Raw genomic sequence first — 57,671 nt, 5'->3', positions numbered from 1 at the left:
AGAAGTCCGAGGCACCGGTCCAATCAGCTTTTCGTATTTTTCCCCGTTCAACACAACCGGTTCTTCATTCAAATAATACATCTCGACCGCTTCACGCATCTGGGAGTTGAAGATCCCCAAGAATTGAATCATCTTCTTTGAAATGGTGGATACTCCTTTTTGATAATCCGTTATGTCGCGAATGATCTTGATTAGTTCTTTTCCAGTAATCACATCATGACCGGGTATATTCCAGTTCTGACCGTACGCTTCTTCGTTAAGGGACAATTCAACGATGGCATTTGCTCCGTCCGGGGTGTATATGAATTCCCTGGCAATGCTTTGGTCGCCCACATAACTGGCCTTCTTATTTTTAATGACATTCTCAAGCGTATAATGCAGTAAAGAACTTTCCGCATTGGGACCATAGAAATCAGGAAAGTGAACAATGATTGCAGGAATGTTTGATTGCTTAATCAGGTTTTCGACATTCAGGCGGATGCTTCCTTTTTTCGTGTGTGGATGTTTAACCGTCATTTCAGTCACGCTTTTCCCTGAACTGCGTCCATAGGCATAAATATTGTCGACAAAGGCAAGTTTCGCTTCATTCTTTTTTGCCACTTCCATAATATTGGACATCATGACCACTAACTTCTCATCCCATTCTGAATAGGGAATGTTCGCTGATTGGAATATGACGTCAACACCTTGGGCTGCTCTTTCTAAATCCTCCACTTGAAATAGATCTCCCGTATGGATCGTCACATTCGAATCATTTCCGAAAAGTTTTTCCAGCTTACTGCGGGTGCGTGCAAAGGCCGTCACCGAGATCCCCCTGTTTGATAATTCCTTGACGATTGAATACCCCATTCCTCCTGAAGCTCCTACTACCAATGCTTTTTTCATAATGGACGCCCTCCCTTTTATTTAACCACTGGTCAATACGTGGTAAAAAAAATCAGCTAATTGATTTTGTTAAAAATTTCACGTGCAACACAGCTAGATTCTTTACTTCCTCATACGTCGTGACATGACGGCAATAATGCGTGACAAAACCATGCAAGGATAAAAAGATGCTGTAAATATGCTGGATGGAAACTTTGTTCTCACATAAAGTGAAAATAATCTGGGCGAATTTTTCATAGGTTTTGTGTGGCCCTTGATTGATGAAGTTCTGTACTTCTTCGTCCTTGATCAAAAACATGATTTCATAATGGCTTTGATGGGTCAGCCCGAATTCAATGAAGCCCAAAAGAATGTTCTCTAGCTTTTCCCCATTTGGGATGGCTTGGTGCATCACATCATCCAGTTTTTGATCGAGCATGGCGAAATGTTCTTCCACTAACGCGTAAAACAACTCCGCTTTATTCTTAAAATGATAGTAAAGAGCACCATGGCTGTACCCTAATTCTTTCGCAATCTGCCTCATGGAAACATGCTGATACCCTTTCGCCACAAAGAGATCCCGTGCTGCGTCCATTATCATTTCACGTGTTAATTCCTGTGTAACGGATTTTCTTGGTGACATGATATCCTCCTTGTTGACCACTGGTTAATTAAAAGTATAATTCATATTTTTGCTATTGTCAATAAGTACCAATTAATAAAGGGAAAGCCGATGATTATGCTCTCCCTAAGTTTTCCACATATCAATTACAACTTGGATAGACCGTGACGATCTTATCAAATAATGGGTTCGATTCGGATGTAATGTCCATTTCGCTAAAAACTTCTTGGTAATGTTCTACCCATTCCACAGAACCGGTAGGTATATGGGTATCATCTTCAAGAAAATTCACAAGGACCAGCCACGTTGGAATCCCCATTTTCTCATTCAATATATATAAAAAAGCCAAACGATTCGCCAACTGATAATAACGGTTCAGCCAGACTTCCATAGGGGCCCGGGAACCCATCGCCTCCATCGTTTCCTTCATGGTACTCTCTATCAGGAATCTACTGTCCAGATCCTTTGCCCGTATCGATGAAGTCATTTCTTTCAAATGGGCCTTCGCTTCCACTAGCAAAAACCCTTTTTGACCATCTTTCCCTGCCACCGTGGCATATCCATCCCATTGCGGACCCATCCTTGGCCAATATTTCTCCAGCTCGATTCGTCTGCCCCGCCTCACACTTTCAAGCTCCAAAAATTCATTTCTGTATTCTTGGTAACCCGTTTCCCGCAATGGGGACTTCCACTGGATGGACCGCTCTTTATCAAGGAAAGTCAGCAAGGAAGGCGAACTCATCAAAATAAGATGGTTCAATTCCCCTTGCCTGTTATTTACGAATTGCTGAATCCAATGTTTACTCCCTTTTTCAGCCTGAACCTTCTCAAGCCTAAGCCTAGTCTCAGTATCCTTTACCAACTGCAGTAAAAACTGTTCTAACAGCTCGTCCTCAAGATAAAATAAATCGATATAAGAAAAAGGCTCCTCGGCTTGATATGAATCCCGTTTGAACAAATTTCCTTGCCCAAATCCCCCATTCTGTTTCGAGTACTCCGATTCTATCCAATCCAACAATTGAAGGAATCTCATATCCGGCTGACTTTCCCATAATTCCTTAACCAGAGAATTAATGCTAAAAATCCTCTCCATTTTTCTCAATCGAATCACCTTCTTTGTATGTATATTTCTTCTCTTCATCTTATATTCAAGCGCCCAACATTACAATAAATTACATATATCAGTCAATTTCTCATTTTATCGGTCAAGTTGGAAGGTTTATCGGTCAAATGGCCACTTTTATCGGTCAACTCCCTCATTATTTCGGTCAAACAAAAAAAGCTATGCACGAAGCATAACTTTTTCCGACACTCTATATTACGCAGATACATCCTCTTTCGCCTTCACGTCTAACGGTACCCGCTTATCCATTTTCAGTAGGTAGTAACAGGCTACAACGATTGCTAGGAAAACGATGCCCACAATCAAGGAAAGTCGCGTACTCGGGTTAAACCACATGCCGACCAATACCAATAGTAAGAATGCAATCGTTGCATAGTTGGTATACGGCGCAAAAGGCATTTTGAATGGATGGTTTTTCATTTCCTCAGCTCGTACCTTCCTGAACCTAAGCTCACTAATAAGAATCACGAACCATGGAATCATCCCGGGCAGCACACTTGCACTGTACACATACAGGAATATTTCCGGTGGAGCCAGGTAGTTCAGGACAACACCAATGGCCAAGCCCAACATGACAGCGATTGTACAATAGGCCGGCACTCCGCTTTTCGATATTTTTGCAAAGACCTTTGGCGCTTGCCCGTTCAAGGCAAGGGTATAAAGCATGCGCCCTGCACTGAAAATCCCACTATTGCATCCTGACATCGCCGCCGTGATCACGACAAAGTTGATGATGCCCGCGGCTGCGGTAATGCCTATTTTGGCAAAGGTCGATACAAACGGGCTTCCAAGTTCATCTAATTGATTCCAAGGAAATACCGTGACGATGACAAAAATCGCGCCGATATAGAAGATTAATATACGCCAAATGATTGTTTGGATCGCTTTTGTAATGGTCCTCTTCGGATCCTTTGCTTCACCTGCAGTGATTCCGATAAGTTCAACACCTTGATAAGATGCCACAACAAGGGAAAGGGCAAAGAAGAAACCTTTCCATCCCCCTGTAAAGAAACCGCCGTTAGCCCATAGATTGGAAAGGCCGATTGCCTCCCCACCATTCCCTATCCCGAAAAAGATAAGACCTAGACCGGCAATGATCATCAAGATGATGGTAACGATCTTGATCAGTGCAAACCAGAATTCGAATTCACCGAAGGATTTGACGGAAATGAGGTTAGCGGCGCCAAGGATGACCATGGCCACCACTCCCGGAATCCAAGCCGGCAGTTCAGGGAACCAAAAATTCATATATAATCCTACGGCAATGATTTCAGACATGCCGACCAACACCCATAGGAACCAGTTGCTCCAAGCAGTTACAAATCCTGCCAATGGATGGATATAATCACTCGCAAACGTTGCGAATGAGCCCGTAGTAGGCTCCAGGTACAGCATTTCCCCCATCGAACGCATGATAAAAAAGATAAAAAGTCCCGCGATGGCATACGCCAGCATGACAGAGGGGCCGGTCCACTTAATTGTGCTGGCAGATCCCATAAATAACCCAACACCAATCGTACCGCCCAAGGCAATCATCTGAATATGACGTGCCTCCAGCCCTCTAGTTAATTCTTTATTTGACATGATAACTCCCCCAGATGTACAAGCATAAAATGACGATTCTCTAATCCTTATTTAAGATAAGTAATTTAATAGATTTACAATGCTTCCTAAAGTACTCTACCCACAAAAGCATTTCCTTATCTTATAATAATAAATATTCCGTAGAAATACAAATGTACTTTTAGGAAAAACACTTTTGGCCGTCTAGAAGCAATGGATAGGAGGACATGAATGGTAATTATTCTTTCCCTATACGGGTGAAGGAATCCTATGTACTATTGATAGTAAGTATCGACGGAGGAGGAAAGAAAATGAAATTAATAGGAGAAAGAATCTATCTCCGTTATTTAAAAGAATCGGATGCACCTATCCTTTTAGAAAATACAAAGGATGAAGAGATACGGTATATGACAGGAACAAAATCTATATTCACTTTAGAGCAGCTTCAATGTCATATAAAGAATGTACGTGAAGATCCATCACGCCATGATCTAGCCATTTGCTTAAACGAAAGCGATCAAATGATCGGGGAATTATCCATCTCTGATATGGACGAAGAGGATAAAAAGGCGGGATTTAGAATTTCGATGAATACCATTGAATTAACGGGCAAAGGGTATGGTACAGAAGCTATCCGACTTGTTTTAGCATTTGTTTTTGAAGAATTATCTTTAAATCGTCTGCAACTGGAAGTATTCAGCCATAATTTACGTGGAATAAGAGCCTATGAAAAAGTTGGCTTTATCAAAGAGGGGATTTTACGAGAGTCTTTATATTTCAAAGGAAAATATTCGGACGAAATCATCATGGCCATTCTTAAAAGGGACTATGAAAAAATGTCCTTATCAAACTGATCCGGGGTTCGCATCGTTTCTTGGCATCAAACTGGTCATATAAATTCCACCCTCTACCGTATTTACAATATATCCCTTTGACCCAAAATCAAAATAATGATAGAATTCCATTATTATTTTAAAAGAATAAATGAATTGCCGAAAAGAATTTCATCTTTCACAGCGATCATTTATTACAACCACATACTAAGCAAGCGATGAATGCTATGGATCACACTATAGCAGGAGCAGCTTCTGGAGAGACTGTACACACGTGCAGCGCCGAAGGATTCACAATCTCAGGCAAAAGGACAGAAGAGTAACGAATATTTGTTATTCTTTAACCTTTCGAGATTGGTAGCTTCCAATCTCTTTTTTTATTGTCTTTTTTCAATCATCACTAAAAAAACGAAGTGAAATCGCTACTAAACTGGACAGATTCATTGCCCTGGTGATCGATTGGAATCAACGGACCATGTACTTCACATTCAAGAATTATAACAACGGGGGCGCACAAATTGGCTAAACAAGAATTGAAAAGGGATTTGAAAAATCGACATGTACAACTCATCGCCATAGGAGGAACCATCGGGACCGGGTTATTTTTGGGATCCGGAAAAGCCATACAGTTGGCGGGACCCTCCATTATCTTTTCGTATCTGATTATCGGGATTGCCTTGTTTTTCGTCATGAGGGCTTTAGGGGAATTGCTGTTGTCCAACGCGGGATATTCCTCATTCACCGAATTCGCCACGGAATACATCGGACCGTGGGCTGGTTTCGTGACTGGCTGGACCTACTGGTTCTGTTGGATCATGACGGCCATGGCCGATATCATCGCTGTCGGGGTCTATATGCAATATTGGTTCGACATTCCGCAATGGATCCCTGCACTTGCCTGCTTGGTGATTCTACTAGGATTGAATTTGTTGACCGTGAAGCTATTCGGAGAATTGGAGTTCTGGTTCTCCCTCATTAAAGTCATCACGATCGTCGCCTTGATCGTTGTGGGAATCGTCTTACTCATCATTGGTTTCCAAACCGATACAGGAACCGTTTCCCTCAACAACCTTTGGAGTCATGGGGGCATGTTCCCGAACGGCGCATCCGGCTTTTTGCTTTCCCTACAGCTAGTCGTCTTCTCCTTTGTTGGTGTCGAAATCATTGGGGTGACAGCGGCCGAAACCGCCAATCCGAAAAAAAATATCCCATCAGCGATCAATAAGATCCCTGTCCGGATATTGCTTTTCTATATCGGTGCCATCACCGTCATCCTTTGCGTCAATCCATGGACACAGCTCGATGCCGCAAGCAGCCCATTCGTGGAGGTCTTCGCCTTGATCGGGATTCCGGTTGCTGCAGGGATTATCAATTTCGTCGTGTTGACATCCGCCGCTTCTGCCGGGAATAGTGGATTGTTTTCAACAAGCCGCATGCTTTATACCTTGAGCAACAATAACGAAGCACCTGCAAAACTTAAGAAATTAAATAAACGTGCTGTTCCGAGTAATGCATTGGTTACGTCCACCATCGTTGTCTCCATTGGGGCATTATTAAGTAAAATCATACCGGAGCAAGCTTTCACCATCGTGACAACGATTAGTGCCATCTGCTTCCTATGGGTGTGGAGCATCATCTTGATTTCCCATATCCGGTATACGAAAAAACGGCCGGACTTAAGGGCTACGTCCACTTTCAAGGCTCCCTTAACACCTTTCATCAACTATGTAATCTTAGGGCTGTTTGTCTTCATCTTGATCGTCATGCTGTTTGCTGAGGCGACCAGGCCGTCATTATTGCTGACACCGCTTTGGTTCATTCTTTTAGCTGTCATATATAACTATCGAAAAAAATGAACGAGGAATTTTGGGATACGGAAGTCTACCTTCCTATCCCATTTTCCTGTGATTAAATGAGAAAGTAAAATGAAGCGTGACGAATATTTTTTTCTGCCACACTATTAATTTTTTTATCGAATTAGTGTAAGGTACTAGGTATTACGGAAACATTTTTTTAGAAAAACATCATAATCTGTGAAACATATTTAGAATGGAGGGGTTGCTTCATGAAAGTATTATATATTCTTACACTCGTTCCTTTTATCGGCATATTAGGGTTTCTTCCTTTTGTTAATAAAGTAGAACCTTATGTATTGGGGATGCCTTTTTATATGTTTTGGATGGCGATGTGGGTCGTGCTCACTTCCGTCACTCTAGCCGTCATGTATAAGTTGGATCCTAGGAACCGGGAAGGTGAAGAAGAATGAATATTGCTCTTATCATTATTTTAGCATTTTTACTTTTATCGATTTTTCTTGGGATCCGTTCGACAAAAGGAAAAGACATGAACCTGGAACAATGGACGGTGGGTGGTCGCGGTTTTGGCGCCATATTCGTCTTTCTATTGATGGCAGGGGAAATTTACACAACCTTCTCCTTCCTTGGAGGAAGCGGCTGGGCTTATGGAAAGGGTGCGCCCGCTTTATACGTCCTCATTTATATTACCTTGTCTTATGTATTATCCTATTGGCTACTTCCGGCCATTTGGAAATACGCAAAAGAAAATCGGCTTATGTCACAATCCGATTTCTTCGTAAGCAAATACAAGAGCCCAACTCTAGGGATTCTTGCTGCCCTTGTCGGCGTGGTATCGATGATTCCGGTCGTCGTCGTACAGCTCAAAGGCTTAGGGATCATTGTTTCCGAAGCATCATATGGCGCCATTTCCATGTCCACCGCTGTGTGGCTTGGAGCTATCAGCCTGACCATTTATGTCATGATTTCAGGCATTCACGGATCAGCCTGGACAGCCGTCATCAAGGACATCATGATGATCGTCATCATCGCATTCCTGGGCATTTATCTTCCAATTCATTACTTTGGTGGTCTTCAACCGATGTTCGAGACCATAAATGACGCCAAACCAGGTTTCCTGACGCTGCCCGAACAAGGTCTTAGCGTTTCTTGGTTCATCTCGACCGTCATCTTGCTCGTATTTGGTTTTTACATGTGGCCCCAAGTATTCAGTGCCGTCTATACGGCCCGGAGCGGAAAAACATTTCGTAAAAATGCCATCATCAGTCCACTGTATACGCTCATGTTACTATTTGTCTTTTTTGTAGGATTTGCAGCGATTTTGAAAGTGCCTGGACTGGAAGGCGCCGATGCGGACCTTTCCTTATTGCGCCTTGCGATCCAAACCTTTGATCCATGGTTTATAGGAATCATCGGTGCAGCTGGAATGTTGACCGCATTAGTGCCAGGATCGATGCTGTTGATGAGCGTCTCTACGCTCCTTGCGAAAAATGTCTATAAGGAACTCCATCCTGGAGCATCAGACCGGCATGTGGTACGTTTGGCCAAGTTACTCGTTCCCGTGATTGCACTCATATCCGTTTACTTCACCTTAAACGGCGGAGAAACGATGTCTGCTTTGATACTCATGGGATATAGCTTCATTACGCAACTTTTCCCGTCCCTGTTATTCAGCCTGAAAAAGAAGAACTTTATCAATAAATACGGGGCAATAGCAGGTATCATCTGTGGACTGGCCATCGTCACCTATATCACCATCAGCCAATCGACAATCGGCACCCTGTTCCCATCCTTGCCACAAGCGGCAAAGGATCTGAATGTCGGAATCATCGCCTTGGCTGTGAACTTTATCGTGATGATGGTTGTCAGCCTCGCATTCAAGAAGCTAGTAGTTGGCGAAGTTAAACCCGTAGTGGTTAAAGAAGTATAAAAAAAAGCAATCGGATCTCAGTGAAAACTGGGACCGATTGCTTTTTTTGTCTTAATGGGCCTTCCTGAACCGATCATTACCGGAGTACGAATCCTTCCGGCAATGTGGCTTTCATCAAGATAGCCGTTTCCTTGAGCCTTTCTTGATTGTAGGAGGAATGCTGGAGCAAATCATCATCCAGGTAGGCTGGGTGGGTCATGACCTCCACGCTTTTGCCCTCACTAATCCGCTCGTTAAGGGTTTGAAAGTAATCGACGGCCGCCTTTTCCCCATAAAAATCGTCAAGGAATGTATCGGTCACTGTTTCAATGTCCTGAAAATGGGGTCCCGCTTTTCGGACTGGTAGCCCATAATGGGCGGAAAGCTTTTTCACGACCGGCCAAAAGGCCGGGATCGCATGGACATGATGATGACTGTCAAAATGGGTCGGCATCATCCCTAAGTCAATGAATTTATCAATCTGGGCAGACCATTCCCTCTCTAACTCTTCCAAGGAAATGCTACCCGGGTTCCCATATACCCCATCTTGCTTTTTGAAGTTTCCCTCTTTGTCCACAAGGCTAGGCACATCATGTAGCAGCGGCCGTCCCCATGTCAGGACAAGATGGATGCCCACCTTAAGCGTGCGATGATCTTTGGCAATTCTGATGGCATGATCGGTCGCTTTTGCATTCATCATCATGGTCGCCGAATTGACTATCCCATTTTTGTGGCTATTCAATATGCCGTAATTCACAGCCCGCGAAAACCCGAAATCATCAGCATTGACCAGCACTTCAATCATGAAAACTTCCTTGTAATTCCTTATTCTCGAAGAACTGCGGCAAAAATTCCTTATGCGCCAAGAGCATTTCATCCAGAATCAATTTCCCCACCCGGTCACTTGGAACTAATGGGTTGATGGTCATCGCAAGCAGGGCCGTATCATAGTTGCCTGTTACGGCAGCCTCGATAGCCACCCTTTCAAAGGACTTAATTTGCTGGACAAGTCCGCGAACGGCTACCGGCAATTCACCTACCGTGATCGGTTTTGGTCCATCCTTCGTAATCACACAGCTCACTTCAACGGCTGAATCGTACGGAATTCCTTCAATCGCCCCATAATTCATCGTATTGACCGCCTGTATATCACGTTTATCCGTATACATGGAGTGGATCAAGCGGACCGCGGCGTCACTGTAGTAAGCGCCACCCCGTTCTTCAAGCTGTGGTGGCTTGATGTCTAGATCGACGTCTTTATATAGTTCAAATAGTTCCGTTTCCAGCTTTTGTACGACCTCGGCCCTTGTTTCCCCTTTTTCTGCATCCTTCAGCTCCTGAGCCAGGATATCTCCCGTTTTGTAGTAATAATTGTGATATGGACAAGGAAATAAATTCAATGCACGAAGGAATTCCGGCTCCCATCCCATCGCATGGATATTCTTCATCGTCACGGCTTTATCCGGGTCTGAAATCATATCGATGATTTCCTCTTTCACGCTCTTTCCATCCACGAATACATCCAATCCGTATACCATATGGTTCAATCCTGCGAAATCAATCCGCACTCGGTCCGGTTCCACCTTCATCAACTCGGCGACACCGCGTTCCATCCCGATCGGCACATTGCATAGACCGACGATTTTCGTAATGTTGCTATGACGCAGAACCGCTTCCGTGACCATGCCGGCAGGGTTGGTGAAATTGATCAACCAGGCATTCGGGCAAATCTCTTCCATCTCCCGGGCGATTTCAAGAATGACAGGAATCGTCCGAAATGCTTTGAACAACCCGCCAGGTCCATTCGTTTCCTGGCCGATGACCCCATGCTTCAGCGGAATTTTCTCATCAAGTGCCCTCGCAGCCAGCTGCCCGACCCGTAATTGGGTCGTGACATAGTCGGCACCCTCTAGCGCTTTTTTCCGGTCTAGTGTTAAGTGAATGTCGATCGGCACTCCCGCTTTTTCCACCATCCGTCTTGCCAGCCCGCCGACGATTTCAAGTTTTTCCTTGCCAGCTTCTATATCCACGAGCCAGATTTCACTTACAGGAAGCTCCTTGTGATATTTAATGAACCCTTCAATCAGTTCCGGCGTATAACTGGAACCCCCGCCTATCGTAACGATCTTTAACCCCTTACTCATTCTGCTGTCCCCTCCTTTATTTTGTTGGCTCCAAGAAACTCTTCTCTCATCTCAATCATTTCAACCGCCAAATCCTTCAAGGTCATCGCCGTCATCAAATGATCCTGAGCGTGGATCAGGATAATCGGGATATCTAATTTCTCGCCACCCGCTTCCGCATGAATCAACTGAGTCTGAAATTTATGCGCCTGCAATAATTCCGTCTCCGCCTCCGCTATTTTCTGCCTGGCGGCTTCGAAATCTTTTTTCTTGGCTTCTTGCAAGGCTTCCATCGCAAAGCTCCTTGCATTTCCACTGTGTAAAACAAGTTGGAAAGATAACTGATATAATTCTTCTTTTTCCATGTTCCCCACTTCTTTCTTAAAGACTTACTGATTCTGATTCCGAATCCTTTGTAAGCTCCGTTTTATTTTTCGAGTCAATTTTCACTTGGGCATACACGAATGGCAAGTAGATTACGGTTGAAATGACGAGATTGATTCCTGCCAGGACAGCCCCCGAAACATGGCCACCTGTTGCCAAAAATCCTCCGACAATCGGCGGGGTCACCCATGGAATTTTGGCTACAATCGGGAAGACCAGACCGCTGCTCACCGCTAAGTACGAAATGACTGTAGTAATGATAGGTCCTAGAACGAATGGAACCAACCAGATTGGATTCAATACGATGGGAAGCCCGAAAAGAATCGGTTCGTTGATTTGGAAAAGTCCCGGGGCCCCACCAAGCCCAATCATCTGTTTATACCGCCTTCTACCGGCTATGATCATCGCAATGATCAAGCCCATCGTTCCGCCTGATCCACCTAGATAAACAAAAGCATCAAGAAATGAGCCGGCCAAGACGCCGTATTGGTCCATATCTGTAATACCTTTTGCATACAGATCAATATTCTTTACGCCTGAACTTTCAAAAAGCGGTGTCGTGATTCCACCAAGAATGTTCGGTCCGTGCAATCCCACCATCCATAAAATATGGACGAAAAAGACAAGAAGGATGGCAAATGGAAGTGAATCCACGGCCCCTTGCATCGGAGATACGATCACTTTACTTAACCAGTCATTCACGATCTGGCCATTCGTTGCGATACGGAAAAGCAATCCGAACACCCCGATGATGAAAATGGTTGCCATGCCTGGAATCAATTTGGCAAACGAGCGCCCTACTGCAGGAGGTACACCCTCCGGCATGTTGATCACCAAGAATTTGAGTTTGGAAAGCCTTACAAAAATCTCCGTCGCAATAAGGGAAACGGCAATTCCCGTAAAGAGAGCGGTTGCATTAAAGTAATTGGTACTGATGAAGCCAGCTGCCTCGCCTGATACGACTTTGTTATCAACCGTCAGCGAGACCAATCCCATCTGTGGAAGCAATAAGAAGAAACAGGCCGCCGAAATGAGCATCGCCTCGAATCCATCGTCTCCATAAGATTTAGCAAGTTTATAAGATATACCGAAAACGGCAAAAATGGTCATGAATGCAAAGGTACCGAATGAAATGTCATTGCCAAGCGTCGTCCAGGTAGGACCGAAAATGGCTTCCATCATTCTTCCGTATGGCTTGATGATTTGCCCTAGATTATTCAATAAAACCGCGAACGATCCGATAATTGTAATCGCTATCATTCCAATCAACGTGTCACGAATGGCCAACAGATGTCGGTTATTCCCCAACTTGACTGCAGCCGGCATAATGTACTTATCAATGAAAGTCATCATATCCTTATTCTCCTTTTATCAAAGTAACAGCTTGTTTGAGCACTTCTTCCCCGTTGCACAAACCATAGAACATCGGATTGATTGTATCGACTGGAATGCCTTTTGCTGTGCCTGCTTGCTTCATCTTAGAAAGCAGGAACCTAACCTGTGGCCCTAGTAAAACGACATCTGCCTTATCCATCTCTCTGTCCACCTCAGTAGAAGACACTGCCCATATGTGGCAATCTATGCCTTGTTCCTTCGCACTTTTCTCCATTTTCGTCACTAGTAAACTCGTAGACATTCCCGCAGAACAACATAATAAGATATTCATAGATTTCTCCCCTTTTCATTTCTAAATATTCTGTATTTTTGATGTAAATAGGTGCTTCCTTTTCTTATTTCACCTTTTACGAATATATCTCCTCCTTTTTGAGTGGAACATTGGTCATTACCTATATATTCCATTGTATAGTCATTTATATCTAATTTCAATACAAATTTTAAATTTGTCACTACAAATAACTTTATAGTTGATTCTTGTTGTAACAAGATATACTCTAGAAGTAGCGAAAAATGTCTAGGAGGAAGCATGTTGAAAACCACGAATAAAGTGACAGCCCTTCATTCTGCCGTAAAGGAATCCATCGTTCAAATGATAAAGAATGGGGATTATCAGCCAAACACTAAATTACCGACCGAAGCAGAATTCTGTAAATCATTCGAAGTGAGCAGGACGACCGTCCGAACAGCCCTCCAACAACTTACCGTGGAAGGGTATGTGTACCGGATTCAAGGTAAGGGAACCTTCGTTTCAGAAAATAAAGTACGCCAAACACTTACCAGCACGGTTGAAAACTTTTCCGATCAGGTGATGATGCAGGGCAAAAACCCCTCCACCAAGGTCTTGGGTTTAACGGTCATTGAAGCAAACGCATCCCTTGCCAAACGATTCGACCTTGATATTGGTGACCCCATCAATAAACTCGTTCGGGTGCGTTATGTAGATTCCGTCCCCCTTCAATACGAAGTCGCCTACCTACCGTGGCATAAAACACCCGGTCTTGATATGAAAGCCTGTGAAACATCCCTTTTCCGACTGCTTAAAAACCAGTTCAATCTCAAAGTCCTGAAGACCATCGAACATCTGGAACTGGCCCTCGCCGACGAGTCCATTGCGGAAAAACTGGAAATTCCCAATGGATCTCCCTGTTTCTCGCTTGAAACCCATACGTACGAGGCCGACCAGAGCGTCATCGAATACTCCAAAACCTACTTCAGGGGAGACCGTTCCCATTTCGTAATTGAAAGGAATTATGAATGATGCAAAAAGAACTGCCCATCATGACATGGACAGTTCTTTTTGTTGTACTAAGGAACGTGAATGATGAACAGATTCATTCTATCTACCTTTGAATTTTCTTAAGCCGTTCTATATGGCCAACCTTCACATCAGATGATGCATTGGCATATCTTTTAAGTACCTTGTATATCAAGAGAATCTCACTTCCTGATAAAACCTGTCTTCCTTCATTATGTATGGCATTTCTTAAACGTTTCCTTTTGATGACCTTGTGATCAGGGGAAGTCAGTACGATTTTCTTTAATTCACAGCGCTCACTAAATACGATGATCGATTTAAAAGCCCCCTCATCCAACTCATTCAATTGCTTTTTTAGCGCATTGATATGACTTCGATTTTGCTTGGTTGGATTATAAAACGCCTGCTTTTTTCCGTTAGGGAATGTTTGCGTCCAGTTTTTATTCTCCTCATTTCCAAATATCCATCCACTGTAATTCTTCGACTCAATCGAGTAGATTCCCGATTCGTGAAGAAGGACGATATCCACTTCAGTTGTGCCTTCACCCCTTACTTTAGGCAAATACACATTGACCAAAACTTTATGATAACCCTTCAATTTATCAATTTCATTTACCGTTAGATATTCCCCATATAACCCTTTATCGTTCCTTACTTTCCAGTACGAAAAATCAGTTTCTTTTTTGTACGTGCTTTTTTCAAATTTGGCTTTGTCCACAAGAAATCCAGAAATAAACACTAGTGCAAATAAGCATATGAACCACCCTATCACCTATAATCCCTCCCGCTTTGACCTTTTCTTTATTTCGTCAAAAACCGCACCATCCTTTAACATTTCTATGAAAAAATATACCGATATTAACTTCTGTATATGTAAAAAGGCATGAGATGTATGGATTTCTCCTGTACTCTCATGCCTCTTATCTTCATATCATACTTTTTAACACGCAGGAAGTTACTTGGCTTCTTCCTCACCCTCTAAATCATCCGGGTAGACGACTTCGTCAAAGACTTTTTGAGTCGCCGCATCTTTAACCGATATCGTAACTTTATACTCATCCGGGCTTGCTCCATTAAAAACTTGATAGTACATGCCAGTTATCCCTAGTCCCATGGCGGCAAAACCGTCGAAACCATTCTCATATGTTTCTTTATCCACTTCTAAAGTAAACTTTGAAAACGCCTTGTTATGGGAGACCTCTTTAATGGATGGATAATCTTTGCCATTCTTCATCTCTTCCATTGTCTCTTCCGCATTCTTTTCTAAGTCTTTCATCATTTCCTTATGCTTAGACTTCGGCATTTTATACGTTAATGATCCGTCCTCGTTTTTCGTCACTTTACTTACACCATCTTTTTTGGCTTCAGCAATGACGCTATCGATGTCCTCACCTTCAAAGAATGAAGCAGGCAATGTCACTTCTACGTTTAGGAGGCCTTTATCGACCTTCAATGCCCCCTCTTCATCTTTTTTCGATGCATTATCATCATCAGATGAGCAGGCTGCAAGCATCGCCATCATTACCATTAAAAAGATAAATCCAAATTTCTTCATACCGTATCCCTCCTATATATGTATGATCGATCATAATTCTTCAAGTAAAAAAATCATTTCAAATCACTTTAACATTATATAAGAAAAGTATTGATCCAGTATAAGTATTTTTCGATCTTTAGCGATAGTTCGATTAGTTTCCTTATTCCCAGTATGGTTTCTTCCAGATAAGAAATGCTAAGGGAAAGGACGGTTGGTTACTACTCAATCGATTTGTCATTCAATGAAATCACTAACGCTCCTGATACTATTTCCGAAATCCCCTTGCTTTCCTAGTTAGATGGCTCTGATTTAATCGTCAATGGACAGTCCCTTCGGAGAATTAATCGGCCACTATCATTTAAAAGAATAATAGGAAATATTCCGAAATAACTTTCTTTTTTCAGAGTTTCTAAGAACAGGAAATATCGAGAAAATTATGGAATAATTAGGGCGATTCCCTTTCAAAATTAGCCACATTTTTACAAAAATGCTATTAGTAATCTATTTTTCTAGTTCTTATTGCTTGTGTTTTTGTCGAAAAAAGACGATTATAAAGATAGAAAGCAGACCTGGATGATTCCTCTATCATTGTTCAAGCAATCGTGTTCATCGGGGTTAGTTTTCTAAACCAATTAAAGGGGAGAAATACAACTATGATTTATGCTAATCCTAATACAGAAGGTTCTGTCGTACAATTCAAAGAAAAATACGATAACTTTATTGGTGGAGAATGGGTTGCACCCGTTAAAGGCCAATATTTCGAAAATAAATCACCAGTAACTGGTAAAGTATTCACAAAAGCTGCTCGTTCTACTGTTGAAGATATCGAATTGGCATTAGATGCTGCACATGCTGCAAAAGCTGCTTGGGGAAAAACTACTCCTGCTGAACGCGCTCGCATTTTAAACAAAATTGCTGACCGTTTAGAAGAAAACTTAGAAATGATCGCTGTTGCTGAAACTTGGGACAACGGTAAAGCAGTACGTGAAACATTGAATGCCGATATTCCATTGGCTATCGATCACTTCCGTTACTTCGCAAGTGCCATTCGTTCTCAAGAAGGCCGCACAACTCAAATAGATAATGATACAGTAGCATACCACTTCCAAGAGCCACTTGGTGTTGTTGGACAAATCATCCCTTGGAATTTCCCAATTCTAATGGCTGTTTGGAAAATTGCTCCAGCTCTAGCTGCAGGTAACTGTATCGTCATGAAACCAGCTGAACAAACTCCAGCTTCTATCATGGTGTTGGTTGAATTAATTCAAGATATCATCCCTGCTGGTGTTCTTAACATCGTTAATGGTTTCGGTATCGAAGTTGGTAAACCACTTGCTACGAACCCACGTATTGCTAAAATTGCTTTCACTGGTTCAACTGCAGTTGGTCGCCAAATCATGCAATATGCAACTGAAAACATCATCCCTGTAACACTTGAACTTGGTGGTAAATCACCGAACGTATTCTTTGAAGATGTAATGGATAAAGATGATGCTTACCTAGATAAAGCAATCGAAGGTATGGTTATGTTCGCATTGAACTCAGGCGAAATCTGTACATGTCCTTCACGTGCTCTTATCCAAGAATCAATCTATGACAAATTCATGGAACGTGCACTAGAACGCGTTAAACAAATTAAAGTTGGTAACCCACTTGATACTGAAGTAATGATGGGTGCTCAAGCTTCTAATCAACAAAAAGAAAAAATCCTTTCTTACATCAAGCTTGGACAAGAAGAAGGCGCTGAATTACTTATCGGTGGAGAAGAAAACAAATTTGATGGAGAACTTGAAACTGGTAACTACATCAAACCAACTGTTTTCAAAGGAAACAATAAAATGCGTATCTTCCAAGAAGAAATCTTTGGACCAGTTCTTGCTGTTACTACTTTCAAAGACTTCGATGAAGCAATGGAAATCGCAAACGATACTCTTTACGGCTTAGGAGCTGGAGTATGGTCTCGTAGCGGAGATATCGCTTACCGTGCTGGTCGTGGAATCGAAGCTGGTCGTGTTTGGACAAACACATACCACCAATATCCTGCTGGCGCAGCATTCGGTGGATACAAATTATCAGGTATCGGCCGTGAAAACCACCTAATGATGCTTGATCACTATCAACAAACAAAATGTCTATTAGTAAGCTACGCTAAAGACGCTCAAGGATTCTTCTAAATCGAAAGGATACGATCAAACATGGTAGAACGTGTTATTGCAACGAACGAAGCACTTACATTAATAGACTCTATTAAAAAAGTACATGGATCTATCATGTTTTATCAATCCGGCGGCTGTTGTGATGGATCTTCTCCGATGTGCTATAGAGAAGGAGATTTTCAACTGGGGGATGCAGACATCCATCTCGGTGCGATTGGCGATGTACCCTTCTACATGCATAAAAGCCAATACGATTATTGGAAGCACACGCAACTGATCATCGATGCAACTGAAGGACGAGGCCCGGATTTCTCACTTGATAGCGTGGAAGACCAACATTTCATCACACGCTCGCGGGTTTTTTCAGAGGAAGAATACCAAGAAGTGAAAAAAGTTTTATAGCATGTTAAAGAGCATTCCCAAAAGTCTAATTTGGCTATTGGGAATGCTCTTTTCATTATTATTTACTTCGTTTCTTTGACAGGTTTGAAAGTGATATACATGTATAAAATAATCCAGTTGCAATCAACAACTGGATTATTTCTTAGAAAATCTCGTTCAATTTTATTTATTTTTTCTTAAAAACAACCTTTTTCAAACCAGAAATATAAATACGATCTCCAGATTTAAGTGTATTGGTTACACTTTTAACTCCAAAACCATCAGATTCACTTGTGAGAATTTCGTTTACAAGTAGGCTATTACCTCTTTTAATGATTAAATTCCCTGTTCCGTCTGATGTAACCATTTTATATTTTCCGGCATTTATATCCTTACCTACTGTCCAATATCCCGCATGTAGTGTATTGGATTTAACGTTCGATACACGTGTAAACTTTACACTGTCCAAACCACTTATTTTAATTTTATCTCCAGCTTTTATATCCGTTGTAACTACTCTTACTCCAAAATCATCATATTCACTAGTTAAGACCTCATTTATAAAGCGATCTGTGCCCATACCAATAACTAAGTTTCCACTTCCTGAATTTGTCGTGATCTTGTATCGCCCTGCTTTAATATCCTTGCCTGCTTTCCAAGTACCGGCACTTAAGTTTTTCACGTAGGGTTTCGCTTTCACTTTGATCGTTGCCGAAGTCTTTTTGCCGTTTGTAGTGGTAGCGGTAATTTTTACTGTCCCTACACCAACGCCTTTGACTTTCCCTTTACTACTGACAGTTGCAACTTTTTTATTGGAAGTCGACCATTTCACTGTTTTGTTTACCGCATTACTTGGGCTCACTGTTGCAGATAAGGTTAATGTCTTTCCTTGAACGATGGTAGCTGAAGTCTTATTTACCTTTACAGACTTTGCCACAATTGGTGATTTAACCGTTACTTTCACCTTAACCGCTTTAGCATCTTTAACATTTGCTGTAATGGTTGCGGTTCCTTTCGCTTTGCCCGTAACCTTACCTTTGCTGCTAACCGTTGCGATTTTTTTATTCGAGGTTGTCCATTTCACTGTTTTATCCATACTATCGGATGGGGAAACAGTTGCGGTAAGCTGTCCTGCTTTACCTGCTGTTACAGTTAAGCTTGTTTTATTTACTTTTACAGTTTTTGTAGAGACCTTCACCTTTACTTGTTTCACAACGTCACTATTATCATTTGCGGTCGCCGTAATGGTAGCAGAACCGTTCGCGATTCCTTTGATATTACCTTTTGAATCTACTTTTGCCACCTTAGTGTTGGAGCTTTTCCATACAACTGTTTTATTTGTAGCATCCGATGGAGCAACGGTCGCCGTTACTTTTACTGTTTGTTTCTTTGTGATATTTAAAGATGCTTTGCTCAACTTCAAACTTGTTGGCACTTTTATTACAGTTACTGTAATACTTTTCTTAATAGATGGATTGCCATTTGCAGTAGCAGTAATAGTTGTAGTACCTGCATTAACCGGTTTAATTTTTCCATTTACATCTACTACTGCAATTTTAGGGTTTGCACTCGTCCAGTTTATATTTTGATCAGTAGCATCAGCGGGGTTTACAGTCGCTGTTAACTGAGCCGTTTTATTTAACTTGATTGATACAGTTGATTTGTTTAGTGTAATGCTTTGAGGAGCCACACTCTCCTCAACTAATGAATCTGTGTTTTCCGCTTGAGCTGTACTGCCTAATGATACCGATAACGCTAACATCAGCATGAAAATAACTTTTACCCAAATATTTCTTTTCAAATACAAAACCTTCTTTCAATTTTTCATTATTCACGACTAATCATCATCAAACAACTTTCTTAACACAAAATTATAATATAAAAGTGCTCTATTTCATCGAAAAGACTTTCACACTACGAAATTAACTTGATTAGATTATTCGATAAATTATATCCAAAGTTAAATCTATCACTTTAATAAATACTTTGCCTTATAAATCTATTAATTTTCTAAAGTTTTATTCGTCACCCATATACCAAAAGTAACAATTCAAGATATTTTTATTCTAAAATGATAGGATAATGTATCTAAAAAGTTTTTAACAGAGGTCGATTCTTCTTCAACCCGAATACCTATAGAAAAAAAGATGACTCCAATAGGAATCATCTTTTCGAGTTATTTTTTTCATTAAGTACCACAAAAAGTCTGGTACGGGCCGCATGATTCAGGTACTGTTGCGTATGCTTCCTGATCTCTCGTATGCGCGTATGGGTGTGAGAGTACTTCCAGAAGTCGTTCCAACACACTGTAATCGCCTTTTTTCACCGCAGCATCCAATGCTTCTTCCACCCGGTGGTTTCGTGGAATCACCGCAGGATTACTTTCTTGCATCAGCTTCTTCGAAGATTCTTTCGATTCCTGTTGACGCCCTACTCGCTCCTGCCACAACTTATGCCACTCTTCAAACTCCGGAGAATCGAAAAGGGCTGCGTCCCCTTTTGTTTCAAACGTTAAGGCACGGAAGGTGTTCGTATAGTCTGCCCGATGCTTCTTCATCATGTCGAGGAGTCCTTCGATCAGCGCTTCATCCTCTGCCTCTTCATCAAAGATGCCCAACTTTGCCCTCATGCCCTTGAACCAATGTGTATGATATAACTTATTGAATTCCGAGATCTCATCCTGCGCCAGTTGAATGGCCTGTTCCTGATCATCATGCAACAGTGGCAGTAGGCTTTCCGCCAATCGGGCTAGGTTCCAAGCGGCAATGTACGGCTGATTTCCATAGGCATAACGGCCTTGAACGTCAATGGAGCTGAATACCGTTTCCGGATCATAGGTATCCATGAAGGCACATGGGCCGTAATCGATGCTTTCTCCGCTAATGGTCATGTTGTCAGTGTTCATCACCCCATGTATGAAGCCAACCAACTGCCATTTTGAAATAAGCTTGGCCTGTCGTTTGATGACCTCCCTTAGCATCGATTGAGCTCGGTTTTCAGCAGCTTCCACCTCTGGAAAATGACGCTTGATGGTATAGTCGACAAGGGCCTGCAGTTCCTCGATTGTCCTCCACTTAGCAACATATTGAAAAGTTCCGACACGAAGATGGCTGGCAGCCACTCGCGTTAAAACCGCACCGGGTAGCACGGTTTCCCGATAGACCGGGTCGCCTGTCTTCACGACAGCCAAACTACGCGATGTGGGAATCCCCAGCGCATGCATGGCTTCGCTGATGATATATTCACGTAACATCGGACCCAGTGCCGCGCGTCCATCCCCCCCGCGTGAATAGGGTGTTCTTCCTGGGCCTTTAAGCTGGATGTCCAGCCTTTCCCCCTCTGGCGTAATCTGCTCACCCAAGAGCACCGCTCGCCCGTCTCCTAGCATTGTGAAATGACCGAATTGGTGACCCGCGTATGCTTGGGAAAGGGGCAAGGCTCCTTCAGGAATCTCGTTTCCAGCAAGTACTTCCACACCCTCATCGCTTTCTAATTCTTTCGCGGACAGCCCTAAAGTAGCAGCCAGCTTTTCATTGAGAATGATCAATTCTGGTGCACTTACTGGAATCGGGTCGGTAAGGGTGAAAAGAGCTTTTGGAAGTCCAGCATAGCTATTTTCGAAGTTCCATCCTGTTTCATTATTTTTTGTCATAGAATCCCCCTTTTTCTTTAGTCATGTCTGTACTGGTTTTTCCTCATATTTAAAACAAAAATAGTCATTTGCATGGTCCTTATGCACGTTTTTAATGTCTGCATATGCCCATTTATTATACCGTTTCCACATCAAGATGACCCTTTTTAAGCAATCGCGTTTGAAAAACTCCATAGGTAAATACACATTTAAACGGCTATTACATAGAATGCATGAATGAAATGACTTAAGGGGGAGTTCTGTTGATTATCTATGTAGTAAGCAGTGGCGATTCGTTATGGAAAATTGCAAACCGCTATGGAGTAACGATCGATTCAATTGTTAAATTAAATGCATTATCCGACCCAAGCCAATTAACGCTTGGCCAGTCATTGGTTATTCCTCACATCGGGACCTCTCACATCGTTGAAGCCGGAGAAACCTTATGGTCGATTGCCCAGCAATATGGACTGACCATTCAAGCACTCATGCAAGCCAATCAACTTACCGACCCAAACGTACTTTACCAAGGCAGTGTTCTATATATCCCGCCCATTACACACGTCGTTCAGTCGGGACAAACGTTATGGGACATTTCCGTTTGGTATGGCACGACCGTTCAGGCCATCTTGAGTGTCAATCAAATCGAAGACCCAAACACGATTTATGTAGGAATGAACCTCATCATCCCAAGGTCGAAACGAGCGATAGAAGTGAATGCTTATACCTATCAATCAAGTGATGCAGCCGTCCAATCCATCCAAGATATCGGCCAACTACTTACTTACCTCAGCCCTTTTGCTTATAAAATCAAGGAAGATGGCACATTAGAAGGACTGAATGATGAAGATATGGTCGACGCCGCGATTTCAAAAAGCATCGTCCCCATGATGTCGATTACGAACTTCACTTCAACGGAAGCCGGATCCAACCTAGCCCAAGTCATTTTGTCCAACTCTTCATTAAGGGAAAAGGTCATCAGGAATGTGCTTGAAGTGATGGATGACAAAGGCTATACCGCACTAAACATCGATTTTGAAAATGTATTGCCCGAGAATCGCGAGGATTACAACCGATTCCTGCAACTGGCCGTTGAGCGCCTTCATGCTAGAGGCTATTTGGTTTCCACTGCCCTTGCGCCCAAGACGAGCGAAGAGCAAGCTGGTGTGTTATATGAAGCACATGATTATGAAGCGCATGGACGGATTGTCGATTTCGTCGTGCTCATGACGTATGAATGGGGATATCGGATGGGTCCTCCTCAAGCCATCTCTCCCCTCGACCAAATGAGGAAGGTCGTGGAGTATGCCTTGACGGTGATTCCTGCAGAAAAGATCTTTTTAGGGTTCCAAATATATGCACGGGATTGGCTCCTCCCACATGTTAAAGGCCAGGAAGCCGAGACATTCAGCCCACAAGAAGCCGTAAGAAGGGCCGTTAAGCACGGAGCACCCATTCAATATGATCCGGTCGCCCAATCACCCTTTTTCCGCTATTCAGACGAAAAAGGGAAAACGCATGAAGTATGGTTTGAAGATGCACGGAGCGCCCAAGCCAAGTTTGAACTCGCAAAGCAATATAAGCTCCGCGGTATCAGCTACTGGGCACTAGGTTTCCCTTACCCCCAAAACTGGGCTTTATTAGAGGACAATTTTTCAATCAAGAAATTGAAGACATTTAGCTGATTTGCTACACCCTTTAGTGGATACCTGTTTTAAAAAATGGCTTATCGACATTCGATAAGCCCATTCTATTCAATTGTTATTTCGATAAGGCAATTTTTATATGGGCTAAGTGGTGCTTTTCGTGCCAAGCTAATTTTGCGATTTTTTTTGCCACTGTTATTTCACCATTTTCCTGGTGAGTGAAAGTCCGACGTACTTGCTCTTCGGTTAAACTATGCCCTAAAGCAACGATACGCTCATTTATCCCCTCTAGCATTTTAATGGAACTTTCTATGGGAAGTTCAGTGTCCGGTTGAATGGCCCACTTTTCTTGGTCAAAACCTGGTACCGTTGGGTTCTCTTCTGTCAAAGCCAGCTTCAAACGTTGATACATGTTCAACTGGGAATCTGCAATGTGATGAACAAGCTGACGAATATTCCAGCTACCCTCACGATATGTTTTCCTTAATTCGTCATCACTTAATGAGTCAACAGTTTCTCTTAATTGAACGGTGTATGTTTCGATATCCTTTAACCATTCTTGAATGTTTTCTAGTGTTACTTGTTCAGGTACTTGTAATTCCCCAATTGGAAATCTCACATCCATTTTCATTCCCCATTTCCCTATTCGTTATTTCTTTTACATATTGATCAGGAGATTATAATCCCCTTATATTTTAACATATTTTATCCAATTTCCGGCATTTATTGGTACCAATAAAGGGGACACCGAAATAACAAGAACTCTTTAACCAAAGACTAAAAAAAAGCTGCCCGCCCGTCAGTTTTCACCGACTTCGGGACAGCTGCTTTGTTTTATTGCCTCTTAATAAGGGTCGGCTTCGTGGCTTTTCTTCACGGCATCTTTAGTCGCTTCATTAGCCGCTAATGTACCTTGGCCATATTTCGACTTACCTGATTCACGGCCTGGAATCTTGCCTTCTTCCTGTTTTTCCTTGATTTCTTTCATTTTCATTTCGATGCCTTCCTTCACACGGCGGCCATATTCTTCATCGGCTTGTGTAAAGTGCTCAACCATGGCATCTTGAATACGTTTGTCACATATTGCAAGTGCATTGGATAGGTTGTTGATTAATTCATCACGTTCCCAGTCCTCAAAGCTGCGATATGTTTCGCCCGCTTGACCATAGTTATTAGGACGGTCAATCGGCTCGCTCATTACCGCCGCATTATAGCTCGGACGGTGTTGTGGACGCTCTTCTTTGCTAGCTTCCTTGTACCCGCCAATCATCGAAGGTTCATAGTTAATCGATGGATTTTCACCATTCTCTTTCGGATCACGAATATCCATTTGACCACGATGCTGATTCGTGCGGACAGGCACTTTCGGAGCATTCACAGGCAATTTCAGATAGTTCGGACCTACACGATAGCGTTGCGTATCAGAGTAGGAGAACGTACGGCCTTGGAGCATTTTATCATCGGAGAAATCCATTCCGTCGACAAGGACCCCTGTACCGAAGGCGGCCTGCTCGATTTCCGCATGGTAATCCACCGGATTGCGATCAAGGACCATACGACCGACTGGCAACCATGGGAATTTATCTTCCGGCCAAAGTTTTGTATCATCTAGTGGATCGAAATCAAGTTCTGGATGGTAGTCATCCTCCATGATTTGTACATAGAGTTCCCATTCCGGATATTCTCCACGCTCGATGGATTCATATAAATCCTGTGTCGCATGGGCGACGGTCTTCGCTTGAATAGCGTCTGCTTCTTCTTGGGTCAAGTTGCGGATGCCTTGCTTAGGCTCCCAATGATACTTTACAAGCACAGCTTCGCCTTTGTCATTCACCCATTTATAAGTATTCACTCCAGAACCCTGCATATGGCGGTATGTAGCTGGAATGCCCCATGGAGAAAATAGGAATGTAATCATATGCGTAGCTTCAGGTGAACGGGAAACAAAGTCGAACATCTGCTCAGGATTCGCCACGTTCGATGCTGGATCCACCTTGAATGCATGAATCATATCAGGGAACTTCATCGCATCACGGATAAAGAAAATTTTCAGGTTGTTACCGACAAGATCCCAGTTACCATCTTCCGTATACATTTTCACGGCAAAACCGCGTGGATCCCGTGCTGTTTCTGGCGAATCCTTCGATCCTGCCACGGTAGAGAAACGGACCATGAGTGGTGTTCGCTTCCCAGCACCCGAAAATACTTTCGCCCGTGTATATTTTTCTGGAGGTTCATCTCCGACTTTTCCATATGCTTCAAAATAGCCAAATGCTCCAGCACCACGTGCGTGAACCACACGCTCCGGCACTTCCTCCCGGTCAAAGTGGGAAATCTTTTCGATGAAATGATAATTCTCAAGTGTAGCGGGACCGCGATTACCTACTGTTCGGATATTCTGGTTATCCGTCACAGGGTGACCTTGACGCGTGGTCAACGTATCGCGTTTCACATCTTTTTCTTGATCCTGTCCTTTTGGAGCATTCATATCTTTGTTCTCTGCCAAAATGAAAACCTCCTTAAAAATAGTGGCCCTTACTTCACTAGTATTCCAGTTTATAAGGGGAATTATCATTTGTATTAAATATTAAATGATAATTATTATAATCAATACAAAACCATTATAGGGTATGTACGTAAAGAATGCACGTAAAATGAATTACATTTTTCTTTCTCAATAAATATCGTATATTCTCAGTAGTGAGGATTACTAGATAACCGCTCATCTATCTATTAGGGGCCGTCCCTTAATTTCTTAAAAGTCGTTTACTAACTAATTAGACAATACTTCTTCTATACCTTCGTTTTGAAAAAAGAAAACCTATAATTGATAAATTTCTCCAGAAAACCAGAAATTATTCTCATTAACTTAGATGCCTTCATAACAAAAAAAGAGTCAATTATCCTTTTGGATAACTAACTCTTTTAGTTCTTTATTTATTGAAAATAAACGGCATTAAAATGGGTTCGTTGCGATGAAGCTTGCTGTTTTGACATACATACGTGGATTGATCTTTAATTGGTCCACGATGAATTCTGCAATATCTTCAGGTTGGATGAATTTTGTATCGTTATTTTCCTTAATTAAGCTTAGGTCAAGCGCAAGATCTGTTGCCACCGTACTTGGTGTCAAAGCAGACACGCGAATATTGTTGCGGCGAACTTCTTGTGCTAAGGATTCTGTAAAACCAATTACGGCAAACTTGGATGCACTGTATGCACTTGATGTAGCGGCTCCACTCAATCCATTTGTGGAAGACACATTAATGATGTCCCCACCATTTTTCTCGATTAATTGAGGCAGTACAGCATGTGTTACATAATAGGTGCCCATTAAGTTTGTATCAATGATTTGTTTCCATTCTTCCGGATCCATTTCCATAACCGTACCGAATGTTCCGATACCCGCGCTATTAATTAGAATATCCGCATTCCCCAACTCTTTTGTTAAAGATTCAATCGCTGCTTCCACTTGTTCCTTTGATGAAACATCAGCCGCTGCATAGGCCACTTTAACGCCTAACCCTTCAATTTCGGTAGCCGCCTCTTTTAGAGTTGCCTCTGTTCTTGCAAGTAAACCCACGTTTACTCCTTCTTTAGCTAGTGCGATAGCCGTTGCTTTCCCGATTCCTCTTGCCCCACCGGTAACAATTGCTACTTTATTTTTTAATGATTGTGCCATAATAGTTAGCCCCTTTCTAAATCAACTTTCATATACGTTCTATTATACTATTTTGGATTGGATATTCCTAAAAGCCTGCTTGGTCTTTTGCAGAATCTATCTATAAGTATTTTCTTGATTAGGTTTTCGTAAACTTTGTTTTATATTCTTAATGCTCTCTTGCTATGCAAACAATTTAAAGGAATCATTCATGACTATTTCGAGCACACCACAGCATTAAGAAAGTTTTCTGATCGTTGATTCTCCCGATGAAAATAATGGCAAAAAGAACATCAGAAGTATTCTGATGCCAGACTGTAGACAAACCTATAAAAATCGAGTTTGTATGGCTTGTACCATGTGGACGTTGATTTCCACTCCAGGCACTCGCTTTCCGCGGGCGGTCCGCGAGCCTCCTCGGCTTTCGCCTGCGGGGTCTCCCGTAGACACGCTTTTCCCGCAGGAGTCTCGTACCTTCCGTTCCTATCAACTATGTTTTAACTCATAGATAAAACCCTATTTCCTAAGTCATGATTGTTTCACAATAGAATTATTAGTTCTTAAAATGGAGCCTGCCCTGAATGTATAGAAGATGGCAAATTGGACACGGCAAGTTTAGGCGAAGATTCGAAAGGAATTTCAAAAGGGGATCGGAACTTAATATTTCCGACCCCCTTTTGTCTAAACTCTGGCATCAGAGTATTCTGATGTCCCTAAAGCATTGCAATTTCCTCTCTTACTTATAGACCTTGACCGGTAAATACGTTAAGGACTGTCCAGTAGCGGATTCGGTTAAGTTTTGTTCTAAATCAAACCCTTCGACAGGTTCGATACGAGAGAATTTCTTGACGAAAAGCTCCAAAGCCAATTTCATTTCCAATCGTGCAAGCGGTGCCCCTAAGCAGAAATGTGGCCCGCTTCCGAAGGTCAAATGCTTCTTATTATTTGGACGGCGGATGTCTATCTTGAAAGGATCTTCAAACATATCTCCATCCAGATTGCAGCCGCTCATCCAAGCGATGACGGTATCCCCTTTTTTTAACGGAACCCCTAATAAATCATTATCTTCTTTAACCGTGCGATCTCGTCTGGAGCTGTGGAACCGATACCGTAGCATTTCCTCGACTGCATTCGGAATCAATTCAGGCTCATTCCGGAGTTCTCCATAGATTGACGGATCATCATAAAGTAATGAATAGAAAGAATTCGCGATCGCATGGCTAGTCGTTTCGACACCCGCGCCTAATAGGAGCATCGTCGCCTGCACGATCTCTTCATCCGTAAATCTTTCCCCATCCACTTCTGCCCGGATTAAGTCACAGATAATATCATCTGACAGATTCGAACGTTTTTGAACGACAATCGGATATAGGTATTGGAAATATTCCTTTGCCGCCTGTTCCTTTTTACGCATAATATCTTCCAACCTTGCTTCGTCATAAGGTTGGAACAGGATATCCACCCATTCTTTGAACTGGTGTTGATCTTGAATCGGCACCCCGAATAAATCCGCGATAACCATAGCAGGTAAAGGGCCAGAGAATGTTTTTATAATATCGACCGTTGAGTCAGCTGGAATGTCATTGACAAGGTCGCTAATAATTTGGTGAATACGAGGTTCCCATTCTTTCAAACTGCGCGGGGTGAAAGCGGCTGCTAACAAGGAGCGGCTCTTCCGATGTGCAGGTGGATCCACCAATGTAAGATTCGTTATGGAAGAAGGTTTTTCTGCCTTCTTACCCGCTCCAACGAAAATAGCACTTCTAGGCCCTTCACTCGAAAAAACCTTATAGTTACTTAACACCTGTTTAACATGTTCATATTTAAACACATTCCACGTATTCGTTCCCTCATGGAAATAGACAGGCTGATTGTGAAGCATTTCTTTGTACCATTCAATCGGGAAAAACTCATCAGCACGTGATTGAAAATTCGTAATTTCTTTAATAGGAATCACTTCTTTGTTCATTAAGTCTTATTCCTCCTTCAAAACATCTAAAGATTCTCTGTCTTCTACATTTGTACGTATGTTCAGCTTACTCTAAACAGAGTATTTTGAAAAAAGCAATAAGTAATAGGGCATGAAACCCACATTTGAATACCTTTGGTTTTTTTGTAGGTAGTAGGTCTCTTCTATGTGGCGGTACAGGCATGCCTAAAGACCACATAAAAAAAGCACTCATTTTGAATGGCTCAAAATGAGTGCTTTTTATTCGTTTCATCAAATCTCCATGTCCCAACGATCCTGCTCGGTTTGCTTCATCTGTTTTTCCGTTTTTTCCGGATAGGCTGTACGGAATTTATGGTGGTCGGCCGGGATGATTTCAATCATCTTCTCGATCATGTCTTCCGGATCAAGTTGGTTCTTTAATCCCGCATCCTGTTTCTCCATATCTTCCTTCCGTGTAAAGTTGCGTTCCTCATCGAACCACTTCCATTTCTCCTCTGCAGCCCTGTCGTTGAAGCCCGTATTATAGGCACCCGGATTGATGGTCGCTACCTGCACCCCAAATGGCTCAAGCTCATCCTTCAAGGTTAACGCCATACCCTCGATGGCATGTTTGGTTGTCGCATAGGGACCTCCGAATGGGGTCGTGATAATTCCGGCCATCGAACTCAAGAACACGATTTTTCCGCTTCCTTTTTTGACCAGCTTCCTTGCTGCATGTTGGACGGATTCAAGTGTCGCAAATACATTCACTTCGAAAATCGCCCGGAACCGATCCATCGGCACTTCCCCTAGTGCACCGCCTTCGTTGATAGCAGCATTTGCCACAAACACGTCAAAATCATACTCGTCAATCAGGGCCCTGTCCCGTTCATTCGTGATATCCAATTTGAGCACGTCCATATTCAGGCCTTGCTCCTGTGCTTCTCGCATTAGATCCGTTTTCTGGGATGTGATTTCGGTCGTCGCAATCACGTGGTGCCCTCTCTTCGCTAATCCTAATGCCGTTCCTCTCCCAAGCCCACTGCCTGCACCCGTGATGAAAATCGTTTTAGTCATCTACTATTCCTCCTATCAATATTCTCTATTATTTCTTCTTCCCCGTTGCTATAGACCTAAACAAAATAACGCTTTTCCCAGGGGCAATAGACAAATAAGTCAGGGAGTAAAAAAGGGAAAACAAGGTTTCCAAAAGGACTTTGTTCCCCTTTTTTGTTAAAATTAAATAGAACTTTAGACACGCACCCGAATTTGTCTTTGCGTTTATTAAGGTCGTTTACGGGAATACTTAAAAAACATCAAGTCTATCCCTGCATTTCATTCATGAAAGCTTAAACAACCGAGGATAACTAACGAAAAAGGGGTTTTTACGATGATGAATTACAAAAACATCACAGTTGCAGGAAGCGGCGTTTTAGGAAGTCAGATAGCCTTCCAAACTGCTTACGTAGGAAAATTCAATGTAACGATATATGACATTAACGACGAAGCTTTAGAACGTGCCAAAGAAAGAATCACGAACTTGAAGCCGTATTATAAAGAAGATTTAGGGGCAACAGACGAAGATTTGAATGCGGCTTTTGACCGTCTTACTTTCCACTCCGATCTTGCAAAGGCTGTAGCGGATGCGGATCTTGTGATTGAAGCGATTCCGGAAGTCGTTCAGATTAAAACCGATTTTTATACGGAATTAGGAAAAATGGCGCCCGAAAAAACCGTTTTCGCAACGAACTCTTCGACATTATTGCCAAGTCAATTTGCAGAAGCGACAGGCCGTCCCGAGAAGTTCCTCGCCTTACACTTTGCGAATGAAATCTGGAAAAACAATACCGCTGAAGTCATGAAGCACCCTGGGACAAATGACCGGTTCTTTGATGAAGTGATTGATTTCGCAAAAGCGATCGGAATGGTTGCCCTCCCATTACATAAAGAGCAACCCGGCTATATCTTGAACTCTTTATTGGTTCCGTTCTTGGAAGCAGGCCAAGGACTCCTATTGAATGAAGTCGCGGACCCTGCAACCATCGACAAGACATGGATGATTGCAACAGGCGCTCCACTCGGACCTTTCGCCATCTTGGACGTAGTAGGAATCACCACCGCCTATAACATTGCCAATGCCAAGGCTCAAGCAGGTGATCCACATTTCGTAAAATTGGCTAACCTCTTGAAAACGGAATACATCGACAAAGGGAAAACAGGCAGAGCAGCAGGAGAAGGCTTCTACAAGTACCCGAACCCTGCTTTCGCTAAAGCTGATTTCTTAAAAGGATAAATATGAATGCACATCCAGAACGTGTCCGCAAATCGCTATTATAAAAAATGAAACGGCTTGAGCTCTTTAATATGGGCTCAAGCCGTTTTATTTTTATAGTAAAGTTAATCCAGATCCCCGAATTTTCTTCAGTATGCAATGTGTTTCGATATTTCGCGCCTGGTTATTTCTTTTGAATATAGGAAATGATATCAATATATAATTCGGTCATTTCTTGAGGGGTTTTATCTAAGTCATTTTGTACCCATTGCTCGATCAATCCTAAAAAAGCAGACGTAATGAAGGATAGGAAGTAGTCCATGGGCACTTTTAAATCGGATGCATGGAAGCTTTCATTTTTCTCTAAATTCACACGCACTTTTTCGGAAAAGGCATCTCGAAATCGAAGGTGGAAACCTGTTCTCCCATGATTGCTTAAAAATATCTTTAATAAGGGCGCATGCATTTTAATGGAGCTAAATAAGGCAGCCGCTAATTGCTCCTGTCCTTTTTCAAACGTATGAGTCGATGAATAGCGCGATTGCAATTCATCAATATGATTGCCTAAGTCCTCAAACAACTGCTGTTCGATTCGATCTAACAAATCGAACTTATCTTGATAGTGCAAATAAAATGTTCCACGGTTAATTTGTGCCGTTTTCGTAATGTCCCCTACCGTAATTGAATCAAAGGACTTTTCTTCTAAGATATGTATAAACGACGTTTGAATGAGCTGTTTAGTTTTTCGATTTTTCTCTGCATACATGCTCATCATCATCACCTCCGTCCTAAAATTGAACAATCTGTTCACTTTTGTTCATTGCTTATATGGTCCTAAAAACTATAAGATATATACATACCACTGAACAACATGTTGAAAATTGAGAAAGGATGATATACATTGAGACTATTTAAAAATAAACTAGCATGGGCTGCTCCCATCGCGGTTATATTAATTATCGCACTATTTTCAGTAAACTTATTCGCCCAAGGAAACCCGAAAGTAAGAAATTTACCGGTTGCCCTTATTGTCAATGATGAAGGAACACATGTAGACGCTGTCCAATCAGCCGTTGAACAAATGAGTAAAGGCACGGATGGCGAAGAGCCGATGTTGGCTTTTACAAAGGAAAAAGAAGAAAATATTGAAGATCTATTCGATGATAAACAGTACTATGCCGCATTGGTCATTCCTGAAGGCTATAACGATAGCTTACAAAATGCCGTGAAGAATAACAAATCCGCTCAATTGAAAATTTATATTAACCAAGGATATAACATGACGGGTGCTAACTTTGCGAAAACTGCATTAAACGGCTTAGTTACCCAATTAAATAATCAATATTCTACAAATTTCATCAACCAAATGGATGGTCAACAAATTGATGCAGACCAAGCAGCTGTTATAGTGAACCCAATCGTTTCCGAAGAAAAAGTGTTTAATGAAATCACAGCCTCAACGGCAAACGGTAGTGCACCAACATTAATGGCCGTACCTGCTTGGGTAGGTGCCTTAATCGGCGGTTTTATCCTATTCTTAGCCATATCAAATATCACTAAGAAAGAAAACTTAACACGCAAACAAACCTTACGCTTAATGGGTGGTCAAGTATTATTCGGCGTGATCATCGCCCTATTCTCTGGCTTTACAGTTTCGACATTAGCTTCCATCGCCGGTATTAACATGCCAAGTTACTTACTGGTTGCATTCTTCGTATCGTTTGCAGCATTCTGTTTCTTCCTATTAGTATCAGCCATTACGGCATGGATCGGTAAACCAGCCATCACGTTATTCATGGTTGTCATGCTTCTAGGTATGGGTGTATTAATGACACCACTAGAAATGCTACCCGATTTCTTCGTGAACTTCATACGCCCTTGGGTTCCAATCCGCTTTGCGTCTGAAGGATTACGTGAAATCTTCTACTTCGGTAGTGGCTTCTACACCGGTGGATCATTCATCACGATTGCAGGAATCGGTATTGTCGGTTTAGTGATTTACCTGCTGTCTATTTTCAAACCAACACCTAAACAAAATGACTAAAACAGGAATATGTAAAGTAACTCCTTGATTAAATAGATAGGTCTGCGTTCGATTATTCATCGGACTCAGACCTTTTTTACTTTCTCCTTGAATTCAATGGATGTGTTAGCTCATTCAAAAAACTGCTGGCTTTTCTTCAATGCCCTTTTCCGTTGAATGATTTTTATAATGGGAATGGCGATAAGCAATGCTACGGCAATGTTAAGAATACCAACAGCTGAGTTAAAGAATTCCGGCAGTGATTGTTCCCCTAAAATACCTACGTTCACAATACCCGACCAGACATTTATAAAAAAGAGTAAAAGAAAAATATTCAACATGCGCTTATAATAATCGATCCTTGATTGTGTATCTGTATATAGTTCAAACGGACCTTCAGATGCTACTTTTTTCATGTACACCCAGCCACCAAATTCATGAATAATAGTGATTCCACTGTCTTCAAGCAAGTCAAAATAATCCTTCATCTCACTTTTAGACTTTCCCATGATAAATTCATTGCGGTAAAGGAAAGCACCAGGCTCCCCCTTTGTAAAGGTGAACCGACCCAAAGAAAACTTCTCAAGGTGCCAACCGTGCGTAGCCATCTCATTGATCCACTTTTCTTCTTTTTCGTAATCCAAGTAAAAGCGATACCTTACTTTCTTCACAGCTGGTTCTCCCCTTTCGTAATGAGTAAACCGTTATGATACAACTCATGGAGTCGTTTCATTTCACTTTCCACCATCAGCTTCCCAGCATCCGTAATAACATATTCCTTTTTTCGTCCATCCTCATCTAATGCAACAATCCATTTTCGCTTCACCAATGTCTTAATCGCACCATAAATCGTTCCAGGACCAAGCTCAACACGAGCATCGCTAAGTTCGGAAACAAATTGCATAATCCCATACCCATGCCTTGGTTCATATAAAGATAAAAGGATGTAATAAACACCCTCTGTCAAAGGAGCCTTATCTTCCATCATTCCCCCACCTATCGTCTAACGTTATATCGACTGTTGATACACTTATTGTATCAGCGGCCGATATAACTGTCAATGATATACATATTTAGTTTTTGTTTCTGGATAAGGAGCGTGCGTTTAAGATTCAGGTCAGGGATAAGGATTATATCTATGAGGTAACAAATAGTTGAGTGGAACGGAAGGCACGAGACTCCTGCGGGAAACGCGCGTCTACGGGAGACACCGCAGGCGTAAGCCAAGGAGGCTCGCGGACCGCCCGCGGAAAGCGAGTGCCTGGAGTGGAAATCAACGTCCTCATATTCATTCACGACTTAGGAAAACAGGGTTCGATTTATGAGGTAAAACATAGTTGATTGGAGCAGAAGGCACGAGACTCCTGCGGGCAAAGCGTGTCTACGGGAGACCCCGCAGGCGTAAGCCGAGGAGGCTCGCGGACCGCCCGCGGAAAGCGAGTGCCTGGAGTGGAAATCAACGTCCTCATATTCAACATTCATGACTTTAGGAAAAAGGTTCGATCTACGAGATAAAACATAGTTGATTGGAATGGAAGGCACGAGACTCCTGCGGGCAAAGCGCGTCTACGAGAGACACCGCAGGCGTAAGCCGAGGAGGCTCACGGACCGCCCGCGGAAAGCGGAAATCCACTTCCTTATATTCAACATCCATGACTTTAGTAAAAAGAATTCAGATCTATGAGATAAAACATAGTTGATTGGAACGGAAGGCACGAGACTCCTGCGGGAAACGCGTGTCTACGTGAGACACCGCAGGCGTAAGCCGAGGAGGCTCACGGACCGCCCGCGGAAAGCGAGTGCCTGGAAGTGGAAATCAACGTCCATATGGTACAAACCAAAAAAAGTAGACAAACCGATTTTCAAGTTTGTCTACTTTCTGCATAAGCTATAAAATGTGTGTGTTTGCATTCTTTTCTTCTTTTTTCACACGGATGAACATGCCTTTCGATACAATCAAGCCAAATATCGAAAATGCAATCAAGATATACATAGTCACTGAGTAATGAATTTGTAAACTGATGATGACAGATGCGGCTATTGAACCGAAGTAGCGAAACATGGAATAAATACCCGAAGCAACCCCTGTTAATTCCTTGGCAACGGATTCAAGAGATGCAGCTTGCATAGAAGGAACGCCTAATCCCGAGCCAATCCCACCTAGAAATAAAATCAAACCCGCAAAGACTATTCCATTGATACTTGGAAGAACAACATATAATACCAATGCCAGACCTAATAGGGCAAAAGATAACCTAACCGTCATACCCTTTCCCATCTTACCTTCTACATATCCACCTACCCATGATGCAATGGAAATAGCTAAAGAGAATACGAACAAAAGAAGTCCAATCGATCCGATTGAGTATCCGGCATCTCTTTCTAGCATCATTGGCATTATTAAAATGGTGCAATACATGATGGCATTGTTCAGTAGGATCGATAGATTGGCACTTGTAAAACTGGCGTCTTTAAAGAGTGAAAAATCGATGATTGGATTGCCATATCGCTTCTCTCTATATACAAATAGAACGAAAGCTAATATGAAGACCAACCATAGCCAACCATTCCTATACCATTCATTTGTCACGATCAGGACAAGAACCGTTAAGAATGTACCTAATAGAATGGATCCTTGAATATCTAATCGAGTATGGATTTTCGGTTCGATATCCGGTAAGAATATATAAGCGATAAAGAATGATAAAACAGCTAAAGGAATGTTTATCCAAAAGGTGGCATGCCAACCCCATCCACTAATTAGCATGGCCCCAATGAGTGGGCCGAGTGCCGCCCCAATGGACATCGCAAAACCAAACACACCGAATGCCTTGGTTAACTTTGACTTAGGGGTAATAAAGCGAATGATCGCCGTTCCATTAGGCGTAATCAATGCCCCGCCCAAAGCTTGAATGCCTCTACCAATGATCAATACCAGTAAATTAGGTGCATAGACACATACTAACGAAGCCACTAGAAATAAAAGCAAGCCGAGTAAGAACAATTTGCGTGTTCCATACATATCCCCGAGTTTTCCTGCTATTGGTTGGGCTACGATCATGATAATGAGATACACCGTCACAATCCAGGAGACATTTGCTACATTCGTCTGAAAGGCGTCCATGATAGTAGATAAACCTATCGTTATCATTGTAGAATTCAACGGGACTAGAAAAGCCCCCGTTAAAATCGCAAGCAAAGGAATATTGTTACTTTTCTTTAACAATGTACACGACTCCATTTGTTCCATCCACACGTACGATATCACCGTCTTGTAACATTTGCGTTGCCACTTTTGTACCTAAAACAGCTGGAAGCTTGTATTCACGGGCAACCGTTCCAGCGTGAGACAGGATTCCTCCTGCATCCGTGACAACAGCTCCGGATATAGAAAATAGCACGGTCCATGGTGGGAGTGTTGTTTTACAAACGAGTACATCACCCTTCTGAACTTTAGAAAAATCATTCTGATCCCGAACAATTTTCACCGTACCCGTATGGACTCCTTTTGAGGCCGCATACCCTTTAAAGCTTTTCTCTTGTTCATCCACTTCCGCCGCTCTTGTTCCAAAGATTCTTTCGATAACAGGCGCCACTTCCTCTTGAGGGGGCACACCGTACGTCTGAGGAATATCTTTCTTCGAATTTTGCTCATGTACAGCCTTGCGCTCAACAATTTTGGTGGTTATATCTCTTGGGTTATTCACTAACTCCACTAACTCATCCAGGTATAAAAAGAAGATATCGCTATTTTTTTCAATTGCTTTTGCTTCAACTAAGAGTGCACCCACTTCCAATAAAACCATTCGAGCTTTAGCCGGAAGCATGGCATCAATGTAGAAGTGATGATCTTCATCAACACCCCAATAGGCTAACGCCCAGTCATGGATCTGCTTGAACCTTGCTTTTGCTTCACTCTCCGGGTACTTCTCTAACAGAGCGGAAACTTTATGTTCGCGTTCCGCTACAACACGTGCAAATTCTTCATCAAAATCGAAGTCTTTCTTCATATATTCCGAAATGACAGCTAAGGCATATTCAGGATTCTCCACCCATGTTTCATCAGAAAACTCATGGGAATTCGCGATGCGCCACCCGTAAATTTCTAACGTATCTTGAACTTGGTCCAGGAAAGTTTGGCCTGCAGGAGATACTGTAAGCTCGGTCACTAAATCTTCATTAGGAACGGAAGCAAAACAGCTCGACACTTCTGGTGACGCCATAGCCACCTTCGCAAGGTTCCATAAAACTCGATCCGTTTCTAATGATTTGTTCATCACACCTTCAAGGAGGTCATACACATAGGTCGTATTCGTGTCACCCGTTAAATTCTTATAGGCATCTTCTAAAAGTAAACCAACAGAGCCTCTAGGCATAACGACCTCGAAGTGAATCTCCCATGCGCGTTTGAAAAATTCAAATAATTCTATAAGGATTCCCTTTGCTTCTGCCAAAGTAAAGCCATTTTTACGGTATTGGTCCAGTGTGGTAAAGTACGGTATTAACTCTTGATTCATATAATTCCAGAATATATCACTTAAGTTTGGCAACAATGCTTCTATAGCCGTTGCATTTTCTTCCAACCGTTTTGCAATATCCCCTTGATATGAAACGGTATTCTGATAATAGTGAGAATCAGAAATCTTGATTTGGAATTGATGGATTGGAAGTTTCAATGTTTCATAAGCCTTTTTTGTCCCTTCTGTAACGGCTGGTGCCATGTAAGACGCAAACAGGGGGGTTAAAGAACCGGGTAGATGCAATTCATCTAGAAACCAAAATCCATTTTGTTTATCCTCTTCGTTAAGCATTAATTCACTTCGGAAATTTTCAATATTCAACATATTTTTCGCACTCTCCTTATTTCTAAGATGTAATGGGTCTAGATTGAAGAACGAAAATCATGTCATCTTTAATGGCAAACTCTATATCAACAGGAAATTCATAAAATGCCTCTAGTTTACTTGTTACAGACTCTAAAGATAAGATGCTTTCTTCATTAAGACAGTAGGCGTCACTTTCTTCCGGTGTCGTTTCCACTTCAATGATTTGATTATCAAGAGGCAATATCTTCACTTCTTTTAGACCTAAATCTTTCATGATAGACTTTGTTTCTTTATTCACGATGAAAGTGTCGGGGGTCACAATTCCTGAAACAATGGCTTCACCCAAGCCGTAACTCGCATTAATGATGATTTCATTGGTATCTTGAGTAATGGGGTTCAGACTAAAGATCACGCCGGATACATCCGGGAACACCATTTGCTGAATTAAAATCCCCATAGGAAACGCATCTAAAGAAATATCTTTTTGTGCAGCATACTCACGAACACGATCGGAGAACAAGGATGCCCAACATTGTTTGACTGCATAAAGCAATTGCTCTTCTTCACAAACGTTCAAAATCGTCTCATATTGACCTGCGAAGGAAGCGTCCTTTAAATCTTCCGCAGAAGATGATGACCTAACAGCCACTGCCAAATCAACGGAGCCTGCTAGTTCCTTCAACTTTTCATAGGAAGATAACACTTCCTTTTCTATATCTTTCGGAAGAGGCGCCTCCATGAATACATCAATGAATTCCTCTTCATGTACTTGATTATGTAAAGCATTCTCTTTCATAAATCTTTTTAAAGCACCCGCTTTGAGAACAAATCCATTTGGGATATTTACACCCTCGTTTATGATGTTCGCCAAGTGTAATGCTTTAGACCCAACTTCCAGTAGCGATTCTTGGTTAGCTTCTTTCAGGAACACAGTAAACACTAAAAAACAAACCCCTTTTCTTTATGAACACTGTAATGATAGTACAAAATACGCATTAGGATTTAACCACTTTTCTATTAAACTCTAATTTAGTATACTTTGCAATCTACAAAAGAATAAATGCTCATAAATTACTATCTTTTACAGTGAAACCATTTACTGAATAAATGATTCAGTTTTCACCTATAATTACACACAAGTGGCCCACGAAAACGAAGGCACATTTTTTTCGTAGCCTGTACGGATATAGATTAATCTGTCTTACTATCACTAGAGAGTATAAAGCAGACAATAGGGCACTTTAATAAGACACTTTTGGTGCGGTAATAATAGATAATCCTTCAAAAACAGTCTAATATATATGGTACTATTAGAAAAAAAGAGATAACGAGGATAAACTCATGAATGGACTAGTATTTGAAAAAAGGGATTTTACTCCTGATCATTTACATACTCTAAAGACACTACATCTAAATAACTATCCGATTTTATATATACTTTATAATGAGAAAAAAAGACCCTCTGCTTATATTGGGCAAACGGTTCAAGCTTCACGACGTTTAAAAACTCATTTAGAGGATAAAAAACGTAAGAATTTGGACCGCTCTATTTTAATTGGACATAAGAAATTCAATCAGTCTGCGACGTACAATATTGAGTCGAATTTAATTAACTACTTCATCGCGGATAACCAATATCAATTGCAAAATGTGAGCCAGACCAGATCTAGGGTCATGCATAATTACTACCAGAAATCGTTTTATAATGAAGAACTCTTTCAAGCTATTTGGGAAAAACTTAGAGAAGAGAACATTGTGAGCGATACAGTTGAGAACCTTAGAAACAAGGACATTTATAAGTTATCTCCTTATAAGGAGCTCTCTCCTCAGCAGCTTGATATCAAAAATGAGATTCTCGATTTTTGCAAAGAACATATAGGTAAAGAGGGAAATCACGTAATTGCGATTGAGGGCGATGCAGGCACAGGTAAAAGTGTCTTATTAAGCTCTCTGTTTAACACGATTCAAGATTTGGCTAAAGATGATAGCCCTCTTAAAAATACAGATAATTACTTGCTAGTGAATCACACTGAGATGCTGAAGACATATAAAAGTATTGCCAACAGCTTACCCAACTTGAAGAAAAAGAATCTAATGAAGCCAACGCCATTTATTAATGAGAAGACAAAGGTGGGAGAAACGGCAGATATCGTATTGATTGATGAAGCTCATTTGCTTCTGACAAAGGAAGATTCTTATAATAATTTCCGCTACCAAAACCAACTGGATGAAATCATTAAGCGTAGTAAAATCTCCATAGTCATCTTTGATCCAAAGCAAGTGCTGAAGATTAAAAGCTATTGGAATGATAAATTGCTAGAGGAAATCACAAAGCAATATAACGCGAAAACTGTTAAGCTTACGGATCAAATGAGAATGAATGCAAATCCAGAAACAATTAAGTGGATTGACAACTTTATTGCAAAGGAAATTCTTCCTTTACCGTCAGAGGAAGACTCCTCCTTCGAACTTAAATTTTTTGAAGATGCTGAGACGTTTAAAAAAGCTATTGAAAATAAAAACAACGAAATCGGTCTTTCTCGAATTGTCTCAACCTTTGATTATTTACATAAAAAAGATGGAAAAACTTATATTGTCGATGAAGAGGGAATTAATATGCCTTGGAATATCACCCAAGATAGTGTGACGTGGGCAGAGAATCCGGGCTCCATTAAAGAGGTTGGTTCCATTTATACTGTACAAGGTTTTGACCTAAATTACGTTGGAGTTGTTCTTGGCCCTTCCCTAAGCTATGATGAAGGCAAAAACAAATTAATCATTGATTCTTCCAAATACAAAGATACAGGTGCATTCATTTCACGGACGGATTTATCACCAGAAAAAAACCGAGAAATTAGAGAAGAAATCATCTTGAATTCCATTAATGTCTTGATGAAACGGGGTATACATGGTTTATATATTTATGCCACAGACCCAAAACTAAGACAGAAACTACTTGAGCTAAAAAGGGGAAAATGATGATGAACGATATTCAAGGCTTAATTAAAGTAATCAATGATTTTAGAGATGAAAGGGACTGGAGACAATATCATAACCCAAAAGACCTCGCCATCTCCATATCCATTGAAGCAGCAGAACTACTAGAAGACTTTCAGTGGATTAGCAGCGAGAAAGCACTCAAAGAAAATAAAGAAAACATTCGTGAAGAAATCGCCGATGTTTTGATTTAACATTAATGTTATGTTCTGATCTGGGATTGGATGTAAAAGAGATTGTGGAAGAAAAGATTGTGAAAAACGGGAGGAAATATCCTGTTATTAATAAGTGAAAAATACTCTATCCCCCCTTTTTAACATTATGAAACGCTCAACAGCCATTTAAGTAGGGATAACCAAGACATACATATTTTTCAATGTGTATTTTCAATAAACCAAAAGACAGCCAAGCTCTTCTTCAGGATAGCTTGGCTGTCTTTTCATATTTCAAATCATAATGTTATACCCTAATAGGCGTTGATGAATTAAAGGGAATAACATGTCACAAGCACGCAACTAAAGCAGGTCCAGCTGCATTTCCAAAATGATAAGGGTGCATCAACTTTCTTTTATTGTTCTTCCTAATTGCACCATTTAGATTTCTTAAGTATTTACTTCTTATTAAAATCATTTGATTGTGGCTCTATTTTGATTTCTTTCGGTAACTTAGCTGGAGCCTTGGGAACTTTTTTCTGTTCGTTATTAATCACATCAGAGGAGTAAAGTGTAACGATCATACTTCCCCCATATCGTTTAGCCCGAATTAATATCGGTTGGTTATATTTGTTTTGAAAGCGAAAATCAGGTCCGTACCAGCTTACAGTAGCATCACGTCCGGGTGGAACATAAGGTACACGCCTACTATGGGAATAGCGCTGGTCAATTCGTAGCCCGGCACGATCGACAGCATTATACAAGGTGGATGACACCTGACAAATCCCCCCACCAACCCCTTCAGACAATTCACCTCTAACGATAATGGGAGCACTCATGTATCCCTTGTCCTTCGTTCTCTTCCCTACAACTTGGTTAAATGAGAAAGTCTCATTAGGAAAAACAACGTGATTATCAATGGCTTTTGCGGCAAGTGAAATATTATGTGAACGACTTTTATTATTAGAATTAAAATAAGTCACGTATTGACCAATCTTCTGGTGCCGAATGTGAGCAAGTATTTCACTATCCACCTTAGGATAAACATCCATTTCTGGTGCTTCTATTTTGGAAGGTCCTTTACCAAAGAAATAGGCATAAAACTGCTCCTTAAACGCCTGTCGATACAGTTTGTAACCTACCTGGCCTGGAACGATTCCTCCCTGATCATTAAGCCTCGCATTTATAGGAGCTCTGTATACTTGTTGATCGAGTTTATCAATGAATATACGTAATTTTTCATCATCAATCATCGGAGTACCAGGAAGGGGCAGTGAAAAGTTTTCACGGTCAACACTAGCTATGGTCTGCCCTTGTTGGGTCACCGTTAAGCTGTCAGAAAGTTCAACGGGTTGAGCAAATAATAAAAGACCAGTTATCCAGATATGTATCATAAGTCGGTAAACCTCCCAACATTAGTATGAACGAGAGGTTGTCCTTTAATGTAATTCTTCCTTTTATATTGTTGACGTATAAATAGTGAGAGGCTTTACTGCTTCTTACTAAATGGAACAAAACAAAAAAAGTTACACACAAAAAGGCTCAAGCAATAAGAATCTCTCCTCATCACTCAAGCCTTCATCCACATCTTATACACATTGAAACTATCGGGTGTGTTTTGCTTATCTCCGATATTTTTTTAATAATTACGAGTATAGCGGCCTCCGCACTGTTTATGATTCCAATATCCTTCTCGTATTTATTTATGGTATGGCGGTTCAATGTATTACTAAGTCTGGTTTTGTAGTTTATCAAACTAAACATGAATTAGCATAAAAATTAAACTTATTCTTCACCTCATATATTGTACCTAATGCGTAATAACCTTCTTTAGATTTGCCAACACAACCTAAATTTGGTGAAGATAAAAAGTTTAACATCGTACCAATTTCATCTAAAGACGGTGGAATATCAAATCTATCATCGTTTCTTAAAGTCCTATATATATCTTTTTCATATAGTAAGCCTTCAGTAATTGGATCATTACTTTCTAAAATCAAACACTCCATAACAGATTGTAATAAATCACCAGATCTTTTTATTTCTTTAATTTCATTTTCTAAGCAACTTATTTCTACTTTTCCTGATTGAGAAAATATTTTCTTATAAGCTGTTGGCTCCAAAGGTAGCTTAAAATGAGACCTAATAAGATTTTCTAAAGAATCAACATCTATTAACACCACATCATGTTCTTTTGCACGTTTAATAAGACGTTCTCCCTGAAATGAATATCCTACAACTACAATATAATCCGCAGAATGCAGTTTTTTATGTTCTTTTAATGTATCAAAATTTATTTGGCCTTCTGAAACAACACCTGAATATGTTGATTTCGCATCAACCGTCACAGTATACGAATACTTAGGAATACTTGGAGAATTCACCAAAACATCAGTTTTACCTGATCCCCCTAACCAAGATGTATTAAAACCAAGAGCTGAGAAAGCCCATGCAATAGCTTTTTCAAACCTTGAAGGGTTTGTTGAATCTTTTGAAGCTAGGCGAAGTTCAGTTAAATTATCATTAACAATTAAATTTTCATTATTAACGTTATTCTCTTCACTTCTGTGACTTAATTCAATATCATTTTTATGTTGCATTGAAACATTTTCTAAAACATTCCTCGCTCTTTTTGTTAAACAATATTTACCTGGAGATTCTTCTTGTACAAGTAAAGCACATTGCAAAATAGTAAGTCTTTTTCTTATTTCATCTATTCTCTCTGTTTCGAACCCATAAGATACTTTTGCAATTACAGCGAGTTCTTTTGCTGATAAACTATTCTTAGATAATTCAAATAGTATTTCAAATATATATAATACTTTAGCATGTAAACAATAAACTAAATCTAAAGCTGATTTAGTAGTTAACCATTTTTTTGCTGTTTCCGATGCTACGCATAATACTCTCGATTTTCTATCTAGAAAATCAATATTCACTAGAGTTGTAATAAAGGAATTTGCCGAAGAAGCTGATATATTTAAAGTTTCTTTTGAATACTTAAATATCGAATCTTTGTCAATATTAGTAAATATTAATTGGATATATCCACTAAGCGTTTCACATATATCTGTAAGATTACCTGGAATATATCCAATAGAAGCTTTTCTAGCTTTTAACTTTTCTTGGTCCATTTCAATTAGCCGTTCTGCCCAATTAGATACTGGTATTTCAGTTTCATGAATAGTATTGTCACCATTAATTACTATTTCGTTAGGATGTACGTATTTGATATTTTTTACAAATTTTTCTCCTTTTTCAGTTAAATGATATGTGTTTTTCAAATCATTAAAATCAACTAAATCTAATTGTCTAAACCATGTCAATCTATTACCTATTTCTGACTTTGTTTCCCAATTTAAATTATAATTCTCATTAGCAATTTCTAAAAGATCCAAAGCCATTAAAGGCTTCTCCAAATTTATTAAGAGTTCCCCAATAAACCTAACATTCGCACAAAATATTGCCGTTAAATATAAATCATCTTCCGTTTCCAAATATAACTTGCTTTCCTCGGATATTTTCCACATACCGCCATCTTTAAAAACTAAACCAACTGGCCTTAACCAAGTACATAATTGATCTAAAGTGGATTCACTGGAACTACCTTCAAACTTCATTTTTGTATTATAAGGTACATTATCCAATATAGCTTTCAATATTTCTCTCAAAACAATAGGTTGACCCATTTTTCCCCTAGGGATTTTAGGAAGAGAAAATACCTTTACATTCCATTCTCTATGTAAAGGGTAAAATTCTGGATTAACTTGAGACATATTTGACACCTCTAAAATAAAAGTTTTCTATAAAATAACGCAAAGGGAAAATCCACTTTAAATTAATATAGTGGATTTTCAAAACCTCACTTACTTATGATACAGTTCCCCTTAATGAGTACCAAACCTCTATAACTCATAAGACTCCGGGTCCTCAGCCACACTCGTCTTCCCTTCGAAAAACTCATTAGGTTGGTACTGTACTTGGATTTCCATAAGGCGCTTCCGTAAATAGTTTTCCAAATCCTTATTTGTGCAGTAGACAAAGCACCCTTTTTGACCTCTAGTTAAAAGCGTCCTATACGTATTCCTAATAATTTCATCAGCCAGTTGCATCGCTTTCTCCGGTTCTTCTTTTGATAGCTTCTTGATGCCTTTTAAAGAACTGTCGGTTTTGGCTCTCTTTGTAAAATCCGTTTGAATTCTTTCTTCACTGAAGTACATGTCATCTCCAATAATCACGCCCACATAATCGAATTCCAGCCCTTGAGATGTATGGATACAGCCCACTTCTTGAACCGAGTTTTCATCAATTGCCCAGCTGTCAGAATTACCGAGATTCCAGCTCATGCTGAATTGATCCGACAGTTCAATATCATGGATCTGTGAGTTGTTCTTGCCTTCCTTCTTCCAATCCCAGCAATAACCGGCTAACAATCGGGCTTTGTTATTCACCTTATTCAGCCTGATGATTTCATCTCTCATCTCTGCTGGATCACTATATACACGAAAATCATAGTTGCTACCGATATAGCTTTCATTTGCTGTTTTCCGTATTTGAAGAACATCATCAATCCATGCAAGATATCCATCCGAGCCATTGCACCGGAACTGTGAATCCAATAAGGCAGTCGATACACTGGCATTATATTGGTCTGCAAATTGTTGAATCGTCTCAATGCTCCCGGCATCCTTTAACGTCACACGCTGGCGCTCGTCAATAAAAAATATGGAGAAATTAGAAGCAGAAATGATTTCCTTCATCTGGTTCTCACCAAGATGATTAAACATCCCGGACTTTTCATTTAGACGATGCGCCTCGTCCACAATCAAGACATCGAATGTGTTTTCCGGAACATCAATATAACTCCCAGACCCTTTAAAGAGGTTATCAATATGGCCCTTACGGAAATCCTTCTTTAGCTTTTTAGCATAGATGGCCCGCGGTGCGGCATTCTTAGTCACATATTGGCAAACCATATTTTGAGCCGTCAACTCCACTAACAGGTTGATAGCCAACACGGATTTACCCGTGCCCGGTCCGCCTTTGACGATTAACACTTGCTTTTTATTCGTTCTCTGTGCTTCTTTTGCCAGCATCTTTGCTGCTTCGTACACAACCTTCTGGTCATCAATCATGACGAATTCTTGATTTCCCTTCAACATATTAAGGAGGGAATCCTGCAATGATTTAGATGGACGAATTCTGCCATTCTCAATTTTGTACAAATTCTCCTTATTATCCCCAAACTTAATATGAGCCTTAATGAACTCTCGAAGCTTAGCCGCATCACCTTTTCGAAAAACGGGAGCTTTCTCGACATAATATTGATAGCCTTCATCAATAATAGGATCGTCATCCACTTTGATATAGTTATGCAAATATGCACATGGGTACAATTCCATCTGATTATCCTGGACATTTTCATTGTAGTCCTCAATTAGCGCTGCGTACGACCATGCCTGATAAGATGGGTGAGTGGTTTCCCTCACTCCACCACCAAGGAAAGTCTTAACAATCGCTTCTTTTCCATCCACTTTCTCAATATCCTGCCATTGCTTAAGCTCAACGATTACAATAGATTCATTCGTATCATTACTGCCAGATATCAAGAAATCGACACGCTTTGATGTATAAGGAATCTTGAACTCTATAGCGACACCAGCGTCATCAGGTATTTCCTTATCTAACAGGACAAGATGCATGTATTTCATCGAATTATCCCAAGATCTTAATTCACTTTTATTAATCCGGCCAACTTTCTCCGCGTAATTATTTACGATATTATCTATTAATTTATCTTCAAAAACATCTTGAAGAAATTCACTTTTAATCGCCTCATATATAATCATCCCTGACACACCTTTTCCCTTGTAGTTCCACAATCTTTTAGCTACTTTATATCATTGTACACTAAGGTTCCAATGCATAACTTATATGGAAATAAAAAAAGGCAGAGCTCTTTAATTTCAGGGCTGACTGCCTTCATTATTCGTTTTAATCTGGCTATATTATGCTGTCTGTGCAGAGTGGCTTTTAATAAGATTTCCTACTCGCTTCAATTGATTCGCATCATATATCTCATCAAATTCCAAACGTTTAACTCCATACTGTATGAAAATTCCTCGTTCCAGCACTCCATCTTTAAACCAGGATATATCCTTAATTGTTTTATAACGAAATCTTTGTATATTCACTTGTCCATTGTCTATAAATAACACCCTTTTGTTAGTAACCACTAAATAGCCTTTCATTTCTTGTTTCTTTGACTTATCATATTCACATTGAACAAAGGTCAACCCTTGTTCGCCAGGTTCATAAATATTGTTCGCCAAATCTAAAAAAAATGATTCGTTCCTCTTAACGACCTTGAATTCGTAGGATGTATAATCTAAGTTTCTAACATCTACAACACGGGATAGAATCGTTAACACGCGCTGTTTTTCCTGTTCATCTCGCTCCAATGCGTTAAGCTGGATAGCATCGAGCTCTGTCTTCCTTTGTTTTTTCTTTTTATCTTTTTTCTCCGCCTTATTATTCCTATAGGTTTCCACTTTTTCCTTCACTTCTGTTTGATCCAGTCTGCGAGACAGACCTTTGACCATTACATCTTCCACTAAGAAACAAAGTTTCTGATAAACTCCCATTAGAACAGTACCCCCTTACTTTAACATTTTCCTTGCTACATAAAATCTCCTACCCAACCAGCCGATCATGCCGAGTCCAAATACACTGCCAACAGCCTGATTATTTTTTTTACGATCTTTGGTTCCCTTATCAAAGTTATATTGGTAGATGGTTTTTGCATGTTGATACTTTTCTGGAACACTGGAGCTCTTTCCATCTAGTCCTGCCTGATATGCTACATTCACAATGTCCTTAATCTTTACATTTGATTTAAATCCTTCTTTATACCAATCTTTATATTTCTCCTCTTCAAAATCAGGTTCTTCATAATTTAATATTGTAAAAGCAGCTGCATAACCTTGTTTAACGTATGTCTCCTTAAGTTCTTCCTGTCCAATTTTATAGCCTTTTTGATAAGCATCTAAGAAAATATCTTTCGCTTTTTCTGGTTCATTCAAAACATCCGCCTTACCGTCTTTAATGCCAGAAGCCAGATACTCTTCTTTCTTTTTTTCATCTTTTTCTTTTATCGCTTTATTAAAACCTTCTTCATAGGAAGAAGTAAGAGCTTTGATAGTTCCATATTTTTGAGGAACCTTTAACTTATCTTGCTTTTCTCCTAAGGCGTAGCCACTTTTAAATGCATTCTTTTTTAGAGTTTCGAATTGTGTAGTGCCTTCTTTGTATCCAACTTCGTACCCTTTTTCATAACCCTCTTGATAAGAATCTGATCCTTTAGAAAAGGAATTACTAGAAAGACCTTTTTGTCCATCAGATAAACCAGTTTTATACCCAACCTCTTCTCCACTGTCTAAATCTTTCTCAGCTTCTTTTTCAGCAAGTTGAGCCGGGCTATTATTAATTCTTGTTGTATCATAATCACTTGGGGCTTCACAAGGAATACCATCATCTACTTTGTTGCCCCAACCATCTAGTCTTTCTGGATCATAAGTCTTGCTGTATCCTTTGGAGTTCCAATATTCTACCACTTCGTCATAGCTTGAGAAATCCGAACAATCTTTGTCAAGAGCATCATTAGACGATTCTGAAGAAGTTGATTCATCAGATGAAGTAGAGTCAGAGCTATCAGACTCATTGGAACCACTACCATCATGATAATGATACTCTCCATCCTCCAATCCCCACTGTGAACAATTAGTCCGACAAGTATGGCCACCACTTGAATCGGTTCTGCCAGGATGGGCATATACATTCCCTTGAATGATCATCAACAACAACAGCAACGCACATAACGATAAAAAACTCTTCACTACCATTCTCCCTTTTATTGTAAATTTGTTATTAACTATAATAATAGTTAATAACTAGAAGGTAAACTCTTATCTCTAAGAAATATGGAAAAGTCATAAAAAAAGACTTTGAATTGGGAAATTCCCGCCCAAATTCAAGGTCTTATAATATTTTTATTTGTAACAACATTGAGTTCATTATCCTTAACCCAAAAAAGTTATACACAAAAAAGGCTCAAGCAATAAGAATCTCTCCTCATCACTCAAGCCTTCATCCACACGTTATGCACAACTTGAAACCATCGTCGGTTTTGCTTATCCCCGATATTTCAAAGTTAATCCTTTTAAGAAATTACGGGCATATCGGTCCCCACATTGTTTATAATTCCGGTGGCCTTCTTTTCGTAGAATGGCGCCTAGTTCACCTTTGGTTATGTTGACTCCTGCGTCTCCCAGGATTTCAATCATATCCTCGCTTGTTAGCGTGAGCGCGATTTTCAATTTCTTAAGAAGGACGTTGTTCACACTTTCCTTGCCTGTTGGTGCCGGGCTCTCTGGTTGTCCCGGTTTTGGCTCTTGTTTCCCTCTTTTGAAAATGATCAGGCCGTTCAAGAAGGACTCCATCATCTTGTTATTGCATTTGATTGTATCTTCTTCGTCTTCATATGCGTAAAAATCGACGTCATCATCTTCGTATTCGTCATAGTCTTCTTCTTTTGGCTTTGTGAGCATCTCCATCACTTCTTCTTGTGTCACGTTCACGCCGCCAAGTTTGAAAATCTCTACCATATCTTTATTTTTTATATCGAGAGCATATCGTACTCTGATTAAAATATCATGATTATGCATCCATAAACCTCCTATATTCGCACCCTTTTTCAGTTGCTTCCTCTTTATCATTGCCCGAGTAAATTCTTCCAATACTAAAAACGAAGGCAACTGAAAATCCGAGAATCGTTTACAGATTCCCGGATGCTGTAAGTGTACTGTATGTTTTATTATACCTAAAAAAGATGGATCCGACATTAAGTTTGGGTGAATCGCTTCAAAGGCTTACGATTCTTCGCCACCCTCTGCTTCCCATCTCGCAATTTCCTCCCGTACCATCGGGGCCACCTCTTTACCCAGTAGTTCGATGGCTTTCATCACATCATCATGTGGCATCGATCCGACGGGAACATGCAGCATGAAGCGCGTGATTCCCACGGTTTTACGAAGGTGAATGATTTTTTTCGCCACGGTCTCCGCGTCACCTACATACAGGGCACCTTCTAAACTACGTGCCGAATCGAAGGTTTCACGGGTGTATTCTCCCCACCCACGTTCTCTTCCTAACACGTTCATCGCTTTCTGAGTGGAAGGGAAAAATTTCTCTGCCGCAAGATCTGTGCTTTCGGCAATGAATCCATGTGAATGGGAAGCAATCGGCAACTTGCTTACATCATGCCCCGCCTCTTTGGCCACTCTTTTATACAGTTGGACGAGCCCTGCAAACTGTCTCGGGCTTCCGCCGATAATCGCGAGAACGAGTGGCAGTCCTAGCATACCTGCACGTACAACTGATTGTGGAGTTCCGCCGCTCGCAATCCAAATAGGTAAAGGATCCTGAACAGGAATCGGGTAAATTCCACGGTTTTGGATGGAAGGACGATGTTTCCCACTCCATGTCACCTTCTCGGACTGCTGGATTTTCAACAGCAGGTCCAGCTTCTCATCGAACAGCTCATTGTAATCATCCAAATCATACCCGAATAGCGGAAACGACTCGATGAAAGAACCCCGGCCCGCCATGATTTCCGCACGTCCATTCGAAATCGCATCAAGTGTCGAAAATTGCTGGAATACTCGTACCGGATCGTCTGAAGACAACACCGTCACAGCACTTGTAAGACGAATCCGTTTTGTCCGTGAAGCAGCGGCGGCCAATACGACAGCTGGTGAGGAAGCCGCATAATCCCTCCGATGGTGCTCTCCTACCCCGTAGACATCCAGTCCCACCTCATCCGCTAATACAATCTCCTCCACTACCTCACGTATACGTTCGGCATGGCTAAGTACCTTACCCGTTTCTACATCCGGTGTCGTTTCCACAAAAGTAGTCAATCCAATTTCCATGTACTTTCCCCCCTCTATGTATGGTTGATATACCATGTTCCGTTCTTATCATTAAAAAAGATCCTATCATTCATCATACAATATCATGTGAATACTTCTCAAATTTCCAATTCACTTATCCACAGTAAAAAGGCAGGGCCCCTATTAAAGGGCTGACTGCCTGTTGGTAGAATTATTTTATAGATTAATGGCTTTATTTCTCCTTAAATCAACTGATAAAACAACCCATGCTGTGTGCAGTACCAAAGCAACATGCCGTGTTTACGCTTCGGAATGCGGGTTTGCAGTCCCCATTCAGGATACTGTTTGATAAGTTGCACCTGATCTCCTGTAGCAAAGGCAATAAATGAAATATAATGCTCTTTGGTCATAGGATGGTTGCTTGAAATGAACCAATCCTCTTCAACCTGTGTAACTTCCAGCTTTTCTTCTTCCGTCGCTTTCTTCGGCACAAGTGCCTCCAACTTTCTTCCACAACAAGAAACAGCTGCGTTACCGGTGCTTAAGGTAATATTCCCACAAGATGGACACACAAAATAGTTTGACCGTTTCATATTTCCTCCTACAAAATCATTGGAAGCGAGTTCGCCCTCCAGAATATGTTCAATGTTTACACCTAGGAGGGAGGACAATTCCGGTAACAGGGAGATATCCGGACACCCTTGGCCACGCTCCCATTTTGAAATGGTCCGATCAGAAAGATTCATCCTGTCAGCCAATTCCTTTTGCGTGAACCCTTTTTCCCTCCGCAATCGTAAAATCAAATGGCCCACTTTGCTACTATCCATTGATTCACCCCCTACTCATTACATCATAAAAGGTAAGAACCGATCCGGCAACAAACGCTCCGTTGAGTTTTCCAGTTTGAGAGGTGAATGCCATATAAGTGAGCATACAAAAAGCCTGTTCCAATCGAAACAGGCTTTTGGCTGATCTATGATTATTTGGTATTAGTAAATCCACCATCAATGCGAATAACTTCTCCATTGATATATTCTGCTTTAGACGTTAATAGGAAGGTTACAAGTTCCGCAACCTCTTCCGGAGTTCCCAATCTTTTTTGAGGGATTCCCTTCGTTGCGTTCTCTTTCATGGCCGGGTTAGCTTCGTAGAAAGCCTTGACCATCGGTGTCTCAGTAGGTCCTGGTGCAATTGCATTCACACGCAGACCTTCTTTCGCGTATTCAGCCACCATGGACTTCGTTAACCCTGCAATAGCATGTTTCGTAGCGGAATATGCCACCACTGAATCCTGTCCAATCACACCCGCGCTTGAAGCTGTATTAACAATCGATCCACTGCCATTTTTCAGCATAACCTCAGCTACATAACGAACGCCATATAAAGCACCCATTAAATTGATTTGGACGATCTTTTCAATTTCTTCCACGTCCGTATCCAAGAAGTACTTACCGCTACCAGAGATCCCTGCATTGTTAAAGAAATAATCGATCTTCCCGAATTTCTCCACTGTTTGATCCACATAGTTCTTCACTTCTTCTGCTTTGGAAACATCCGTTTTGATGAAAAAAGAATCGACTCCTAATTTTTTCACCATTTCAACCGTTTCGTTCCCGCCCTTTTCATTGACGTCCACTACAACGATATTGACTCCTTCTTCAGCCATTCGAACCGCTGTAGCTTGTCCTAATCCGCTTCCTGCTCCTGTGATAATCGCTACTTTATTCTTAGTTGTCATGAAAAAACCTCCGTTGTAATGAATAAGAACCGGGTAACCGGCACTATTCTCGTATATTTCCTCTTAGGATAAAATACCCTAACTCTCTTATACTTTACCCTGTGGGTATGATTTAAAACTGTAAATTTTCGGAGGTAGAAGGTGCGGAAGTCTTGTCAAAAAAACTCATTTAATTTAAAAAACCTGACAGCATACTTGTCAGGTTGAGTGAAAATGACTACTTAGATTTCCTTAACTAATTATATTAAATCATCAATTCACATAAGTATTTTAGTCATAACAAGATCGGTTTGTTTTTCATCTCCCATGTGAAAGGAATGCGTTCCACTCTGAGTAAAGCCCATTTTTCCATAAAATTTGATGGCCCCCTCATTTTTTTCCCAAACGCCTAACCAGACTTTCTTCTTACTCTGGTCTTGCGCCAATTCTATTCCTTTATTTATAAGATGATGACCTAACCCCTGCCCTTGAAATTCCTTTCTTATATAAATCCTCTCAATTTCAAGTGACTCATCACCCTCCTTTTCTGTCTGGGCTTCATCGACATTCACCTTTAAATACCCGGCGACTTCTGTATGAACATAGATAAAAAAGAATTCTGAAGAGGGATTGGATAATTCCGTTCCTAGTTGGGTTAAATTAAACGCCTCTTCCAAATAAACCTTCATATTTTCGGGGGAATTCTGATCCTTAAAGGTCTCATTAAATGTTTCGCAGCCAATCTCTTGGAGTAGTGGCAAATCTTCAAGGGTACACTTTCGTATATGTATCGTCATTGTTATATTCCGCTCCTCTACCTATTAATAATTTCGCTTGTTTCCCTTTTTCACATATTCCCAGTCTATTTCTATATTTTTTCTCACTTTTTGCAGAAGACGAAAAAGGGTTTCTCCTTCTTCTTCGGATAATCCAGCTAATGCGACTGCATTGGAATAATCATGTTCTCTTTTTATGAAAGGATACACACTTTCGCCTTTTACAGTTGGGAAAAGCTTTTTGATCTTTTGGTTATGCGTATCCTCTCTCTTTTCAATAAAACCTTGTATCTCCAATTTCTTTATTGCACGAGCTGCCGTGGTTCGGTCTACTTTTATCATTTCTGCTAGCCGTTCTTGAATGATTCCTGGATTCTCGCATATGCGCACAAGGTACAAATACTGCCCTTTTGTAAGGTCATATTCTTTAAACTCTATATTGCTAATAGAATCCAAGGCCCTTGCTACCATTCCAATCTCCCGAAGAACTTCCTTCATATGTTCAACACCCCAATAACTCGTAATTACTTATACAAATATTAATGGATTTTTGTTGCATTTGCAACAAAAAATATTGTACGATATAACTTGAAACAGTTGAGAAAGGGACGAAGAAAAGTGAAAGTAAAAAAGATAATCGAAGAGAATGAGCTAAAACAGGCATTCCATATTAGAAGCAAGGTATTTGTTGAAGAACAGGGCGTTCCATTAGAAGATGAATTTGACGAATTTGATACACTTGATGTTCAATGTGAACACATTTTGGCTTATCACAACGAACAACCAGTTGGGACAGGAAGAATAAGAACGGTTGGTGTATTTGGTAAGCTAGAAAGAATTTGCATCCTAAAACCTTACCGTAAATTGGGTTATGGAAAACTAATCATTAAAGCACTCGAAGAAATAGCAGAAAAAAATGAAGTGTCCAAAGTGAAATTACATGGACAAAAACAGGCAGAAGGCTTTTATGAGAACCTCGGATATCGGACTTCATCCGATCTATTTATGGAAGACGGAATCCCACATATTTTAATGATGAAGGAATTATCCAGTAAATAGAGACGACCAATGCACTAAAGAAAACCTGACAAGAAAAAGACTGGTCAGGTTGATAGATGTCATATAAGTTACACTTTTATTAAGGTAATTATTGTTCACTTTCACAAGAAAAAGAATAATTAAGAGTAAGGGCAGTCATACTAACATTCGGTTGCCCCCCTTTTTCATAACACTGATCACTCGCTTCATTTATTTCTTGATTATTAAAATAAGACTTAGTGGCAACTAAAAAGATACTCATCAAAACAACTAAAGCTGCTGCACTTAGATATAACTTTGTTTTAAGTTTCAATTCTATCTACTCCTCTCATTTATTAACATGCTACATGAATGTCTCCCCTTAATTATTTCTTCTTTCTCTTGCCTTTCACAATCAAGATGACGGCCCCGATAATGAAGACAACCACAATTCCCGCCGTAGTGGCGATCGTTTTAACCTTTGGAACAATCACTTCAAACTCGACAGGCGTTTCGGTAGCTGTCGAGATATTCCAGGACAGGGTTTTACCCTTCTCCTCATCGGCATTATTTGAACCAAAGAGCTTATACGGAAGCGCTACTTCCAGTTTAAGATCCGATTGGTCCAGCTTTTGAAGAATGATGGACTGTATGAAGGTGTTGCTGGTTACATCCCCTATGTACCGACTGAGCTGGCTTTGTAAGTCAACGGATGCCTTCACATCATAAGCTGTATAAAAGAAAGAGTCCTTCTCATCCACGGAAATCTTACTCTCACCTGATCCGTCCTGGATGGAGTTCAGCGCTTCAAGAGAAGGGTAATGTTTATACACCTTGATGGCATTTTCGCCTTGTTCCAGCTTGTAATCCGTCCCCTTCAGTGCCTTTTCAATATAGGGACCGGCCAGCGCATACATATCACCGTCCATGGCTGCTTCAAGCGAGAGATCCGCACTTTTATCTTTATTTATTTCAACCCGCGCTGTGGAATCCACACATCCTGCAAGGATCAATGCCATTAAAGGAATCGCGAGCCATTTCATTCGCTTCATTCTTTTCCCCCCTGAATTCAATAAAAAGAGATCCATTCCTATTCTCTTCCTCATCTTTCCTGTTTTAATCTAACCTTATAAAATCTCATACCTTCAAGATGACCTTCCGTTTCAAATACCCCTTGTTCAATCAGCTTTTTCAGTCGACATTCAAGAAACGCATCCCCTACATACTGATCTAAATGCCCCATCACCTCACCAATGAGCCTTGCGGATAGCATAAAATCCTTAGTCTTTTGTTGTCCATGTAGCTTTGAAGCTTTCTTCATAATGAATGCCTCATAATAATCTTCAGGAACGCTCTGAATCCTTCCATTTCTCCATATTCGTAACGTTTCTTGGTTATCTGAAAGGGATTTCCACTCTTTTTCTAAATCTTCTCGATCATGGTCAGTACATAACGTTCTTTTACCCTGTTCATATATGGATTGAAGCTTTTCAGAGGGAATTTCACCTGTATGAAGTGGTGTATATTTCACTTTTTTTACTTGAAACAGTTCTTCATACTCTTCTGTCGTGTTAATAAGGCTAATATCCAGATTTTTTTCTTTTAAAAGATAAACAATCAACCTCAATCCTGTCTGTTCATGTGCATTAGAAGAAGTCCAAATGGTTAGATGACTTCCTTCAGGAATAGACTGTATTTGTTTGACCGTCTTTTCAAACTTCTGTTCATAATCGGGACATTCACCAAAATCGTCATGTATGTACGTCTTCACCCAATTAAATCTAGCTTGGATCCCCTTTTCCTCATGCAGCTGCCACACGGGCCCGATTGAAAATATGTCCCAAAAAGAGATAACCTTCTCCACTTTTTCAAGACCCATTTCCCTTAAAAAGAACCCTACACTCCCTGAAGCCGATGCACCGAAAACAATATGTATCATTTGAAAGCTCCCATCTGTTTCTTATAAAAGCCGTCTAAAACATTTAGTTTACTGAAAATAGACTATGGATTACGCTCATTCTATCATAATAATTCGCTCCTTATACAAGGCTAGACTGAAGAAAACACTATAGCTAATCGAAGATAGGGGTCTTGATACTGTATGTGAAAAAGTATAAAAAACAGGAAAAATACCTCAGAAGATTTACCTAACCTATTTGGTGGAAATAGCACAAAGCAGCGATTCTTATCGGATCGCTGCTTTGTTTATCTATCTAATTTGCATGTCTCAGCTAGTATAATCTTCTCTGAAATTCTTCAAAAAAGTTTATGCTACTTCGAATAGGAAAGTTCCTACTGTTCCTCCACCACTTCCGGATGTTCAAAGGTATCAAGCAATGCGCGCACTTCATCCGTTGATTTTGTGTTCATCAATTGATTTCTCAGTTCACTTGCCCCTCTGAATCCACGGACATAGATCTTGAAAAAGCGAGGTAGGGGCTTGAACGAACGTGGTACGATTTCTGAATATTTATCATGAAGGTCCATATGCAATCTTAAGAGACCAAGCAATTCCCTACTATTATGCTCTTTCGGCTCTTTTTCAAAGGCAAATGGATTATGGAAAATGCCGCGTCCGATCATGATTCCATCCACTCCATACTTACGAGCAAGTTCCAAGCCAGTTTCGCGATCAGGGATATCTCCATTGATCGTCAAAAGTGTATTGGGTGCCACTTCATCACGAAGTTTCTTGATCTCCGGGATTAGTTCCCAATGAGCGTCCACTTTGCTCATTTCTTTTCTTGTACGCAGATGGATGGAAAGGTTCGCAATGTCTTGTTTCAAGATATGTGTTAGCCAGTCGCGCCATTCGTCGACTTCCGTGTAGCCAAGCCTAGTCTTCACGCTTACGGGCAAGCCGCCTGCTTTTGCTGCTTGAATTAATTCTGCTGCGACTTCGGGACGACAGATCAGGCCACTCCCTTTCCCATTTCCTGCTACATTAGGTACAGGACAGCCCATATTGATATCGATCCCCTTAAACCCTTGCTCTGCCAGACCAATGCTCATTTCCCTGAAGTTTTCAGGTCTATCTCCCCATATATGGGCAACCATTGGTTGTTCATCTTCCGTAAAGGTCAATCGCCCACGCACACTTTGTCTCCCCTC

At 40.9% G+C, this 57,671-nt stretch carries 51 protein-coding genes, 1 pseudogene and 1 riboswitch (2 of these 53 running past the window's edge); of the genes and pseudogenes, 13 read left to right on the top strand and 39 right to left on the bottom strand.

The genetic code is table 11. The features are described 5' to 3' along the window. From ACQKL0_RS16840 to ACQKL0_RS16825, 4 genes are all read right to left on the bottom strand, one after another. A protein-coding gene (locus tag ACQKL0_RS16840; protein WP_427688709.1) for an SDR family NAD(P)-dependent oxidoreductase crosses the window boundary here: on the bottom strand, nt 1-885 show its 5' portion. The gene continues 51 nt to the left of window position 1, outside the view; only the first 885 of its 936 coding nucleotides appear in the window; the start codon lies at nt 883-885; the stop codon falls past the left edge of the window. Nucleotides 886-937: 52 nt separating this feature from the next. Next, nucleotides 938-1,507 carry a TetR/AcrR family transcriptional regulator gene (locus tag ACQKL0_RS16835; RefSeq protein ID WP_402988964.1) on the bottom strand — a complete coding sequence of 190 codons (570 nt, stop codon included), beginning with the start codon at nt 1,505-1,507 and terminating at the stop codon, nt 938-940. Between the two features lie 121 nt (nt 1,508-1,628). Next, a complete protein-coding gene (locus ACQKL0_RS16830) occupies nt 1,629-2,588 on the bottom strand; it encodes a hypothetical protein (RefSeq protein ID WP_427688707.1) in 960 nt (319 codons plus the stop codon). A gap of 216 nt (nt 2,589-2,804) precedes the next feature. Next, nucleotides 2,805-4,193 carry an amino acid permease gene (locus ACQKL0_RS16825; protein WP_427688705.1) on the bottom strand — a complete coding sequence of 463 codons (1,389 nt, stop codon included), beginning with the start codon at nt 4,191-4,193 and terminating at the stop codon, nt 2,805-2,807. A 290-nt stretch (nt 4,194-4,483) separates the two neighbouring features. Between ACQKL0_RS16825 and ACQKL0_RS16820 the strand changes: the two genes are divergently transcribed. The 4 genes from ACQKL0_RS16820 (at nt 4,484) to ACQKL0_RS16805 (ending at nt 8,749) form a co-directional block, all read left to right on the top strand. Then, nucleotides 4,484-5,026 (top strand): GNAT family N-acetyltransferase, encoded by a 543-nt coding sequence (locus tag ACQKL0_RS16820; RefSeq protein ID WP_427688703.1) that lies wholly within the window; start codon nt 4,484-4,486, stop codon nt 5,024-5,026. 224 nt (nt 5,027-5,250) lie between these two features. Next, nucleotides 5,251-5,330, top strand: a riboswitch (glycine riboswitch). Nucleotides 5,331-5,523: 193 nt separating this feature from the next. Next, on the top strand, nt 5,524-6,861 hold the full coding sequence (locus ACQKL0_RS16815) for an amino acid permease (protein WP_427688701.1): 1,338 nt from the start codon (nt 5,524-5,526) through the stop codon (nt 6,859-6,861). A 209-nt stretch (nt 6,862-7,070) separates the two neighbouring features. Beyond that, complete coding sequence (locus tag ACQKL0_RS16810) at nt 7,071-7,271, top strand: DUF3311 domain-containing protein (RefSeq protein WP_402871609.1); 201 nt, start codon at nt 7,071-7,073, stop codon at nt 7,269-7,271. After that, entirely contained in the window at nt 7,268-8,749 is a 1,482-nt protein-coding gene (locus tag ACQKL0_RS16805) for a sodium:solute symporter family protein (protein WP_427688699.1), read from the top strand. Before ACQKL0_RS16810 ends, ACQKL0_RS16805 begins: the two co-directional genes overlap by 4 nt. A 76-nt stretch (nt 8,750-8,825) precedes the next feature. On the opposite strand, the gene chbG is transcribed toward ACQKL0_RS16805, so the two are convergent. The 5 genes from chbG to ACQKL0_RS16780 are packed head-to-tail and all read right to left on the bottom strand — an operon-like array spanning nt 8,826 to nt 12,901. Continuing rightward, nucleotides 8,826-9,533, bottom strand: coding sequence for a chitin disaccharide deacetylase (chbG, locus tag ACQKL0_RS16800; protein ID WP_427688698.1), 708 nt, complete (start codon nt 9,531-9,533; stop codon nt 8,826-8,828). Further along, the gene (locus tag ACQKL0_RS16795) at nt 9,526-10,872 is read right to left on the bottom strand and encodes a 6-phospho-beta-glucosidase (RefSeq protein ID WP_427688696.1); all 1,347 of its coding nucleotides are present in this window, start codon (nt 10,870-10,872) and stop codon (nt 9,526-9,528) included. The genes chbG and ACQKL0_RS16795 overlap by 8 nt, the downstream gene beginning before the upstream one ends. After that, nucleotides 10,869-11,216, bottom strand: a complete 348-nt coding sequence (locus ACQKL0_RS16790) for a PTS lactose/cellobiose transporter subunit IIA (RefSeq protein WP_402871619.1) — start codon at nt 11,214-11,216, stop codon at nt 10,869-10,871. The genes ACQKL0_RS16795 and ACQKL0_RS16790 overlap by 4 nt, the downstream gene beginning before the upstream one ends. Before the next feature lie 16 nt (nt 11,217-11,232). Then, nucleotides 11,233-12,588, bottom strand: a complete 1,356-nt coding sequence (locus ACQKL0_RS16785) for a PTS sugar transporter subunit IIC (RefSeq protein WP_402871622.1) — start codon at nt 12,586-12,588, stop codon at nt 11,233-11,235. Between the two features lie 4 nt (nt 12,589-12,592). After that, nucleotides 12,593-12,901, bottom strand: a complete 309-nt coding sequence (locus ACQKL0_RS16780; RefSeq protein ID WP_402988978.1) for a PTS sugar transporter subunit IIB — start codon at nt 12,899-12,901, stop codon at nt 12,593-12,595. A gap of 261 nt (nt 12,902-13,162) precedes the next feature. Between ACQKL0_RS16780 and ACQKL0_RS16775 the strand changes: the two genes are divergently transcribed. After that, complete coding sequence (locus ACQKL0_RS16775; RefSeq protein WP_402871628.1) at nt 13,163-13,891, top strand: GntR family transcriptional regulator; 729 nt, start codon at nt 13,163-13,165, stop codon at nt 13,889-13,891. An 82-nt stretch (nt 13,892-13,973) separates the two neighbouring features. Here ACQKL0_RS16775 and ACQKL0_RS16770 read toward each other — a convergent pair whose 3' ends face one another. Both ACQKL0_RS16770 and ACQKL0_RS16765 read right to left on the bottom strand, forming a co-directional pair. Further along, the gene (locus tag ACQKL0_RS16770; RefSeq protein WP_427688694.1) at nt 13,974-14,660 is read right to left on the bottom strand and encodes a nuclease-related domain-containing protein; all 687 of its coding nucleotides are present in this window, start codon (nt 14,658-14,660) and stop codon (nt 13,974-13,976) included. Between the two features lie 183 nt (nt 14,661-14,843). Further along, a complete protein-coding gene (locus ACQKL0_RS16765) occupies nt 14,844-15,443 on the bottom strand; it encodes a hypothetical protein (RefSeq protein WP_402988989.1) in 600 nt (199 codons plus the stop codon). A 635-nt stretch (nt 15,444-16,078) separates the two neighbouring features. Here ACQKL0_RS16765 and exaC point away from each other — a divergent pair. Continuing rightward, a complete protein-coding gene (gene exaC / locus ACQKL0_RS16760; protein WP_402871640.1) occupies nt 16,079-17,599 on the top strand; it encodes an acetaldehyde dehydrogenase ExaC in 1,521 nt (506 codons plus the stop codon). A gap of 21 nt (nt 17,600-17,620) precedes the next feature. Then, nucleotides 17,621-17,983 carry a DUF779 domain-containing protein gene (locus ACQKL0_RS16755; RefSeq protein ID WP_402988992.1) on the top strand — a complete coding sequence of 121 codons (363 nt, stop codon included), beginning with the start codon at nt 17,621-17,623 and terminating at the stop codon, nt 17,981-17,983. A 166-nt stretch (nt 17,984-18,149) separates the two neighbouring features. Here ACQKL0_RS16755 and ACQKL0_RS16750 read toward each other — a convergent pair whose 3' ends face one another. Continuing rightward, nucleotides 18,150-19,763, bottom strand: coding sequence for an Ig-like domain-containing protein (locus tag ACQKL0_RS16750; protein ID WP_427688691.1), 1,614 nt, complete (start codon nt 19,761-19,763; stop codon nt 18,150-18,152). Nucleotides 19,764-20,150: 387 nt separating this feature from the next. Beyond that, the gene (locus ACQKL0_RS16745) at nt 20,151-21,614 is read right to left on the bottom strand and encodes a protein adenylyltransferase SelO (RefSeq protein ID WP_427688689.1); all 1,464 of its coding nucleotides are present in this window, start codon (nt 21,612-21,614) and stop codon (nt 20,151-20,153) included. Between the two features lie 242 nt (nt 21,615-21,856). Between ACQKL0_RS16745 and ACQKL0_RS16740 the strand changes: the two genes are divergently transcribed. Next, nucleotides 21,857-23,278, top strand: coding sequence for a LysM peptidoglycan-binding domain-containing protein (locus ACQKL0_RS16740; RefSeq protein ID WP_402871650.1), 1,422 nt, complete (start codon nt 21,857-21,859; stop codon nt 23,276-23,278). 76 nt (nt 23,279-23,354) lie between these two features. Here the strand turns inward: ACQKL0_RS16740 and ACQKL0_RS16735 are convergent, their stop codons facing one another. The 5 genes from ACQKL0_RS16735 to ACQKL0_RS16715 form a co-directional block, all read right to left on the bottom strand. Further along, the gene (locus tag ACQKL0_RS16735; protein WP_427591547.1) at nt 23,355-23,864 is read right to left on the bottom strand and encodes a YfiT family bacillithiol transferase; all 510 of its coding nucleotides are present in this window, start codon (nt 23,862-23,864) and stop codon (nt 23,355-23,357) included. Nucleotides 23,865-24,083: 219 nt separating this feature from the next. Beyond that, the gene (locus ACQKL0_RS16730; protein WP_402871656.1) at nt 24,084-25,745 is read right to left on the bottom strand and encodes a catalase; all 1,662 of its coding nucleotides are present in this window, start codon (nt 25,743-25,745) and stop codon (nt 24,084-24,086) included. A gap of 450 nt (nt 25,746-26,195) precedes the next feature. After that, a complete protein-coding gene (locus ACQKL0_RS16725; protein WP_402871658.1) occupies nt 26,196-26,921 on the bottom strand; it encodes a 3-ketoacyl-ACP reductase in 726 nt (241 codons plus the stop codon). Between the two features lie 715 nt (nt 26,922-27,636). Then, on the bottom strand, nt 27,637-28,869 hold the full coding sequence (locus ACQKL0_RS16720) for a cytochrome P450 (RefSeq protein WP_427688687.1): 1,233 nt from the start codon (nt 28,867-28,869) through the stop codon (nt 27,637-27,639). Nucleotides 28,870-29,121: 252 nt separating this feature from the next. Further along, nucleotides 29,122-29,907 carry an SDR family oxidoreductase gene (locus tag ACQKL0_RS16715; RefSeq protein WP_427688685.1) on the bottom strand — a complete coding sequence of 262 codons (786 nt, stop codon included), beginning with the start codon at nt 29,905-29,907 and terminating at the stop codon, nt 29,122-29,124. Between the two features lie 316 nt (nt 29,908-30,223). Between ACQKL0_RS16715 and ACQKL0_RS16710 the strand changes: the two genes are divergently transcribed. After that, nucleotides 30,224-31,123 carry a 3-hydroxyacyl-CoA dehydrogenase gene (locus tag ACQKL0_RS16710; protein ID WP_427688731.1) on the top strand — a complete coding sequence of 300 codons (900 nt, stop codon included), beginning with the start codon at nt 30,224-30,226 and terminating at the stop codon, nt 31,121-31,123. 163 nt (nt 31,124-31,286) lie between these two features. Here ACQKL0_RS16710 and ACQKL0_RS16705 read toward each other — a convergent pair whose 3' ends face one another. Then, entirely contained in the window at nt 31,287-31,874 is a 588-nt protein-coding gene (locus ACQKL0_RS16705) for a TetR/AcrR family transcriptional regulator (RefSeq protein WP_427688683.1), read from the bottom strand. 129 nt (nt 31,875-32,003) lie between these two features. On the opposite strand from ACQKL0_RS16705, the gene ACQKL0_RS16700 reads away from it, so the two are divergent. Next, nucleotides 32,004-33,146, top strand: coding sequence for an ABC transporter permease (locus ACQKL0_RS16700; protein WP_427688681.1), 1,143 nt, complete (start codon nt 32,004-32,006; stop codon nt 33,144-33,146). A gap of 110 nt (nt 33,147-33,256) precedes the next feature. Here the strand turns inward: ACQKL0_RS16700 and ACQKL0_RS16695 are convergent, their stop codons facing one another. The 5 genes from ACQKL0_RS16695 to ACQKL0_RS16675 form a co-directional block, all read right to left on the bottom strand. Next, nucleotides 33,257-33,796, bottom strand: a complete 540-nt coding sequence (locus ACQKL0_RS16695; RefSeq protein WP_427651352.1) for a DUF2812 domain-containing protein — start codon at nt 33,794-33,796, stop codon at nt 33,257-33,259. Next, nucleotides 33,793-34,110, bottom strand: coding sequence for a PadR family transcriptional regulator (locus tag ACQKL0_RS16690; protein WP_427651351.1), 318 nt, complete (start codon nt 34,108-34,110; stop codon nt 33,793-33,795). The genes ACQKL0_RS16695 and ACQKL0_RS16690 overlap by 4 nt, the downstream gene beginning before the upstream one ends. Nucleotides 34,111-35,013: 903 nt before the next feature. Further along, the gene (locus ACQKL0_RS16685; protein WP_427688679.1) at nt 35,014-36,351 is read right to left on the bottom strand and encodes an MFS transporter; all 1,338 of its coding nucleotides are present in this window, start codon (nt 36,349-36,351) and stop codon (nt 35,014-35,016) included. Further along, nucleotides 36,335-37,969, bottom strand: a complete 1,635-nt coding sequence (locus tag ACQKL0_RS16680) for a PEP-utilizing enzyme (protein ID WP_427688677.1) — start codon at nt 37,967-37,969, stop codon at nt 36,335-36,337. Before ACQKL0_RS16680 ends, ACQKL0_RS16685 begins: the two co-directional genes overlap by 17 nt. A 22-nt stretch (nt 37,970-37,991) precedes the next feature. Beyond that, nucleotides 37,992-38,891 (bottom strand): PEP/pyruvate-binding domain-containing protein, encoded by a 900-nt coding sequence (locus ACQKL0_RS16675; RefSeq protein ID WP_427688676.1) that lies wholly within the window; start codon nt 38,889-38,891, stop codon nt 37,992-37,994. A 401-nt stretch (nt 38,892-39,292) separates the two neighbouring features. Between ACQKL0_RS16675 and ACQKL0_RS16670 the strand changes: the two genes are divergently transcribed. Both ACQKL0_RS16670 and ACQKL0_RS16665 read left to right on the top strand, forming a co-directional pair. Further along, the gene (locus ACQKL0_RS16670; protein ID WP_427688674.1) at nt 39,293-40,930 is read left to right on the top strand and encodes a DUF2075 domain-containing protein; all 1,638 of its coding nucleotides are present in this window, start codon (nt 39,293-39,295) and stop codon (nt 40,928-40,930) included. 2 nt (nt 40,931-40,932) lie between these two features. Continuing rightward, nucleotides 40,933-41,240 (top strand): annotated as a pseudogene (locus ACQKL0_RS16665) (nucleotide pyrophosphohydrolase). A gap of 318 nt (nt 41,241-41,558) precedes the next feature. Here the strand turns inward: ACQKL0_RS16665 and ACQKL0_RS16660 are convergent. From ACQKL0_RS16660 to ACQKL0_RS16610, 11 genes are all read right to left on the bottom strand, one after another. Beyond that, complete coding sequence (locus ACQKL0_RS16660) at nt 41,559-42,494, bottom strand: VanW family protein (RefSeq protein WP_427688672.1); 936 nt, start codon at nt 42,492-42,494, stop codon at nt 41,559-41,561. A gap of 357 nt (nt 42,495-42,851) precedes the next feature. After that, nucleotides 42,852-44,876 carry a hypothetical protein gene (locus tag ACQKL0_RS16655; RefSeq protein WP_427688670.1) on the bottom strand — a complete coding sequence of 675 codons (2,025 nt, stop codon included), beginning with the start codon at nt 44,874-44,876 and terminating at the stop codon, nt 42,852-42,854. 129 nt (nt 44,877-45,005) lie between these two features. Beyond that, on the bottom strand, nt 45,006-46,949 hold the full coding sequence (locus tag ACQKL0_RS16650) for a DNA/RNA helicase domain-containing protein (RefSeq protein WP_427688668.1): 1,944 nt from the start codon (nt 46,947-46,949) through the stop codon (nt 45,006-45,008). Nucleotides 46,950-47,108: 159 nt separating this feature from the next. Next, complete coding sequence (locus ACQKL0_RS16645) at nt 47,109-47,744, bottom strand: PH domain-containing protein (RefSeq protein ID WP_427688666.1); 636 nt, start codon at nt 47,742-47,744, stop codon at nt 47,109-47,111. Nucleotides 47,745-47,759: 15 nt separating this feature from the next. Continuing rightward, nucleotides 47,760-48,995, bottom strand: coding sequence for a YHYH domain-containing protein (locus ACQKL0_RS16640; RefSeq protein ID WP_427688664.1), 1,236 nt, complete (start codon nt 48,993-48,995; stop codon nt 47,760-47,762). A 294-nt stretch (nt 48,996-49,289) separates the two neighbouring features. After that, nucleotides 49,290-49,823, bottom strand: coding sequence for a DUF1456 family protein (locus tag ACQKL0_RS16635; protein WP_427688662.1), 534 nt, complete (start codon nt 49,821-49,823; stop codon nt 49,290-49,292). A 204-nt stretch (nt 49,824-50,027) separates the two neighbouring features. Next, entirely contained in the window at nt 50,028-51,089 is a 1,062-nt protein-coding gene (locus tag ACQKL0_RS16630; protein ID WP_427688660.1) for an LLM class flavin-dependent oxidoreductase, read from the bottom strand. 203 nt (nt 51,090-51,292) lie between these two features. Beyond that, entirely contained in the window at nt 51,293-51,877 is a 585-nt protein-coding gene (locus tag ACQKL0_RS16625) for a helix-turn-helix domain-containing protein (protein ID WP_427688658.1), read from the bottom strand. 152 nt (nt 51,878-52,029) lie between these two features. Then, entirely contained in the window at nt 52,030-52,788 is a 759-nt protein-coding gene (locus ACQKL0_RS16620; RefSeq protein ID WP_427688656.1) for an SDR family NAD(P)-dependent oxidoreductase, read from the bottom strand. A gap of 257 nt (nt 52,789-53,045) precedes the next feature. Next, on the bottom strand, nt 53,046-53,564 hold the full coding sequence (locus ACQKL0_RS16615) for a GNAT family N-acetyltransferase (protein WP_427688654.1): 519 nt from the start codon (nt 53,562-53,564) through the stop codon (nt 53,046-53,048). A 24-nt stretch (nt 53,565-53,588) separates the two neighbouring features. Next, nucleotides 53,589-54,041: a MarR family winged helix-turn-helix transcriptional regulator gene (locus ACQKL0_RS16610; RefSeq protein WP_402989068.1), complete on the bottom strand. Its 453-nt coding sequence runs from the start codon at nt 54,039-54,041 to the stop codon at nt 53,589-53,591. Between the two features lie 120 nt (nt 54,042-54,161). Between ACQKL0_RS16610 and ACQKL0_RS16605 the strand changes: the two genes are divergently transcribed. After that, nucleotides 54,162-54,602 carry a GNAT family N-acetyltransferase gene (locus ACQKL0_RS16605; protein WP_427688652.1) on the top strand — a complete coding sequence of 147 codons (441 nt, stop codon included), beginning with the start codon at nt 54,162-54,164 and terminating at the stop codon, nt 54,600-54,602. Between the two features lie 88 nt (nt 54,603-54,690). Here the strand turns inward: ACQKL0_RS16605 and ACQKL0_RS16600 are convergent, their stop codons facing one another. From ACQKL0_RS16600 to ACQKL0_RS16585, 4 genes are all read right to left on the bottom strand, one after another. Then, entirely contained in the window at nt 54,691-54,894 is a 204-nt protein-coding gene (locus ACQKL0_RS16600; protein WP_427688650.1) for a hypothetical protein, read from the bottom strand. Between the two features lie 52 nt (nt 54,895-54,946). Beyond that, nucleotides 54,947-55,612: a hypothetical protein gene (locus ACQKL0_RS16595; RefSeq protein WP_427688648.1), complete on the bottom strand. Its 666-nt coding sequence runs from the start codon at nt 55,610-55,612 to the stop codon at nt 54,947-54,949. A gap of 50 nt (nt 55,613-55,662) precedes the next feature. Beyond that, nucleotides 55,663-56,499: a DUF1835 domain-containing protein gene (locus ACQKL0_RS16590; RefSeq protein ID WP_427688646.1), complete on the bottom strand. Its 837-nt coding sequence runs from the start codon at nt 56,497-56,499 to the stop codon at nt 55,663-55,665. Between the two features lie 353 nt (nt 56,500-56,852). Beyond that, a protein-coding gene (locus ACQKL0_RS16585; RefSeq protein ID WP_427688644.1) for a tRNA dihydrouridine synthase crosses the window boundary here: on the bottom strand, nt 56,853-57,671 show its 3' portion. Its footprint extends 159 nt past the window's final position; 819 of the gene's 978 nt are visible here — the last part of the coding sequence; its start codon lies off the right edge, out of view; the stop codon is at nt 56,853-56,855.

The sequence above is a fragment of the Peribacillus sp. NPDC097264 genome (assembly GCF_050277925.1).
Classification (GTDB): domain Bacteria; phylum Bacillota; class Bacilli; order Bacillales; family DSM-1321; genus Peribacillus.
This window is presented reverse-complemented; position numbering and strand designations above follow the sequence as displayed.

Bases quoted from the DNA above. Each gene is read 5' to 3' on its own strand.
- ACQKL0_RS16835 (WP_402988964.1), bottom strand. From the start codon at position 1,507: ATGTCACCAAGAAAATCCGTTACACAGGAATTAACACGTGAAATGATA.
- ACQKL0_RS16825 (WP_427688705.1), bottom strand. From the start codon at position 4,193: ATGTCAAATAAAGAATTAACTAGAGGGCTGGAGGCACGTCATATTCAG.
- ACQKL0_RS16820 (WP_427688703.1), top strand. From the start codon at position 4,484: ATGAAATTAATAGGAGAAAGAATCTATCTCCGTTATTTAAAAGAATCG.
- ACQKL0_RS16810 (WP_402871609.1), top strand. From the start codon at position 7,071: ATGAAAGTATTATATATTCTTACACTCGTTCCTTTTATCGGCATATTA.
- ACQKL0_RS16805 (WP_427688699.1), top strand. From the start codon at position 7,268: ATGAATATTGCTCTTATCATTATTTTAGCATTTTTACTTTTATCGATT.
- chbG (WP_427688698.1), bottom strand. From the start codon at position 9,533: ATGATTGAAGTGCTGGTCAATGCTGATGATTTCGGGTTTTCGCGGGCT.
- ACQKL0_RS16795 (WP_427688696.1), bottom strand. From the start codon at position 10,872: ATGAGTAAGGGGTTAAAGATCGTTACGATAGGCGGGGGTTCCAGTTAT.
- ACQKL0_RS16790 (WP_402871619.1), bottom strand. From the start codon at position 11,216: ATGGAAAAAGAAGAATTATATCAGTTATCTTTCCAACTTGTTTTACAC.
- ACQKL0_RS16785 (WP_402871622.1), bottom strand. From the start codon at position 12,588: ATGATGACTTTCATTGATAAGTACATTATGCCGGCTGCAGTCAAGTTG.
- ACQKL0_RS16780 (WP_402988978.1), bottom strand. From the start codon at position 12,901: ATGAATATCTTATTATGTTGTTCTGCGGGAATGTCTACGAGTTTACTA.
- ACQKL0_RS16765 (WP_402988989.1), bottom strand. From the start codon at position 15,443: ATGAAGAAATTTGGATTTATCTTTTTAATGGTAATGATGGCGATGCTT.
- exaC (WP_402871640.1), top strand. From the start codon at position 16,079: ATGATTTATGCTAATCCTAATACAGAAGGTTCTGTCGTACAATTCAAA.
- ACQKL0_RS16755 (WP_402988992.1), top strand. From the start codon at position 17,621: ATGGTAGAACGTGTTATTGCAACGAACGAAGCACTTACATTAATAGAC.
- ACQKL0_RS16745 (WP_427688689.1), bottom strand. From the start codon at position 21,614: ATGACAAAAAATAATGAAACAGGATGGAACTTCGAAAATAGCTATGCT.
- ACQKL0_RS16735 (WP_427591547.1), bottom strand. From the start codon at position 23,864: ATGGATGTGAGATTTCCAATTGGGGAATTACAAGTACCTGAACAAGTA.
- ACQKL0_RS16725 (WP_402871658.1), bottom strand. From the start codon at position 26,921: ATGGCACAATCATTAAAAAATAAAGTAGCAATTGTTACCGGTGGGGCA.
- ACQKL0_RS16720 (WP_427688687.1), bottom strand. From the start codon at position 28,869: ATGAACAAAGAAGTGATTCCTATTAAAGAAATTACGAATTTTCAATCA.
- ACQKL0_RS16715 (WP_427688685.1), bottom strand. From the start codon at position 29,907: ATGACTAAAACGATTTTCATCACGGGTGCAGGCAGTGGGCTTGGGAGA.
- ACQKL0_RS16710 (WP_427688731.1), top strand. From the start codon at position 30,224: ATGAATTACAAAAACATCACAGTTGCAGGAAGCGGCGTTTTAGGAAGT.
- ACQKL0_RS16705 (WP_427688683.1), bottom strand. From the start codon at position 31,874: ATGAGCATGTATGCAGAGAAAAATCGAAAAACTAAACAGCTCATTCAA.
- ACQKL0_RS16690 (WP_427651351.1), bottom strand. From the start codon at position 34,110: ATGGAAGATAAGGCTCCTTTGACAGAGGGTGTTTATTACATCCTTTTA.
- ACQKL0_RS16680 (WP_427688677.1), bottom strand. From the start codon at position 37,969: ATGTTGAATATTGAAAATTTCCGAAGTGAATTAATGCTTAACGAAGAG.
- ACQKL0_RS16670 (WP_427688674.1), top strand. From the start codon at position 39,293: ATGAATGGACTAGTATTTGAAAAAAGGGATTTTACTCCTGATCATTTA.
- ACQKL0_RS16660 (WP_427688672.1), bottom strand. From the start codon at position 42,494: ATGATACATATCTGGATAACTGGTCTTTTATTATTTGCTCAACCCGTT.
- ACQKL0_RS16655 (WP_427688670.1), bottom strand. From the start codon at position 44,876: ATGTCTCAAGTTAATCCAGAATTTTACCCTTTACATAGAGAATGGAAT.
- ACQKL0_RS16650 (WP_427688668.1), bottom strand. From the start codon at position 46,949: ATGATTATATATGAGGCGATTAAAAGTGAATTTCTTCAAGATGTTTTT.
- ACQKL0_RS16645 (WP_427688666.1), bottom strand. From the start codon at position 47,744: ATGGGAGTTTATCAGAAACTTTGTTTCTTAGTGGAAGATGTAATGGTC.
- ACQKL0_RS16635 (WP_427688662.1), bottom strand. From the start codon at position 49,823: ATGCATAATCATGATATTTTAATCAGAGTACGATATGCTCTCGATATA.
- ACQKL0_RS16630 (WP_427688660.1), bottom strand. From the start codon at position 51,089: ATGGAAATTGGATTGACTACTTTTGTGGAAACGACACCGGATGTAGAA.
- ACQKL0_RS16625 (WP_427688658.1), bottom strand. From the start codon at position 51,877: ATGGATAGTAGCAAAGTGGGCCATTTGATTTTACGATTGCGGAGGGAA.
- ACQKL0_RS16620 (WP_427688656.1), bottom strand. From the start codon at position 52,788: ATGACAACTAAGAATAAAGTAGCGATTATCACAGGAGCAGGAAGCGGA.
- ACQKL0_RS16615 (WP_427688654.1), bottom strand. From the start codon at position 53,564: ATGACGATACATATACGAAAGTGTACCCTTGAAGATTTGCCACTACTC.
- ACQKL0_RS16610 (WP_402989068.1), bottom strand. From the start codon at position 54,041: ATGAAGGAAGTTCTTCGGGAGATTGGAATGGTAGCAAGGGCCTTGGAT.
- ACQKL0_RS16595 (WP_427688648.1), bottom strand. From the start codon at position 55,612: ATGAAGCGAATGAAATGGCTCGCGATTCCTTTAATGGCATTGATCCTT.
- ACQKL0_RS16590 (WP_427688646.1), bottom strand. From the start codon at position 56,499: ATGATACATATTGTTTTCGGTGCATCGGCTTCAGGGAGTGTAGGGTTC.